The sequence below is a fragment of the Amycolatopsis sp. NPDC000009 genome, assembly GCF_055563465.1.
Window position 1 is genome coordinate 283234 of the sequence record NZ_JBVHDI010000006.1, and the last position, 56891, is coordinate 340124.

At 69.2% G+C, this 56891-nt stretch carries 57 protein-coding genes (2 of these 57 only partly in view); 45 read left to right on the forward strand and 12 right to left on the reverse strand.

Annotation, left to right across the window (positions count from 1 at the left end):
- Both ACZ3HL_RS19390 and ACZ3HL_RS19395 read right to left on the reverse strand, forming a co-directional pair.
- Window positions 1-294 carry the 5' portion of a DUF5667 domain-containing protein gene (locus ACZ3HL_RS19390; RefSeq protein ID WP_465415667.1) on the reverse strand. It extends 795 nt beyond the left edge of the window, so the window shows 294 of its 1089 coding nt (coding positions 1-294); its start codon is at window positions 292-294; the stop codon falls past the left edge of the window.
- 109 nt (window positions 295-403) lie between these two features.
- Complete coding sequence (locus ACZ3HL_RS19395; protein WP_465415665.1) at window positions 404-1102, reverse strand: sigma-70 family RNA polymerase sigma factor; 699 nt, start codon at window positions 1100-1102, stop codon at window positions 404-406.
- 293 nt (window positions 1103-1395) lie between these two features.
- Between ACZ3HL_RS19395 and ACZ3HL_RS19400 the strand changes: the two genes are divergently transcribed.
- The 7 genes from ACZ3HL_RS19400 (at window position 1396) to ACZ3HL_RS19430 (ending at window position 9768) form a co-directional block, all read left to right on the forward strand.
- Window positions 1396-2880, forward strand: a complete 1485-nt coding sequence (locus tag ACZ3HL_RS19400) for an AMP-binding protein (RefSeq protein ID WP_465532620.1) — start codon at window positions 1396-1398, stop codon at window positions 2878-2880.
- Between the two features lie 10 nt (window positions 2881-2890).
- Window positions 2891-3127 (forward strand): glutaredoxin family protein, encoded by a 237-nt coding sequence (locus tag ACZ3HL_RS19405; RefSeq protein ID WP_037332991.1) that lies wholly within the window; start codon window positions 2891-2893, stop codon window positions 3125-3127.
- 54 nt (window positions 3128-3181) lie between these two features.
- Window positions 3182-4717, forward strand: coding sequence for a molybdopterin-dependent oxidoreductase (locus ACZ3HL_RS19410; RefSeq protein ID WP_465532622.1), 1536 nt, complete (start codon window positions 3182-3184; stop codon window positions 4715-4717).
- Window positions 4718-5086: 369 nt separating this feature from the next.
- Window positions 5087-5914, forward strand: coding sequence for a redox-sensing transcriptional repressor Rex (locus ACZ3HL_RS19415; RefSeq protein WP_228708039.1), 828 nt, complete (start codon window positions 5087-5089; stop codon window positions 5912-5914).
- Between the two features lies 1 nt (window position 5915).
- Complete coding sequence (locus ACZ3HL_RS19420; protein ID WP_465532624.1) at window positions 5916-7220, forward strand: glutamyl-tRNA reductase; 1305 nt, start codon at window positions 5916-5918, stop codon at window positions 7218-7220.
- Window positions 7221-7227: 7 nt separating this feature from the next.
- Window positions 7228-8175: a hydroxymethylbilane synthase gene (gene hemC / locus ACZ3HL_RS19425; protein WP_465415654.1), complete on the forward strand. Its 948-nt coding sequence runs from the start codon at window positions 7228-7230 to the stop codon at window positions 8173-8175.
- A 60-nt stretch (window positions 8176-8235) separates the two neighbouring features.
- A complete protein-coding gene (locus tag ACZ3HL_RS19430; RefSeq protein ID WP_465415652.1) occupies window positions 8236-9768 on the forward strand; it encodes a bifunctional uroporphyrinogen-III C-methyltransferase/uroporphyrinogen-III synthase in 1533 nt (510 codons plus the stop codon).
- 166 nt (window positions 9769-9934) lie between these two features.
- On the opposite strand, the gene ACZ3HL_RS19435 is transcribed toward ACZ3HL_RS19430, so the two are convergent.
- A complete protein-coding gene (locus ACZ3HL_RS19435) occupies window positions 9935-11221 on the reverse strand; it encodes an Nramp family divalent metal transporter (RefSeq protein WP_465532626.1) in 1287 nt (428 codons plus the stop codon).
- A gap of 121 nt (window positions 11222-11342) precedes the next feature.
- On the opposite strand from ACZ3HL_RS19435, the gene hemB reads away from it, so the two are divergent.
- From hemB to ACZ3HL_RS19455, 4 genes are read left to right on the forward strand one after another with little or no spacing between them, the layout of a single operon-like run.
- Window positions 11343-12314, forward strand: coding sequence for a porphobilinogen synthase (gene hemB, locus ACZ3HL_RS19440; RefSeq protein WP_465532628.1), 972 nt, complete (start codon window positions 11343-11345; stop codon window positions 12312-12314).
- A 10-nt stretch (window positions 12315-12324) separates the two neighbouring features.
- On the forward strand, window positions 12325-12876 hold the full coding sequence (locus ACZ3HL_RS19445) for a hypothetical protein (protein ID WP_126733224.1): 552 nt from the start codon (window positions 12325-12327) through the stop codon (window positions 12874-12876).
- Window positions 12873-13325, forward strand: coding sequence for a hypothetical protein (locus tag ACZ3HL_RS19450; protein ID WP_465415646.1), 453 nt, complete (start codon window positions 12873-12875; stop codon window positions 13323-13325). Before ACZ3HL_RS19445 ends, ACZ3HL_RS19450 begins: the two co-directional genes overlap by 4 nt.
- Window positions 13303-13689: a hypothetical protein gene (locus ACZ3HL_RS19455; protein WP_219146244.1), complete on the forward strand. Its 387-nt coding sequence runs from the start codon at window positions 13303-13305 to the stop codon at window positions 13687-13689. Before ACZ3HL_RS19450 ends, ACZ3HL_RS19455 begins: the two co-directional genes overlap by 23 nt.
- On the opposite strand, the gene ACZ3HL_RS19460 is transcribed toward ACZ3HL_RS19455, so the two are convergent.
- The gene (locus ACZ3HL_RS19460) at window positions 13682-14173 is read right to left on the reverse strand and encodes a TspO/MBR family protein (RefSeq protein WP_465415644.1); all 492 of its coding nucleotides are present in this window, start codon (window positions 14171-14173) and stop codon (window positions 13682-13684) included. The genes ACZ3HL_RS19455 and ACZ3HL_RS19460 overlap by 8 nt on opposite strands.
- 121 nt (window positions 14174-14294) lie before the next feature.
- Between ACZ3HL_RS19460 and hemL the strand changes: the two genes are divergently transcribed.
- The 7 genes from hemL to ACZ3HL_RS19495 all read left to right on the forward strand — a co-directional run bounded on the left by hemL (window position 14295) and on the right by ACZ3HL_RS19495 (window position 21699).
- Window positions 14295-15599: a glutamate-1-semialdehyde 2,1-aminomutase gene (hemL, locus tag ACZ3HL_RS19465; protein ID WP_465532630.1), complete on the forward strand. Its 1305-nt coding sequence runs from the start codon at window positions 14295-14297 to the stop codon at window positions 15597-15599.
- Window positions 15596-16228 carry a histidine phosphatase family protein gene (locus ACZ3HL_RS19470; protein ID WP_465415640.1) on the forward strand — a complete coding sequence of 211 codons (633 nt, stop codon included), beginning with the start codon at window positions 15596-15598 and terminating at the stop codon, window positions 16226-16228. The genes hemL and ACZ3HL_RS19470 overlap by 4 nt, the downstream gene beginning before the upstream one ends.
- A complete protein-coding gene (locus ACZ3HL_RS19475) occupies window positions 16225-16806 on the forward strand; it encodes a TlpA family protein disulfide reductase (RefSeq protein ID WP_465415638.1) in 582 nt (193 codons plus the stop codon). Before ACZ3HL_RS19470 ends, ACZ3HL_RS19475 begins: the two co-directional genes overlap by 4 nt.
- 173 nt (window positions 16807-16979) lie before the next feature.
- A complete protein-coding gene (locus ACZ3HL_RS19480) occupies window positions 16980-17753 on the forward strand; it encodes a cytochrome c biogenesis CcdA family protein (protein WP_465532632.1) in 774 nt (257 codons plus the stop codon).
- Window positions 17750-19330 carry a cytochrome c biogenesis protein ResB gene (gene resB / locus ACZ3HL_RS19485; RefSeq protein ID WP_465415634.1) on the forward strand — a complete coding sequence of 527 codons (1581 nt, stop codon included), beginning with the start codon at window positions 17750-17752 and terminating at the stop codon, window positions 19328-19330. The genes ACZ3HL_RS19480 and resB overlap by 4 nt, the downstream gene beginning before the upstream one ends.
- 5 nt (window positions 19331-19335) lie before the next feature.
- Entirely contained in the window at window positions 19336-20304 is a 969-nt protein-coding gene (gene ccsB / locus ACZ3HL_RS19490; RefSeq protein WP_465415631.1) for a c-type cytochrome biogenesis protein CcsB, read from the forward strand.
- Window positions 20305-20382: 78 nt separating this feature from the next.
- Entirely contained in the window at window positions 20383-21699 is a 1317-nt protein-coding gene (locus ACZ3HL_RS19495) for a MinD/ParA family ATP-binding protein (RefSeq protein ID WP_465532634.1), read from the forward strand.
- A 57-nt stretch (window positions 21700-21756) separates the two neighbouring features.
- On the opposite strand, the gene ACZ3HL_RS19500 is transcribed toward ACZ3HL_RS19495, so the two are convergent.
- Window positions 21757-21945, reverse strand: coding sequence for a hypothetical protein (locus ACZ3HL_RS19500; protein WP_465532636.1), 189 nt, complete (start codon window positions 21943-21945; stop codon window positions 21757-21759).
- Window positions 21946-22093: 148 nt separating this feature from the next.
- Complete coding sequence (locus ACZ3HL_RS19505) at window positions 22094-22306, reverse strand: BldC family transcriptional regulator (RefSeq protein ID WP_465415625.1); 213 nt, start codon at window positions 22304-22306, stop codon at window positions 22094-22096.
- A gap of 249 nt (window positions 22307-22555) precedes the next feature.
- On the opposite strand from ACZ3HL_RS19505, the gene ACZ3HL_RS19510 reads away from it, so the two are divergent.
- The 3 genes from ACZ3HL_RS19510 to cds1 are packed head-to-tail and all read left to right on the forward strand — an operon-like array spanning window position 22556 to window position 24398.
- Window positions 22556-23029: an Lrp/AsnC family transcriptional regulator gene (locus tag ACZ3HL_RS19510; protein WP_199745570.1), complete on the forward strand. Its 474-nt coding sequence runs from the start codon at window positions 22556-22558 to the stop codon at window positions 23027-23029.
- 11 nt (window positions 23030-23040) lie between these two features.
- Window positions 23041-23319, forward strand: coding sequence for a DUF4229 domain-containing protein (locus ACZ3HL_RS19515; protein WP_465532638.1), 279 nt, complete (start codon window positions 23041-23043; stop codon window positions 23317-23319).
- Window positions 23316-24398 (forward strand): L-cysteine desulfhydrase Cds1, encoded by a 1083-nt coding sequence (cds1, locus tag ACZ3HL_RS19520; protein WP_465415620.1) that lies wholly within the window; start codon window positions 23316-23318, stop codon window positions 24396-24398. The genes ACZ3HL_RS19515 and cds1 overlap by 4 nt, the downstream gene beginning before the upstream one ends.
- Before the next feature lie 353 nt (window positions 24399-24751).
- Here the strand turns inward: cds1 and ACZ3HL_RS19525 are convergent, their stop codons facing one another.
- From ACZ3HL_RS19525 to ACZ3HL_RS19540, 4 genes are all read right to left on the reverse strand, one after another.
- Window positions 24752-25621 (reverse strand): 1,4-dihydroxy-2-naphthoate polyprenyltransferase, encoded by an 870-nt coding sequence (locus ACZ3HL_RS19525; RefSeq protein WP_465532640.1) that lies wholly within the window; start codon window positions 25619-25621, stop codon window positions 24752-24754.
- Window positions 25622-25705: 84 nt separating this feature from the next.
- A complete protein-coding gene (locus tag ACZ3HL_RS19530; RefSeq protein WP_167337758.1) occupies window positions 25706-25864 on the reverse strand; it encodes a hypothetical protein in 159 nt (52 codons plus the stop codon).
- A gap of 62 nt (window positions 25865-25926) precedes the next feature.
- Entirely contained in the window at window positions 25927-27051 is a 1125-nt protein-coding gene (gene menE, locus ACZ3HL_RS19535) for an o-succinylbenzoate--CoA ligase (RefSeq protein ID WP_465532642.1), read from the reverse strand.
- Window positions 27052-27102: 51 nt separating this feature from the next.
- Window positions 27103-28026 carry a 1,4-dihydroxy-2-naphthoyl-CoA synthase gene (locus tag ACZ3HL_RS19540; protein ID WP_465415614.1) on the reverse strand — a complete coding sequence of 308 codons (924 nt, stop codon included), beginning with the start codon at window positions 28024-28026 and terminating at the stop codon, window positions 27103-27105.
- 57 nt (window positions 28027-28083) lie between these two features.
- On the opposite strand from ACZ3HL_RS19540, the gene menD reads away from it, so the two are divergent.
- The 3 genes from menD to ACZ3HL_RS19555 all read left to right on the forward strand — a co-directional run bounded on the left by menD (window position 28084) and on the right by ACZ3HL_RS19555 (window position 31910).
- Window positions 28084-29760: a 2-succinyl-5-enolpyruvyl-6-hydroxy-3-cyclohexene-1-carboxylic-acid synthase gene (menD, locus tag ACZ3HL_RS19545; protein ID WP_465415612.1), complete on the forward strand. Its 1677-nt coding sequence runs from the start codon at window positions 28084-28086 to the stop codon at window positions 29758-29760.
- Between the two features lie 154 nt (window positions 29761-29914).
- Window positions 29915-31435, forward strand: coding sequence for a M1 family metallopeptidase (locus tag ACZ3HL_RS19550; RefSeq protein WP_465532644.1), 1521 nt, complete (start codon window positions 29915-29917; stop codon window positions 31433-31435).
- Between the two features lie 22 nt (window positions 31436-31457).
- Window positions 31458-31910, forward strand: a complete 453-nt coding sequence (locus tag ACZ3HL_RS19555; RefSeq protein ID WP_465532646.1) for a DUF3592 domain-containing protein — start codon at window positions 31458-31460, stop codon at window positions 31908-31910.
- Window positions 31911-32130: 220 nt separating this feature from the next.
- On the opposite strand, the gene ACZ3HL_RS19560 is transcribed toward ACZ3HL_RS19555, so the two are convergent.
- Window positions 32131-32961, reverse strand: coding sequence for an inositol monophosphatase family protein (locus tag ACZ3HL_RS19560; protein WP_465415605.1), 831 nt, complete (start codon window positions 32959-32961; stop codon window positions 32131-32133).
- Between the two features lie 111 nt (window positions 32962-33072).
- Here ACZ3HL_RS19560 and ACZ3HL_RS19565 point away from each other — a divergent pair, with 111 nt between their 5' ends.
- The 21 genes from ACZ3HL_RS19565 to ACZ3HL_RS19665 all read left to right on the forward strand — a co-directional run bounded on the left by ACZ3HL_RS19565 (window position 33073) and on the right by ACZ3HL_RS19665 (window position 56266).
- The gene (locus ACZ3HL_RS19565; RefSeq protein ID WP_321183380.1) at window positions 33073-34191 is read left to right on the forward strand and encodes a glycosyltransferase family 1 protein; all 1119 of its coding nucleotides are present in this window, start codon (window positions 33073-33075) and stop codon (window positions 34189-34191) included.
- 43 nt (window positions 34192-34234) lie between these two features.
- Window positions 34235-35338, forward strand: a complete 1104-nt coding sequence (locus tag ACZ3HL_RS19570) for a glycosyltransferase family 4 protein (protein WP_465532648.1) — start codon at window positions 34235-34237, stop codon at window positions 35336-35338.
- 69 nt (window positions 35339-35407) lie between these two features.
- A complete protein-coding gene (locus ACZ3HL_RS19575) occupies window positions 35408-36178 on the forward strand; it encodes an AfsR/SARP family transcriptional regulator (RefSeq protein ID WP_465532650.1) in 771 nt (256 codons plus the stop codon).
- 69 nt (window positions 36179-36247) lie between these two features.
- Entirely contained in the window at window positions 36248-36952 is a 705-nt protein-coding gene (locus tag ACZ3HL_RS19580; RefSeq protein WP_125678879.1) for a demethylmenaquinone methyltransferase, read from the forward strand.
- Complete coding sequence (locus ACZ3HL_RS19585; RefSeq protein WP_034310672.1) at window positions 36949-38235, forward strand: geranylgeranyl reductase family protein; 1287 nt, start codon at window positions 36949-36951, stop codon at window positions 38233-38235. The genes ACZ3HL_RS19580 and ACZ3HL_RS19585 overlap by 4 nt, the downstream gene beginning before the upstream one ends.
- 524 nt (window positions 38236-38759) lie before the next feature.
- Window positions 38760-39167: an NADH-quinone oxidoreductase subunit A gene (locus tag ACZ3HL_RS19590; protein ID WP_465415911.1), complete on the forward strand. Its 408-nt coding sequence runs from the start codon at window positions 38760-38762 to the stop codon at window positions 39165-39167.
- A 6-nt stretch (window positions 39168-39173) separates the two neighbouring features.
- Window positions 39174-39722, forward strand: a complete 549-nt coding sequence (locus ACZ3HL_RS19595; protein ID WP_005151847.1) for a NuoB/complex I 20 kDa subunit family protein — start codon at window positions 39174-39176, stop codon at window positions 39720-39722.
- 5 nt (window positions 39723-39727) lie between these two features.
- Entirely contained in the window at window positions 39728-40492 is a 765-nt protein-coding gene (locus tag ACZ3HL_RS19600) for an NADH-quinone oxidoreductase subunit C (protein ID WP_465415596.1), read from the forward strand.
- Entirely contained in the window at window positions 40489-41820 is a 1332-nt protein-coding gene (locus tag ACZ3HL_RS19605) for an NADH-quinone oxidoreductase subunit D (protein WP_465415594.1), read from the forward strand. The genes ACZ3HL_RS19600 and ACZ3HL_RS19605 overlap by 4 nt, the downstream gene beginning before the upstream one ends.
- The gene (nuoE, locus tag ACZ3HL_RS19610) at window positions 41817-42704 is read left to right on the forward strand and encodes an NADH-quinone oxidoreductase subunit NuoE (RefSeq protein WP_465532652.1); all 888 of its coding nucleotides are present in this window, start codon (window positions 41817-41819) and stop codon (window positions 42702-42704) included. The genes ACZ3HL_RS19605 and nuoE overlap by 4 nt, the downstream gene beginning before the upstream one ends.
- Window positions 42704-43984 (forward strand): NADH-quinone oxidoreductase subunit NuoF, encoded by a 1281-nt coding sequence (nuoF, locus tag ACZ3HL_RS19615; RefSeq protein ID WP_126733248.1) that lies wholly within the window; start codon window positions 42704-42706, stop codon window positions 43982-43984. Before nuoE ends, nuoF begins: the two co-directional genes overlap by 1 nt.
- Window positions 43981-46491 carry an NADH-quinone oxidoreductase subunit G gene (locus ACZ3HL_RS19620; protein WP_465532654.1) on the forward strand — a complete coding sequence of 837 codons (2511 nt, stop codon included), beginning with the start codon at window positions 43981-43983 and terminating at the stop codon, window positions 46489-46491. The genes nuoF and ACZ3HL_RS19620 overlap by 4 nt, the downstream gene beginning before the upstream one ends.
- Window positions 46488-47825, forward strand: a complete 1338-nt coding sequence (nuoH, locus tag ACZ3HL_RS19625) for an NADH-quinone oxidoreductase subunit NuoH (RefSeq protein ID WP_465532656.1) — start codon at window positions 46488-46490, stop codon at window positions 47823-47825. Before ACZ3HL_RS19620 ends, nuoH begins: the two co-directional genes overlap by 4 nt.
- The gene (nuoI, locus tag ACZ3HL_RS19630) at window positions 47812-48351 is read left to right on the forward strand and encodes an NADH-quinone oxidoreductase subunit NuoI (protein ID WP_125788710.1); all 540 of its coding nucleotides are present in this window, start codon (window positions 47812-47814) and stop codon (window positions 48349-48351) included. The genes nuoH and nuoI overlap by 14 nt, the downstream gene beginning before the upstream one ends.
- The gene (locus ACZ3HL_RS19635; protein WP_465415583.1) at window positions 48348-49193 is read left to right on the forward strand and encodes an NADH-quinone oxidoreductase subunit J; all 846 of its coding nucleotides are present in this window, start codon (window positions 48348-48350) and stop codon (window positions 49191-49193) included. The genes nuoI and ACZ3HL_RS19635 overlap by 4 nt, the downstream gene beginning before the upstream one ends.
- Window positions 49190-49489, forward strand: a complete 300-nt coding sequence (gene nuoK / locus ACZ3HL_RS19640) for an NADH-quinone oxidoreductase subunit NuoK (protein ID WP_465415581.1) — start codon at window positions 49190-49192, stop codon at window positions 49487-49489. The genes ACZ3HL_RS19635 and nuoK overlap by 4 nt, the downstream gene beginning before the upstream one ends.
- Window positions 49490-49556: 67 nt before the next feature.
- On the forward strand, window positions 49557-51455 hold the full coding sequence (gene nuoL / locus ACZ3HL_RS19645; protein WP_465532658.1) for an NADH-quinone oxidoreductase subunit L: 1899 nt from the start codon (window positions 49557-49559) through the stop codon (window positions 51453-51455).
- Entirely contained in the window at window positions 51455-53005 is a 1551-nt protein-coding gene (locus ACZ3HL_RS19650; RefSeq protein ID WP_465415577.1) for an NADH-quinone oxidoreductase subunit M, read from the forward strand. Before nuoL ends, ACZ3HL_RS19650 begins: the two co-directional genes overlap by 1 nt.
- A 3-nt stretch (window positions 53006-53008) precedes the next feature.
- Window positions 53009-54574 (forward strand): NADH-quinone oxidoreductase subunit NuoN, encoded by a 1566-nt coding sequence (nuoN, locus tag ACZ3HL_RS19655; RefSeq protein WP_465415574.1) that lies wholly within the window; start codon window positions 53009-53011, stop codon window positions 54572-54574.
- 97 nt (window positions 54575-54671) lie between these two features.
- Window positions 54672-55457 carry an alpha/beta fold hydrolase gene (locus ACZ3HL_RS19660; RefSeq protein ID WP_465532660.1) on the forward strand — a complete coding sequence of 262 codons (786 nt, stop codon included), beginning with the start codon at window positions 54672-54674 and terminating at the stop codon, window positions 55455-55457.
- A gap of 32 nt (window positions 55458-55489) precedes the next feature.
- Entirely contained in the window at window positions 55490-56266 is a 777-nt protein-coding gene (locus ACZ3HL_RS19665) for a helix-turn-helix domain-containing protein (RefSeq protein ID WP_465532662.1), read from the forward strand.
- Here ACZ3HL_RS19665 and ACZ3HL_RS19670 read toward each other — a convergent pair.
- Window positions 56219-56891, reverse strand: the 3' portion of a protein-coding gene (locus ACZ3HL_RS19670; protein WP_465415568.1) for an ESX secretion-associated protein EspG. The gene runs 80 nt beyond the window's last position; only the last 673 of its 753 coding nucleotides appear in the window; the start codon falls outside the window, past its right edge; the stop codon is at window positions 56219-56221. The two genes, ACZ3HL_RS19665 and ACZ3HL_RS19670, sit on opposite strands and share 48 nt — an antisense overlap.

Consider the following 56891-nt stretch of genomic DNA (forward strand, 5'->3'; position numbering starts at 1 on the left):
GATGCCGCCCAGAGCCAGCACGAGCGCGACAGCGGCCGCGGCGAGGTTGGCGACGAGGTGCCCGCGACGCTTGGGTGCGGCTTCGGCCTCGGCGAGGCGTCCGGCGATCTCGTCGCGGATCCGCTGCCGGGTCTCCGCGTCGGGGGCGCCGCCGGCGCCGAGTTCGCGCAAGCCGCCGACGAGCGCGAGTTCGTGCGCGAACTCGTCGTCGTCCGGGGATTCGGTGCCGTCGACAAGGTCGGCGAAGCGGTCACCGTCCGCCCGCTCCCGCGCGAACCATCCCGGCACGCCCACGGCGAAGTCTCCATCTGCTCAGCCCGGTCCTGACACCGGTCTGGCAGTGAAAACGAGCGGAGACGCCCAAGGGTTACGGCAAGGCCCGGTGAGGGACAAATATGGAACGTTAACGCAGTCCTGTGGGCAGAAGTTGTGCCAAACGGCGTACCGCGCGGTGCTGAAGGGCCTTGATGGCGCCCTCGTTGCGCTTCATGATCGCCGCGGTCTCGGCGACCGAGAGCCCCTGCATGAACCGGAGCACGATGCACTCGCGCTGATCCTCGCCGAGTTCGGCGACGCAGCGCAGCAGTTCGGCCCGGGTGGCGCGGCTGATGGCCTGCTGTTCGGGCCCCGCGACCGCCTGCACGCCGACGTTCCCGATCGGCGCCCCGTTGGGCTCGGCGACCTCGTCGGTGACCACTTCGAGGCGGAACCGGCTCGACTTCACGTGGTCGAGGATGATGTTGCGCGCGATGGTGACGAACCAGGCGCCGACGTCACGCCCCTGGTAGCTCACCGACGTGATGCGGCGGAGCGCGCGGAGGAACGTCTCGCTGGTGACGTCCTCGGCGAGGTCCCGGTCGCCGAGGCGGAACAGGACGTAGCGGTAGACGACGTCGACGTAGCGGTCGTAGAGCCGCCCGAAGGCGGACGTATCGCCGCCCTGCGCGGCACTGACCAGCTCCCACGCTTCGGCCTTCGCGGCTTCGGCGGCGGCATCGCTCTCTTCGACCTTGGGCCGGGCCGCGGGCGCCGCGGGGAAACCGCTCCGGCGGAGGATGTGGCCCGCCAGCATCGAGACGGGGTTCGGCGCGGGAAGAGTCACGGTCCACCTCCCGTTCCGGACAGGGAGGACCGGCCCGCATGTCCCACCGCCGCGTGGGCCTGCAAGATCTGCACGTCCGGACTCCCTTTCTCACCATCGAGTGATCAACACCACTCGACGACGCCCAGCAGCATACGTGTAGTTACCGCGAAGTAGGTAGCGGTGCCGGGGTTACGGAACTGCGACGAAAGGGAGTGACACCCATGACGGGGGCCGAGATGACAAACTGACAACGCCGTTTCACCGAGGGAAGAGGTTCGCAGTTGAGCGCGGAGCAGGTTGCCGATCCAAGCGTGCCCACCTTGCTCGCCGAGGCCGCCCGTCAGTGGCCCGGCAAGGCGGCCGTCCAGGAGACCGGCGGCGGGGTCGCGCTGACCTGGTCGGAACTCGACAACGCCGCCCACGCGCTGGCTCATGCCCTGCTCGACGCGGGAATCGAGCGCGGCGACCGGGTGGCGCTGCGGCTGCCGACTTCGGCCGCGTTCGCCGTCTCGCTGTTCGGGGCGCTCCGGGCCGGCGCGGTGGTGGTGCCGATCTCACCGCAGGGCCCGCCGGCGGAGCTGAACGGGCTGCTGGAACACAGCGGCGCACGGCTCGTCCTGGAACGCGAGGCCACCGAGGAACTCCCCGACGGAGTGACGAGCCTCTCACCGCCGGTTACCTCTGATGGAGCAGCCGAACCGGTCGACGTGTCCGGCGCCGGCGAGGACATAGCGGTCATCTCGTACACCTCCGGCACGACCGGCCCGCCGCGCGGCGTGATGCTGTCGCATCGGGCGCTGCTGGCGAACCTCGACCAGCTGAGCCGGATCGTCCCGGTGCCGCTCGTGCACGGCGACCGCGTGCTCATCACCATCCCGTTGTTCCACGTCTACGGCCTCGGCCCCGGCCTCCTGCAGACCACGGCGGTCGGCGCGACGGCGATCCTGTCCGAACGGTTCCTCGCCGAGCGCACGCTGGCCGACTGCGCCGAGTACCGCGTGACGTCGATCGCCGGCGTGCCCGCGATGTACGCCGAATTCGCCGCGATGGATCCCGAAGAACTCGGCCGTGGCCTGTCCACCGTCCGGCGGATGACCTCGGGCGCGGCGCCGCTGCACCCCAAGATCCTCACCGCGCTCCGCGGCGCCACCGGCCTCGACGTCTACGAGGGCTACGGCCTCACCGAATGCGCGCCGGTGGTCACCACGACGCTGGTCACCGGCTACCCGAAGCCGGGTTCGGTCGGGCGGCCGCTGCCCGGCGTCGAGCTCCGGCTGGTCGACAGCGACGGCGACGCGGAGCCCGTCCCGCTCGACCCGGACGACCTCGGTGACGCCTTCGACGAGGACGGCGGTACCGGCCTGGTGTCGATCCGCGGCGCGAACCTGTTCTCCGGTTACTGGCCGGACGGCTCGCACGGTCCCGACGAGGACGGCTGGTTCCGCACCGGCGACGTCGGCTACCTCGACACCGACGGCGACCTGCACCTGGTGGACCGCGCCAACGACCTGATCATCGTCAACGGCTTCAACGTCTTCCCGCACGAGGTCGAGAACGTGATCTCGATGCTGGACGAGGTCGTCGAGGCGGGCGTCGTCGGCGTCGTCGACGAGCGGACCGGCGAAGCGGTGAAGGCCGTGGTCGTCCCCGCGCCGGGCGCTTCGCTCTCGGAGCAGCAGGTGGTCGAGCACTGCGCGGAACACCTGGCCGGGTACAAGGTGCCGCACACCGTCGAGTTCGCGGAGTCGCTGCCGCATTCCGCTACCGGAAAGCTGCGCAGGGTCCGCCTCAGGTAAGGATGGGGCCATGGCCCACCACGTGACCGTCATGACCCGCACGGGCTGCCACCTGTGCGAGGTCGCGGAACAGGACATCGAGCGGATCTGCGGCGAGCTGGGCGTCGCCTGGTCGGCGGAGGACGTCGACAGCGACCCCGAATGGCGGGCCGAATACGGCGACCGCGTGCCGGTGATCCTCGTCGACGACGCCGAACACGGCTACTGGCGCGTCGAAGAGGACAGGCTCCGGAAGGCGCTGGCGTAACAGTCTCGTAAGGGCGATCGACCGGCCTCCGGGCGTATTCCTGGCGAAGATGGAGTGGTGGACGAACGCAGGCTCACCTTCCCGCAAGCCGCGCTGACCGGGCTCCTGTCACTGGCGGCTGCCCTCGGCGTGGGGCATCTCGTCGCGGGCTTCGTGGGGTACACGGCCTCGCCGTTCGTCGCCGTCGCGAACTTCGTCATCGACCACAGCCCGCACGCGGTGGTCGCCTGGGCCGAGCAGACGCTGGAGACCTGGGACAAGTTCGTCCTCAAGATCGGCCTCGCCGTCGTGCTGGTGCTGTTCGCGCTGCTCGCCGGGCAGCTCTCGCGCCGTACGCCGCTGCCGGGCCAGGTGCTCGTCGGTGTCCTCGGCGCGGCGGGCGTCGCCGCCGTCTTCGTGCGCACCGACCTCGGGCAGATCGCGCTGCTGGCACCGGTGATCGCCACCGTCGTCGCGCTCGTCGTGTTCACCCGGCTGCATTCGTTCTTCCGCCCGAAGGTGTTCTTCGACGACCGTGAAGGCGAGGGCCCGGACCGGCGGAAGGTGCTGATCACCGGCGCGTCCGTCGCGGCGGGCGCCGGGGTCGCCGCGCTGACCGGCCAGATCGTCGGGACCAGGAAGAACGCCGAGGAATCGCGTGCCGCCGTCGGCAGGCTCGTCGCGGCGAGGACCGCGCCGCCGATCCCGCCCGACGCGGATTTCGCGAAGCTCGGCACCCCGCCGTACATCACTCCTCCGAAGGATTTCTATCGGATCGACACGGCGCTGGTGGTCCCACAGGTCCGCACCGAGGACTGGAGCCTGCAGATCCGCGGGATGGTCGATCGCGAGGTCACCTACAGGTATGAAGATCTGCGGTCGCGGCCACTGATCGAACGCGACGTCACCCTGTGCTGCGTCTCCAACGAGGTCGGCGGCCCGTACATCTCCAACGCGCGTTGGATCGGCGTCGACCTGCGCGACCTGCTGAACGAAGCCGGTGTGAAACCCGGCGCCGAGCAGATGTTCGCGACCAGTGTCGACGGGTGGACCTGCGGAACCCCGGTCGAAGCCGCCCTGGACCCGCGGCGCGGCGCGATGCTCGCCCTCGGCATGGACGGCGAACCGCTCCCGATCGAGCACGGCTTCCCCGCGCGGATCGTGATCCCCGGGCTCTACGGCTACGTGTCCGCCACGAAATGGGTGACCGAGCTGGAGATCACCACGTGGTCGGAGCGCCAGGCGTACTGGCTCGGCCGGGGTTGGGCCAGGGAAGCGCCGGTGAAGACACAGTCGCGCATCGACGCGCCCGGCTCGGCGGTGAACGCGGGCAAGGTCGTGGTGTCCGGGACCGCGTGGGCGCAGCACACCGGCGTCGCGAAGGTCGAGGTCCGGGTCGATCAAGGGCCGTGGAAGGAAGCCGTCCTGTCGGCGGAGACGTCGAAGGACACCTGGCGGATGTGGTGGACCGAGGTCGACGTCGCCGCTGGTCAGCACGAGATCGCCGTGCGGGCGACGGACCAGTCGGGCTACACGCAGACGCAGGAGCGCGCCGGAACCGTGCCCGACGGCGCCACCGGCTGGCACACGGTGACGGTCAACGCGCGCTGAGTCTTTTAACGCGCGCTGACGGAAACATTTCGCAGGGCGCCGAGGCCGAGCCGCACGTCACCCGGGTGCGGAGGGCGCCCTGCAAAACGTTTCCGTGGCCTTCGGCCAAGAGAGGCGCGCGCTGGTGAAGTCGCTCGTCGCGCTGACGCGCTCCCGAGCGACATGCCTTCGGTGCCGTTAGAAGCGCTACGCGACATTGAACACAGCGCTCACCTGTGACTTTGTGCCTGCGTTCACAAGTGGCTACCGTAGATACGTCGCCTCCGAAAGCGCCCGGCATCGAACCGGACTCAGCGCCGCGGGTCAAGAGCCGATTTCCAGGTTCGGGCGATTCATGTCGTCAGCAGGGACCAGAGGGAGCGGACAAGCGTGGTGTCGCAACGAGGCCGGCGCACCCGGGTGACACCGGACGCCGACAACGCGCCCACCGCGGAGATGCCGGCCGTCGAGGCCACCGCCGAACCGGAAGCGGTCCGCGCGAAGTCGATCCCCGAAGCCGCCGTCGCCCGCCTCGCCGTGTACCTCCGTGTCCTCTCCGGGCTGGCCGAGCAGGGCGCGACGACGATCTCCAGCGAGGAGCTTTCGCAGGCCGCGGGCGTCAACTCCGCGAAACTGCGCAAGGACCTGTCCTACCTCGGCTCGTACGGCACCCGCGGCGTCGGCTACGACGTCCAGGTCCTGGTCAGCCAGATCGAGCGCATCCTCGGCCTGACCCGCAAGCACAAGGTCGCCGTGGTCGGTATCGGTAACCTCGGGCACGCGCTGGCCAACTACGGCGGGTTCCCCGGCCGCGGTTTCCCGGTCGAGGCGCTGTTCGACCTCGACCCCGACCTGGTCGGTGTCCCGGTCGGCGGCCTCCCGGTCTCACATCTCGACGAGATCCCCAAGGTCTGCGCCGAACGGCAGATCTCCATCGGCGTCATCGCCACTCCGCCCACCGCCGCGCAGTCGGTCTGCGACCGGCTCGTCGCAGGTGGCGTGCAGTGCATCCTGAATTTCGCCCCGGTGGTGCTGCAGGTTCCGGCACATATCGAGGTGCGCAAGGTCGATCTCGCGGTCGAGCTGCAGATCCTGTCGTTCCACGTCGCTCGCCGCGCCGATCTGGCCGCTAACGGCAACGGCGGAGCAGACGGTGGCCCCGGGGGCGCCGACAATGGCAGCGTGAACGGCCACGGCAACGGAATGGTGGTGCGCTGAAATGAGCGTGTTGGCGGTCGGGCTCTCGCACCGCAGTGCCGAGCTGAGCACCCTGGAACGCGTCGCGGTCCCCGCGACCGACGTGACCAAGGTGCTCCACGAACTGCAGCAGGCCGAGCACGTCAGCGAGGCGATCCTCGTCTCGACCTGCAACCGCATCGAGGTCTACGCCGTCGTCGAGACCTTCCACGGCGGCCTCAACGACGTTTCCGACGTGCTCGCCCGCCAGGCCGGGATGCAGCCCGCGGACCTCTACGACTCGCTGTACGTGCACTACGCGGGCGCCGCGATCGAGCATCTGTTCTCCGTCACCTCGGGGCTGGACTCGATGGTCGTCGGCGAGACGCAGATCCTCGGCCAGATCCGGTCCGCGTACGCCACCGCGCGTGAGGCGGGCACCGTCGGCCGCACGCTGCACGAGCTGATCCAGACCACGCTGCGCGTCGGCAAACGCGTCCACACCGAGACCGGCCTCGACCAGCTGGGCGCGTCGGTGGTCTCCGAGGCGCTGGCCGCCGCGGGCGACATCGCCGGCAAGCACGCGCTGATCGTCGGCGCCGGGTCGATGGGCGCGCTGACCGCGTCCCAGCTGCGGAAATCCGGGATCGGCGAGATCACCATCGCCAACCGCACCGAGGCGAGGGCCGCCCGCCTCGCCGCCGCGAGCGTCGAGCAGGGCGTGCCCGCCAAGGCCGTCCAGATGAGCGGGATCGCGGACGCGGTCGCCGAGGCGGACGTCGTCGTCTGCTGCACCGGCGCGCAGGCCGCGGTCTTCACCGCCGCGCACGTCCCGGCCCGCGCCGGGCGCCCGCTGGTCGTCTGCGATCTCGGCCTCCCGCGCGACGTCGACCACGACGTCGCCGAGCTGGCCGACGTCACCGTGGTCGATCTCGAGACCATCCAGCGCCGCATGCGGGAAGCGGGCACCCCGACCACCGAACGGCAGACCGCGAAGGCCACCGGCATCGTGCTCGACGAGGTGCGCGAGTACCTCGCAGGCCAGCGCAGCGCCGAGGTCACCCCGACGGTGACGGCGCTGCGGCGCCGGGCGGCCGAGGTGGTCGACGCCGAACTGCTGCGGCTGGACAACCGCCTGCCGGACCTCGAACCCGGGGTCCGCGAGGAGGTCGGCCGCACGGTCCGCCGCGTGGTCGACAAGCTGCTCCACGCGCCGACGGTGCGGGTCAAGCAGCTGGCCGCCGAGACGGCCGACACCGATTACGCCAACGCGCTGCGCGAGCTGTTCTGCCTCGACCCGCAGGCGCCCGCCGCGGTGGCGAGTCCCACAACGCCGAAAGACGAGTGATCATCCAGTGAGCAGAGTCATCCGCATCGGGACGCGCGGCAGCAAACTCGCCCTCGCGCAGACCGGCACCATCGCCGACGCCCTGCGGGCCACCGGCGCCGAGGTCGAGCTCGTCACCGTGACGACCCCTGGCGACAAATCGTCCGCGCCGATCCCGACGATCGGGGTCGGCGTCTTCACTTCCGCGCTGCGCGAAGCCTTGCTGCGCGAGGAAGTGGACGTCATCGTGCACTCGTACAAGGACCTGCCGACGAAGCCGGAGCCGGGCATCACGCTCGCCGCCGTGCCGCCCCGCGAGGACCCGCGCGACGCGCTGATCGCCCGTGACGGGCTGACGCTGGGCGAGCTTCCGCCCGGCTCGACCGTCGGCACCGGCTCGCCCCGGCGGACCGCGCAGCTGCGCGCGCTCGGTCTCGGTTTGGAAATCGTGCCGATCCGAGGCAATATCGACACCCGCATGCGCAAGGTGAGCGACGGAGAGCTGGACGCCGTCGTCCTGGCGCGTGCCGGACTGGCCAGGATCGGCCGGGCGGAGGAGATCACCGAGACCCTCGACCCGATCCAGATGCTGCCCGCGCCCGCACAGGGCGCGCTGGCGGTGGAGTGCCGGACCGGTGACGTGGACATCGAGCACCTGCTCGGGTCCACAGTGGACGATGAAGGCACCCGTGCCGTGGCGACCGCCGAGCGCGCGTTGCTCGCGGCGCTGGAGGCCGGGTGCAGCGCACCGGTCGGAGCGCTGGCGGAGATCGTCGAGGACCTGGACGCCGAAGGGCGGGTCGTCGAGCGGATCTCCTTGCGGGGCACCGCCGCCGTCGAAGGGGACGGGGACGCGGTCGACATGGTGCGCGCTTCCGCGCTCGCCGACAAGCACGAAGCCGATCAGCTCGGCCGGACACTGGCCGCCGAGCTGCTCGACCTGGGGGCCGGCGCGCTGTCCGGCCCCGCCCAGTGAGTCAGAACGTTGAAGGTAGGGCCGCGCTCGACTGCGGCCGCTCAAGAGGAGAACGCACAGATGACCCCCGCGCGTAAGACCACCGGGCGTGTCGCCTTCGTGGGCTCGGGCCCCGGTGACGCCGGTCTGCTGACCGTCCGCGCTCAGGAGCTGCTCGCCAAGGCCGAGGTCGTGGTGACCGACCCGGACGTCCCTGCCGGCGTCCTGGCCTTCGCCGCCGAAGGTGCCGAAGTGCGCCCCGCCGTCGGCGAGGCCACCGAGGTCGCCAAGGACCTGGTGAACGAGGCCAAGGCCGGACGGCTGGTGCTCCGGCTCATCGCCGGTGACCCGCTGACCCAGCCCGCCGTCGTCGCCGAGGTGCAGGCCGTTTCCCGGACCAGCGCCGTATTCGACATCATCCCGGGCGTCTCGCCCGGCGCGGCCGTCCCGGCGTACGCCGGTGTCGCGCTCGGTGGCACGCACACCGAGGTCGACGTCCGCGGCGATGTCGAATGGGCCGCACTGGCCGCCACCCCCGGCCCGATCGTGCTGCACGCGACGTCGGCGCACCTGGCCGAGGCCGCGTCCGCGCTCACCGAGCACGGGCTGGCGCCGAACACCCCGGTCGCGGTGACGTCCAACGGCACCATCAACACGCAGCGCACCCTGGACACCACGCTGGCCACCGTCGCGAACGAGGCGGGCGAGCTCGTCGGCCCGCTCATCGTGACCATCGGCCAGGCCGTCGGCCAGCGCTCGAAGCTGTCGTGGTGGGAGTCGCGCGCGCTGTACGGCTGGAAGGTCCTAGTGCCGCGCACCAAGGAGCAGGCCGGTGAGATGGCGGAGCGGCTTCGCGGCCACGGCGCCACCTCGCACGAGGTCCCGACCATCTCGGTCGAGCCGCCGCGCAGCCCCGCCCAGATGGAGCGTTCGGTCAAGGGTCTCGTCGACGGCCGCTACCAGTGGATCGTCTTCACCTCGACCAACGCCGTCCGCGCGGTGTGGGAGAAGTTCGAGGAGTTCGGCCTCGACGCCCGCGCCTTCTCCGGCGTGAAGATCGCCTGCGTCGGCGAATCGACCGCCGCGAAGGTGCGCTCGTTCGGCATCATCCCCGAGCTGATCCCCGAGGGCGAGCAGTCCTCGGAGGGCCTCCTCGCCGAGTTCCCGCCGTACGACGACGTCCTCGACCCGGTCGACCGCGTGCTGCTGCCGCGGGCGGACATCGCCACCGAGACCCTTTCGGCCGGCCTGCGCGAACGCGGCTGGGAGATCGACGACGTGACCGCGTACCGCACCGTCCGGGCCGCGCCGCCGCCCGCCGAGACCCGCGAGATGATCAAGACCGGCGGTTTCGACGCGGTCTGCTTCACCTCGTCCTCGACCGTGCGGAACCTCGTCGGCATCGCCGGCAAGCCGCACACCCGCACGCTGGTCGCGTGCATCGGCCCGAAGACCGCGGAGACCGCCGTGGAGTTCGGGCTGCGGGTCGACGTCCAGCCCGAGAAGGCCGACGTCCCGCACCTGGTCGACGCGCTCGCCGAGCACGCCGCCCGGCTCCGTGCCGAGGGTGCGCTTCCGCCGCCTCGCAAGGCGAAGCGGGCCCGTCGCTCCTGATTCACGAAAAGCCCCCTTCTCACGGTTCGCGTGGGGAGGGGGCTTTCGTAGTCTCGTGAGTGGTAAGGACGGTTCTAACCGTCCTCACCACTCACGAGACTTGACCCATTCGGTACCGGTGTTTCTTGCTCGCTCCTTCACGCGGCACCGCTTCGACTGCAGCGGTTCAGCTGAAGAACTTCACGACCTCCGTGTACGCCAGGTACGCGAACATCGCCAGGCACACGACCAGCAGCCCGTTCGACAGCCACCGCGAGCGCCCTTCCCGCGGCACCCGCGAAGTGTTCAGCAGCACCAGCAGGGTCGCCGCCAGGAACGGCATGAACAACGCGCCCAGCACGCCGTAGATCACGGTGAGCTGGAAGGGCTGGTCCAGGAACAGCAACGCCATCGGCGGGAAGGTCAGCCACAGCACGTATCCCCGGTACGCGGGACTACGCTCACCGGCCTTCTTCTCATACGTCTCAACGCTTTCCGTCGCGTCCTTGGGCAGCCGCAGAATGCGCCACCAGTCCGCGAAGAGCAGGCTCACGCCGTGCCAGACGCCGATCAGCGACGTGAACGAAACCGCGAGGAAGCCGATGAGGAACGGGATCCGCGCCCACTGGCCGTAATCCGCGGCGAGGGTGTCGCCGAGGAACAGCAGGCCCTTGTCACCCGAGGTGATCTTCTGGCCGACCAGCAGTTCCGCGCCGACGATCAGCATCGCGATCACGAAGATCCCGGTCGTGACGTACCCGACGGCGTTGTCGGTGCGCATCATCGACAGCCACTTCGACGAGCGCCAGCCCTTCGCGAGTGTCCAGTACCCGTACGCCGCCATGGTGATCGTGCCGCCGACGCCGCCGATCAGGCCGAGGACGTAGACGAGCGAGCCGTCGGGCAGGGTGGGGACGGCGCCCTTGAACAGTTCGGCGAAGTTCGGCACGACGAGGATCGCGGTGCCGACCACGGTCACGAACATGACGCCGACCAGCACGGTCATCAGTTTCTCGATGATCGCGTAGCGCCCGAACCACACCAGCGCGAAGCCGAGCACGCCGCAGATCATCGCCCAGTACCGCACCGAAATCGCGGGGAAGAGCGCGTTCAGCGGCAGGCCCGACGCGGACATCGCGGTCGCCCCGTAGACGAAGCCCCAGATCACCGCGTAGATCCCGAAGTAGATCAGCGCCCAGATCCCCAGCGTCCGCCAGCCGGACAGGATCGTCCGGCCCGAGGTCAGATGCCAGCGGCCGACGGCTTCGGCCAGCGCGAGTTTGAAGATCGTGCCGACGAGTACCGCCCACAGCAGCGTGTACCCGAAGCGCGATCCGGCCACCATCGTCGCGACGAGGTCGCCCGCGCCGACGCCGGTCGCCGCGGCCATGATCCCTGGCCCGACCTGGCGCAGCCGTGCGCGCCAGCCGACGGGCGGTTCTTCCAGTTGGTCGGTCACCGTTGAGCTCGACATGAAGGGGAAGGTAACTCACGTCACATCGCCGAGGAATCGGACAAAGGTGACTCTTTACCGTCCCTTAGGAAAGGTTCGGCCGTTCACCGCCGCTCAAGCGGGCGGGAGTACCGTCGTAGGGGTGTTCCCCGAACATCGTCCCCGCAGGCTCCGTACCACTCCGGCCATGCGCAGGCTGGTCGGTGAGACGACGCTGCGCCCGCGCCAGCTGATCCTTCCCCTGTTCGTGGCCGAGGGCGCCGACGCGCCCCGCCCGATCTCCAGCATGCCCGGCGTCGTCCAGCACACCCGTGACACCCTGCGCAAGGCCGCCGTCGACGCGGTCAACGCCGGCGTCGGCGGCCTGATGCTGTTCGGCATCCCGACGACGCGGGACGCCGAGGGCTCCGGCGCGGTCGACCCGGACGGCATCCTCAACGTCGCCCTACGCGACCTGAGGTCCGAGCTCGGTGACGAGACGGTCCTGATGGCGGACACCTGCCTCGACGAGTTCACCGACCACGGCCACTGCGGCGTCCTCGACGCCGACGGCGGTGTCGACAACGACGCGACCCTGCGCCTGTACGCGGAAATGGGTCTGGCGCAGGCGGAAGCGGGCGCGCATCTGCTCGGCCCCAGCGGCATGATGGACGGCCAGGTCGGCGTCATCCGCGCCGCGCTCGACCGCGCCGGGCGCACTGACACCGGCATCCTCGCGTACTCGGCGAAGTTCGCCAGCGCGTTCTACGGCCCCTTCCGTGAGGCCGTCGATTCGCAGCTGAAGGGCGACCGGAAGACCTACCAGCAGGATCCGGGCAACGTGCGTGAGGCGCTGCGCGAGATCGAGCTGGACATCGCCGAGGGCGCCGACATGGTCATGGTCAAGCCCGCGCTGTCCTATCTGGACGTCATCAGGGCCGCCGCCGAGACGTCGACGGTTCCCGTCGCGGCGTACAACATCTCGGGGGAGTACGCGATGGTCGAGGCCGCCGCGGCGAACGGCTGGCTCGACCGCGAACGCACGATCCTCGAGGTGCTGACGTCGATCCGCCGCGCGGGCGCGGACATGATCCTGACCTACTGGGCCGCCGAAGCCGCAGCTTGGCTGGACTAGGCTGCCTCGCGTGAGCGACAGCAGAGCCGACGAAACGGACGACGAGCGCCGCAAGCGGGGGATGTCACCGGACCCGATCCTGCCCGGCCAGAAGCCGCCGAAGATCACGGTGCCGAAGCCGGTCGCGATCTCGTTCTGGCTGTGGATCCTCGCCGGTGTCGTCCTGGTGGCCGGGCAGATCGCCCTGCTGGTCCTGAAGGACGAACTGACCGAGGGCATCCTCAAGCAGATCAGGGAGAACCCGGTTCCCGGCCAGCCCGCCGATCCGGCGCAGGTCGCTTCCGGCGTGAACACCCTGCTGTGGATGCTGTTCGGCGGCGCGCTCACCTTCGCGGTCCTGTTCGCGCTGTTCGCGTACAAGGCCCGGGAGGGAACGCGGTCGGCCAGGACGGTCCTCACCGTGGGCGCGGTCTTCCTGGTCCTGGTGGAACTGCTGATCCTGCGCGGCTCGCTCAACGTGTTCCTGCTGGTGTCCACCCTGCTGGTGGCGATCGCGCTGGTGCTCATGTACCTGCCCAGCGTGGCCGACCATTTCCCGAAGGTCGGGCGCACGCTGCCATGACACCCGAGCCGCCCCGCTACGACGAACCCGGCGTCGGCTGGACGGCTTTGCTGTGGGCGCCGCTGTTCGCCCTCGCCGGGCTGCTCGCCGAACTGGCGACCGGCGGTCCTGTCCATTGGCTCGCCTGGATCCTGGTCGCGGTGGGCCTGGTGGCGATCACCGTGCCCTGGGTGTACGCCCGTCGCCGGTATCTCTCGCTCGAAGTCACCGCGGACGGCTACCGGCAGGGCAGGGAAACGCTGGAGGCGGCCCGGATCGCCGAGGTACTCGAAGACGAGGCCCCAGTCGGCTCGCGGGTCCTCGGCGGGGGCTGGACGATCCCCAAGAAGCACGGCGAAGTCGGGTTGAAACTCGAAGACGGCGTTTTCGTGCGCGCCTGGGCCAAGGATCCGGACGCCCTCCGCGAGGCTCTCCGGGATTTGGTGCGTGCCCGCACCACAGAGTCATGAGAAACTGCTCACCGTGATCGACCTTCCCCAGCCGACCGGCGCCGATCTGTGGCCACCGGAGGACTCCCGGCGAGAAGCCCGGCTGCACAAACCCCTGCGCGCCGTGGTGGGGGCGGTCGAACTGATCCTCGCCGCGCTCGCGGTGTGGGGTTCCTTCGCGTGCTGGAAGGCCGGTGTCGTCCCGGTCGTGATCACCTACGGTGAAACGACGACGCTCGAATCGCAGCGCTACTTCGGCGGCCCGCTCGCCGGTGCCATCGGGCTGGGCGTGCTGGCCGCGATCCTGGTGGTGGACGCGATCCGCCAGTTCCTGCTCGCCGTGCGGGCCAAGGGCCGCAAGCCGAAGGAACCGAAGCTCAGTTGAGCCAGACGACCGCGGCGTTGACCGCGGTCGAGAACAGCAGCCACAGCAGATACGGCACGAGCAGCCAGGCCGCGAGTTTCGACCGGCGGCCGAACTCCGCCATCGTGATGGGCACGACGAAGTCCAGCACGACGACGTCGGCCAGGGCGAGGACGTGCGCGCCGCCGGCGAAGAACAGCGGCGTCCACAGCAGGGTCAGCAGCAGGCAGACGCCGTAGAAGGCGAAGCCGCGCGTTTCGCCGTCGGTGCGCCAGTAGCACCAGCCCGCGAAGGCGACCAGGAGCAGCAGGACCGACCACATCGGGCCGTAGAGCCAGCCCGGCGGCGCCCACGACGGACGGGCCAGCGCGTTGTGCGTCTCGGAGCGGGTGGCGACCGCCAGCCCGGCCACGATCCCCACGATCGCCGCCATGGCGATGAATCCGGCCAAGGCCTGCCAGCGCAGGCGACGGTGGTGGGTCGGCGGTGACGGCACCGTGGACACGTGGATTCCTCCGCGAGGGTTTCGACGGGAGTGCCCCCACCCTAGTGGGCCTGGTCACGCCATGCCCGGAACCGCGAGGACTCGGCGGCGGGTGTCCCCGGCGATTTGCGAGACTGGGGACGTGACTACCGGAGTCGATCAGTCCAAGGCATGGTTCGAACGAGCGAAGGCCGCGATCCCGGGCGGGGTGAACTCCCCGGTGCGGGCCTTCAACTCCGTCGGCGGCACCCCGCGGTTCATGGTGCGCGGTGAGGGCCCGTACCTCTGGGACGCCGACGGCAACCGCTACGTCGATCTGGTCTCGTCGTGGGGCCCGATGATCCTCGGGCACGCGCATCCGGACGTCGTCTCCGCCGCCCGCGAAGCCGCTGTCGACGGTCTGTCGTTCGGTACCCCGACGCGCGGTGAGGTCGAGCTCGCCGAGGAGATCATCGGCCGCGTCGAGCCGGTGGAGCAGGTGCGCCTGGTCAACTCCGGTACCGAGGCGACGATGAGCGCGATCCGGCTGGCCAGGGGGTTCACCGGCCGGGCGAAGATCATCAAGTTCGCGGGCTGCTACCATGGCCACGTCGACGCGTTGCTCGCCGAAGCGGGCTCCGGCGTCGCGACCCTCGGCCTCCCGACGTCGCCCGGCGTCACCGGCGCGCAGGCGGCCGACACGATCGTCTTGCCCTACAACGACCTCGACGCGGTCCGGAAGTCCTTTGTGGACAACCCGGACGCGATCGCCGCGATCATCACCGAAGCCGCCGCGGGCAACATGGGCGCCGTCGCCCCGGCCGGCGGTTTCAACGCCGGGCTCAAGGAGATCGCACACGAGCACGGCGCGCTGCTGATCATGGACGAGGTGATGACCGGGTTCCGCGTCTCGAAGGCCGGCTGGTTCGGCCTCGACGGCGTCGCCGGTGATCTGTACACCTTCGGCAAGGTGATGTCCGGCGGGTTGCCTGCCGCGGCCTTCGGCGGTCGCGCCGACGTGATGGCGAAGCTGGCCCCCGGCGGGCCGGTGTACCAGGCGGGGACGCTGTCGGGGAACCCCGTCGCGGTCGCCGCCGGGCTCGCGACGCTGCGCGCGGCCGACGACGCCGTATACGCGGCCCTCGACGCGAACGCGAAGCGGCTCGGCGACCTGTTCGACCGGTCGCTGACCGACGCGGGCGTCACACACACCGTGCAGTACGCGGGCAACCTGGTCAGCGTGTTCTTCAGCGAAAACCCGGTGACGAACTACCCGGGTGCGCAGGCCTCGGAGACCTGGCGGTTCCCGGCGTTCTTCCACGCGCTGCTGGACAACGGCGTGTACGCGCCGCCGAGCGCGTACGAGGCGTGGTTCGTCAACGCGGCCATGGGCGACGCCGAGTTCGAGATCATCTCCTCCGCGTTGCGCGTCGCCGCCCGCGCCGCCGCCGAGGCGGTCCAGGCGTGAGCGCGACGACGATCGTGCACCTGCTCCGCCACGGTGAGGTGCACAACCCGGACAAGATCCTGTACGGCCGCCTGCCCGGCTTCAAGCTCTCCGACCGCGGACAGCGCCAGGCGCTGACGGTCGCCGAAGCCGTCGCGACGCACGACATCACCTACGTCGTCGCTTCGCCGCTTCAGCGCGCGCAGGAGACCGCGGCGCCGATCGCCGCCGCGCACCGGCTCGACGTCGACACCGACGATCGGCTCATCGAGGCGGACAACCAGTTCGAGGGCGAGCGGGTCGCCGTCGGCGATGGCGCCCTTCGCCAGCCGAAGCACTGGCCGAAGCTGGTCAACCCGTTCCGGCCGTCCTGGGGCGAGCCGTACGTCGAGATCGCGCACCGGATGCTCGGCGCGATCCACCGCGCCCGGCGGGCGGCCGAGGGGCACGAGGCGCTGTGCGTCTCGCACCAGCTGCCGATCTGGACCGTGCGGCGCTTCCTGGAGGCGAAGCGGCTCTGGCACGACCCGCGGGTCCGGCAGTGCTCGCTCGCGTCACTGACCAGCCTCGTCTTCGAGGGCGAAGAACTCGTGCGGATCGTCTACAGCGAGCCCGCCGGCACGACCGACCCGAAGGTGACCGGCGCATGAAGCGACTCGCGGCTGCCGTCCTCGGGCTGGTGCTCGTCGTCACCGGCTGCACCACCGGCAAGGACGCCGTCGTCACCGGCGGCTCGTTCAACTTCGTGTCGCCGGGCGGGAAGGTCGACATCACCTACGACGTCGCGGACCGCCAGCCGTCGCCGACGCTGTCCGGCGACGACCTGATGAACGAGGGCAAGCAGCTTTCGATCGCGGACTTCCCCGGCAAGGTCATCGTGCTGAACCTGTGGGGCCAGTGGTGCGGGCCGTGCCGCGTCGAGGCGCCGGAGATGCAGAAGGTCTACGACCAGACGAAGGCGTCCGGTGTCGAGGTGATCGGCATCGATCTGCGCGACAACGACCGGAAGCCGCCGCAGGACTTCATGCGGGACCGGAACCTGACGTACCCGTCGATCTACGACCCGTCGGGGCGGACGCTGCTGCAGCTCTCGGGTTATCCGCGCAACATCATCCCGTCGACGATCGTGCTGGACAAACAGCACCGTGTCGCCGCGGTGTTCCTGCGGGAACTGCTGGCGTCGGACCTGCTGCCCGTCGTCCAGCGCCTGGCCGCCGAACCCGCCTGACCCCTTTCCCGCATTTCGTCCTCTGAATGCGGTAGTTGCACACGCAAGTACCGCATTCAGAGGACGAAATGCGAGGAAAGGGACGGGACCAAGGTCCTGACCGGGTGCGACGTAGGTCCCGTTGGGCCAGCCCCGGCGTTTTCACTCCGACCACACTCCCTACGCTCCTTTGCGTGAACGGTGTTACCGAGCTGGCGCTCTCCGGGCCTCTGCTGCTCGCAGCGGGTGTCGCGCTGCTGGCCGGGACGATCTCTTTCGCGTCGCCGTGCGTCGTGCCGCTGGTGCCCGGGTATCTCGCGTACCTGGCGGCGCTGGTCGGCGCGGACGCCCCCGCGGTCACCCCGGACGAGGAGCGCAAGAAGGGCCGTTTCGCCGTCGTCGGCGCGGCGGCGCTGTTCGTGCTCGGGTTCACCGTCGTCTTCGTGGTGACACTGGGGACGCTGGTGTGGATCGCCGACGTCGTCCAGCTCAACATGGACCTCCTCCAGCGCCTCGGCGGCGTGCTGACCATCGCGATGGCGCTGGTCTTCCTCGGCTGGATCCCGGGGCTCCAGCGCGAGTTCCGGTCGCACCACGTGCCGCGCGGCGGGCTGTGGGGCGCGCCGGTGCTCGGCGCGGTGTTCGGGCTCGGCTGGACGCCGTGCATCGGGCCGACGCTGTCCGCGGTGATGTCGATGGCCAGCGCCACCGGCGGGGCGGCGGCGCGCGGGTACGTGCTGATCCTGGTCTACTGCCTCGGCCTCGGCCTGCCGTTCCTCATCATCGCGTTCGGCGCCCGCTGGGCCGTCCGCGCCACCGACTGGCTGCGCCGCCACGGCCGTCAGGTGCAGATCTTCGGCGGCGTCCTGCTGCTGGTCGTCGGCGTCCTGCTGGTGACCGGACTGTGGGGCGACCTGACCGGCTGGATCCGGAACACCCTCGTGAACGACATCAGGCTGCCCTTGTGACCACCACCGAATATCGCCGGACCCCGTTGAAGCGTGTCCTTGGCTCCCTGCGCAACACCTGGCGCGGGCTGACGTCGATGCGCACCGCGCTGGTGCTGCTGTTCCTGCTCGCGCTCGCCGCGATGCCCGGCGCGCTGCTGCCGCAGCGGAACCTCAACGTCGCCAAGACCGACGAGTACATCGCCGCGCACGGCTGGTGGGGCGAACTGCTCGACCGCTTGCAGTTCTTCGAGGTCTACGGCAGCGTCTGGTTCTCGGCGATCTACATCCTGCTGATGGTGTCGCTCATCGGCTGCCTCCTGCCGCGCAGCCTGGAGTACGCGAAGGCGATGCGCGCGAAGCCGGTGCTCACGCCGCGCAAACTCTCGCGGATGCCGCATCACGTGTCGACCACGACCGACCGCACTCCCGAGACGGTCATCGAGGACACGCACACGCTGCTCAAGGGCTGGCGCCGCGTCGAGCGCGAAGAGGCCGACGGAAGCCGCAGCATCTCCGCCGAACGCGGGTACCTCCGCGAGACCGGCAACCTCGTCTTCCACTTCGGCATGCTCGGCCTGATCATCTTCTTCGCGCTGGGCAAGATGTTCGGCTACGAAGGCCAGGTCATCGTCCAAGCCGACGGCAGCCCGTGGTGCAACTCCGGCATCCTCGGCTACGACACCTTCAACGCCGGGCTGCGCGTCGACGGCACCGACCTCAACGCGTTCTGCATCCGCCTCAAGGACTTCGAGGCTCGCTACACCGAGAACGGTCAGGCGAACTACTACCACTCCAACATGGAGTACCAGTCCGGCGAAGACCTGAAGACCGGCGCGTGGAAGCCGTACGGACTCGAGGTCAACTCGCCGCTGCGCACCGCGGGAGACCGCGTCTACCTGCTGAACTTCGGCTACTCCCCGAAGTTCACGGTGACCTTCCCCGACGGCACCGTGCGGACCAACATCACTCCGTGGCGTCCCGCCGACGAGCCGACGAAGCTCTCCGAAGGCGCGACGAAGATCGACCAGCCGGGGATCACCGACCCGATCGAACGCCGCACCCGCCAGCTCGCGATCACCGGACTGCTCGCGCCGACCGCGTTCCTGCACGGCAACGTGCTGACGTCCTCGCGGCCCGAGGCGAACAAGCCGGCCGTGGCCGTCGACATCTACCGCGGCGATCTCGGCCTCGACGCCGGCCGCGGGCAGTCGATCTTCCAGATCGACCAGTCGCTCGTCGAGGACGGCAGGCTCAAGAAGCTCACGCGGCAGAACCTGGACCAGGGCCAGGAGACCGTGCTGGACGACGGTACGAAGGTCCGCTTCGACGGTGTCCAGGAATGGGTCGCCATCCAGGTCTCGCACGACCCGGTGCAGGGCTGGGTGCTGGTCTGCGCGGTCGCGATGCTGATCGGGCTGGCGGGATCGCTGCTGGTCAAACGGCGTCGGGTGTGGGTGCGGGTGACCCCGGCGCGCGAAGGTGAGCCGGGTACCGTGATCGAGGTCGCCGGGCTGGCGCGCACCGATCAGGCGGGCTACGGCGAAGAGTTCCAGCGGATCAGCGGCAAGCTGGTCCAGGGGCAGAGAGGCAACTAGAGGTCATGCCGATCAACGAGACGCTGTCCCAGTACAGCGACTACTCCTACACCACCGCGGCGGCGATCTACGTCCTCGCGCTGATGTTCGCCCTCATCGAGCAGGGCTTCGGCGCGAAGGGCCGTCTGGCGGCCGAGCGCAGCAAGCAGAAGGCGCGCGAACTGGTCGGTGCGGGTGGCCCGCCGGCTTACGGGACGCCCTTCGAGCCCCCGCGCGAGATCGGCCGTCCTGAGCGCATCGGCCGCATGGGCGCCGCGCTGCTGGTGCTGGCCGCGCTGCTGCACCTGGCCGCGATCGTGCTGCGCGGGTTCGCCGTGCACCGCGCGCCGTGGGGCAACCTCTACGAATACGGCATGGCCACGACCTTCATCGCGGTCGTGACCTGGATCGTCATCATGCGGAAGTTCCCGGTCCGCCACCTCACCGGCTTCCTGCTGCTGCCGGTCGTGATCCTGATGTTCGTCAACGGCACCATGCTGTACACGACGGCCGCGCCGGTGCAGCCCGCGCTCCAGTCGTACTGGCTGATCATCCACGTCTCCGCGGCGATCATCGGCTCGGGTGTCTTCCTGGTGCCGGGTGTCGCGAGCGTCCTTTACCTTTTCCGCGCCGCCCACGACGACAACCCGGCGAAGTTCGCCAAGTTCGGCCCGAAGCTGCCCGCCGCGGACGTGCTCGACCGCATCGCCTACCGCACCACCATCTTCGCCTTTCCGATCTTCACCTTCGGCGTGCTCTGCGGCGCGGTGTGGGCCGAGGCGGCGTGGGGCCGGTTCTGGGGCTGGGACCCCAAGGAGACCGTCGCCTTCGTGGCGTGGGTCGTCTACGCGGCGTACCTGCACTCCCGCGCCACGGCGGGCTGGCGCGGGAAGCGGGCCGCGATCATCAACATCGTCGGGTTCTCCGCGACGATCTTCAACATGTTCTTCGTGAACCTGGTGACGTCGGGCCTGCACTCCTACGCCGGGGGCTGACCGCCGCCCCTGCGCGCGCGCCGACTACCGTCAATACTGAGGTATGGGGGTAGACGTGCGCGGAGGAGGAATTCAGCGGTGACCGGACCCAGCGAAGAATCGGCTCCTGGCCACCCCGAACCGACCGAGAGCGTCCAGTCCTCGGAGCTGTTCTCCGAGGACCGGACGGATTCGGCGCCGCATCCGACCGCGGGCGGTTTCGAGGCCGAGCCGACCCAGGTCGTGCAGCCGCAATATCCGCCGCAGCAGGCTCAGTACCCGCAGCAGCCCGCTCCCCAGCAGCAGCCGCTGCCGCAGCCGTCGCAAGCGCAGTACCAGCAGCCTTACGACCAGAACCTGCCCCCGCTGCACCCTCAGCAGCCCCAGCAGGCTGCCCAGTACCCGCCGCCTCAGCAGCAGTACGCCCAGCCGCAGCAGGCGGTTCCGGGGCTTCCGCAGCCGCAGGGCAGGCACGCGCTCCCGGACGAACTCGCCACCGCGAGCCTGGTGAAGCCGCAGAAGCGCAAGCCGCAGTCGGGCTGGCGCAAGGCCCTTTACGTGGGCACCGGCAAGCTGGTCAACCCGGGCGAGAGCCCCAAGGACACGCGCAAACGCGAACTCATCGCGCAGATCAACCAGCCGCTGCGCGGGTGCTACAAGATCGCGATGCTGAGCCTCAAGGGCGGCGTCGGCAAGACCACCACGACGACCACGCTGGGCTCGACGTTCGCGTCGCTGCGCGGTGACCGGGTCGTCGCCGTCGACGCGAACCCGGACCGCGGGACGCTGTCGCAGAAGATCCCGATCGAGACCACCGCGACCGTCCGGCACCTGCTGCGGGACGCGGACAAGATCACCAGGTACAGCGACGTCCGTTCGTACACGTCGCAGGGCGGGAGCAGGCTGGAGATCCTCGCCAGCGAGCAGGATCCGGCGGTTTCCGAAGCCTTCTCGGAGGACGACTACCGGCGCACGGTCAACCTGCTGGAGCACTTCTACAACATCGTGCTCACCGACTGCGGGACCGGTTTGATGCACTCGGCGATGAAGGGCGTCCTGGATGTCGCGGACGCGCTGGTGGTGGTCTCTTCAGGCTCCGTCGACGGGGCGCGCAGTGCGTCGGCCACGCTCGACTGGCTGGAGGCACACGGCTACGGTGACCTGGTCAAACGGTCCGTCGCGGTGATCAACTCGGTGCGGCCGAAGGGCGGCTCCGTCGATCTGGACAAGCTCTCCGCGCACTTCGGCGCGCGCGTCCGTTCGGTGTGCCGGATCCCGTTCGACCCACATCTGGAAGAGGGCGCGGAGATCGAGCTGGACCGGCTCGACGCGGACACCCGGCTGGCGCTGCTGGAACTGGCGGCCACCGTCGCCGACGGCTTCGGCGGCCAGCCGTACCAGCCGATCCAGGCCTAGTCCTTATCCATCCATGCCCCCGCCGCCGCCCTCAACGGAGGAGCTGCGCTCCCAGGCCTAGTCTTTGCCTTTGTCCTCGTCTTTACCTTTGCGCTGCTGCTCACCGAGCTCGCGCAGGAAGTCGGGGTCGTCGTCCGGGGCCAGTGTCGGTCGCGACGAGGGCACCCCGACACGCTCGATCCCGAACGCGCGCCACAACACCACGGCGACGGTGAGCGCTCCGATGGCCGCGAGCAGATAGATCATGCTCGGTCCCTTCCGCGTGGAGGACGTTCCTCAGTCCCACGAGGCTAGCCCCTTTGCCGCGTGCGGGGGGACTCATGGATACCCCAATGTGACGAAGGGCGGTTATGAACCCTTCGTCACTGGAGTCCCTTTTGAGCGAAATGCCTGCTCAGGCCCTGCGGGTGGGCTCGCTGGCGTCGGTGGTGAGCTCGGCGAGGAGTTCGTTCACCTCGGCCTCGCGGAACCGGCGGTGTCCGCCGGGAGTGCGGATCGAGCCGATCCGGCCCGCGGTCGCCCAGCGGGTCACGGTCTTGGGGTCGACCCGGAACAAAGCCGCCACTTCGCCGGGGGTGAGCAACCTGCCGCCCATGGTCGCGGTCATTTTCCGCCTCCTTCACGGTTCCAGTGCTAAACCGGAGGGCGGGCCCGATGCCCGTCGTGCCGGGTAGCCAACACGGCAATCGTTGCATCTCACCCGTCAGGTACTCGAACGGTTGTCCATAGGTAAAGAGCCCTTAAAGGTCAAAACCGACAACCACGACATGCGTGTCCCGGCCCCTCGGTCTTGTCACGGATGTATGAAAACGCGCCCTGATCACGCGAATCGGGCCGTGGCACCTAAGGTGTAGCGGTGGACCAGGTGGATCGGAAGATCATCGCGGCATTACGGGAGAACGGGCGGGCTACCTACGCCGACCTCGGCCGGTCTGTCGGACTCTCGGCCTCATCAGTGCACGAACGGGTCGGCAAACTCGAGGCCGCCGGCGTGATCACCGGCTACCACGCCATGGTCGACCCGAACACCGTCGGACTCGGGGTGACGGCGCTGGTCGGCATCCACCCCACCGACACCGCGACCGAGGACGACGTCGCGGAGGCGCTCGGGGCCTTGGACGAGGTCGAAAGCTGCTACGCCGTCGCGGGCGACGAGGCCTTCGTCGTCAAGGTGCGGGTGGCGACCGTCGACGATCTGGAGCGGACCCTCGGCAGGCTGCGGCGGATCCCCGGTGTCGGCCGCACGAACACCACCGTCGTGCTCTCCACCCGCTTCGAAGGACGGCCCAACAACGCGGGTCTGGACGACGGCCGCAACGGCAACGCGTAGCCTGCGTTGATGTGAGCGATAATCACCTGCCCCGTGACCTGACGCTGTACGTACTGGCCAGGTTCCTCCTGGTCGGGGTCATCGCAGGCGGGTTGCTGCTGGCCCACGTCCCGTTGCTGGTCGCGTTGCTGATCGGCCTGGTCGTGGGGCTGCCGCTGGGCCTGCTGCTGTTCCGCCCGCTGAACGCGCGCGTGACCGCCGGGCTCGCCCGCCGCAACGAAAAGCGCGCTCGCGCCCGTGCCGAACTGCGCGCGCAGCTGCGCGGCGACCGGGTGGACGGTGCGGCGTGAGCCTCCTGCAGAGCCGCAGCTGGGTCCGCGAAGCAGTCCGCATCATCGAGGCCGACGCGAACCGCAGTGCCGACACGCACCTCCATGTCTTCCCGCTGCCCCCGGAATGGGGCGTGGACCTCTACCTGAAGGACGAGTCCGTCCACCCGACCGGCTCGCTCAAACACCGGCTCGCGCGTTCGCTGTTCCTGTACGGCCTGGTGAACGGCCAGATCGGGCCGGACACCGTGCTCGTCGAGGCGTCCAGCGGCTCGACGGCGGTTTCGGAGGCCTACTTCGCGCGGATGCTCGGGCTGCGGTTCATCACCGTGGTGCCGCGCAGCACCTCGCCGGAGAAGATCGCGCTCATCGAGTTCTACGGCGGCGAATGCCACTACGTCGACCGCGCGCCGGACATGTACCCGGAGGCCGAGCGGCTCGCTTCGGAGTGCAACGGCCACTACCTCGACCAGTTCACCTACGCGGAGCGCGCGACGGACTGGCGCGGGAACAACAACATCGCCGAATCGGTGTACGCGCAGATGCAGTCCGAACGGCATCCCGTGCCGACGTGGATCGTCGTCGGCGCCGGGACCGGCGGGACGAGCGCGACCTTCGGCCGCTACGTGCGCTACAAGCGCCACACCACGAAGATCGCCGTCGTCGACCCGGAGAACTCGTCGTTCTTCGGCGCCTGGCAGACCGGGGCGCTCGACTACAGCACCGGAATGCCTTCGCGGATCGAGGGAATCGGGCGGCCGCGCGTCGAGCCGTCGTTCGTACCCGGCGTCATCGACGAGATGTTCCAGGTGCCGGACGCCGCTTCGCTGGCGGCCATCCGCGTGCTGCGCGAGCGGACCGGGCACTGGGCCGGCGGCTCGACCGGGACGAACCTCTTCGGCGCTTTCACGCTGATCTCGCGGATGGTTTCGGAAGGCCAGGCGGGCAGTGTCGTCACGCTGCTGTGCGACGGCGGGGAGCGGTACGCCAACACGTACTACTCCGACGAGTGGCTGGCGCAGAAGAACATCGACATCGCGCCTTACCTGGAGAAGTACCGGGAGTTCCTGGTGAGCGGGAAGCTCGCTCCGGAAGCCTGACGGGGCTGCCCGCTCTCGCCGGAGTTGCGAAAGCCACTTTCGCAACCTTCAACGTTGCGAAAGTGGCTTTCGCAACTCCGGCCGGGCGGCCTATCGCAGGTTCGCCGGATCACCAAAAGAGCAAGGGACCTTTGCTACCGCCTGGGCCGCATGTAGCGACCGCTCCCACGTCGGATCGCAACATATGGTGGCGTGAAGCGGAAGACTCAAGGAATGAACGGTGCGTTCATCGCCGCTGAGGCCGACGCGCACGATCCGGTCGTCACAGGTCCTTTCGCGCCCCACCGTGTGGATTTCGGGTCATCCAACGTCCCGAAATCCACACAGTCCCGCATCAGAGGTCCAGTCACGCCTCACAGCGCGAGGGCGACCGCGGTCAGCACCGCCCACCCCAGCATCGCGAAGCCGGTGTCCCGCAGCGCCGGGATCAGCGCCCGTCCCTGCGCGCCGCCGCCGACGGCCTTGACCGACTTCAGCAGCAGCGGCGCGGTCAGCAGACCCAGCAACGCCCACGGCGTCACGAAGGCGAGCAGCACGCTCACGACGTACGGGACCGCGACCAGCACCAGGTACAGCCGCCGCGTGCCCCGGTCACCGAGCCGGGTGGCGAGCGTGCGCTTGCCGGCCTCGATGTCGGTCGGGATGTCGCGGAGGTTGTTGGCGGTCAGCACACCGGTCGAGAACGAGCCGACGGCGACCGCGCAGCCGAGCGCGGTCCAGCTGATCTGTCCTGCTTGGACGTACACGGTGCCCAGCACGCCGGCCAGCCCGAAGAAGACGAAGACCGCGATCTCGCCGAAACCGTAGTAGCCGTAAGGCTTTTTGCCGCCGGTGTAGAACCAGGCGCCGAGGATGCAGACCGCGCCCATCGCCAGCAGCCACCACAGCCCGCTGATCGCGACGAGCACCAGCCCGAGGACTCCGGCGAGCCCGAGGGCCACGAGAGCGGCCGCCAGGACGGCCTTCGGTTTCGCGACACCGGAGCCGACCAGCCGCAGCGGGCCGACGCGGTTCTCGTCGGTGCCGCGGATGCCGTCGGAATAGTCGTTGGCGTAGTTGACGCCGACGATCAGCGCCAGCGAAACGAGCAGCGCGAGAATCGAGCGGGTCCAGGAGAAGCCGTCGAGCGCGACCGCCCCGCCGACTCCGGCGACCACCGGCGCCACCGCGTTGGGCAGCGTCCGCGGGCGCGCCCCTTCGATCCATTCACCAGCAGTCGCCATGCCGCCATTCTGGCCTTGGCCACTACCGGCCGGTATGCGGGGCTCGTCACCTGCCCGGCCATCGCGGGCAGGTGACGAGCCGCGCTACTTGAGGTCGTCGATCGCGTCTTCCAGGGTCCAGGTGAGCGTGCCGCTGTTCGGAACGGCGGTCTCCGGTTCGTCCGCCAGCGCGGGCCCGGCCAAAGCGACCAGTCCCATCGTGACGGCGGTGCAGGCCAATACGGTGCGTGTCCAGCGCGTCATAGGTAGACGTAAACCCGCGGGTAATGATCGTGTCAACAACGTCCCGGTAATCGGTGGGGAATTCACGACCTTCGTAGGAGATTCCTGACGGCCGTCCTGTCGACCTTCCCCGGGCCCCGCAACGGGAGTTCTTCGGTGAATTCGACCCGCTTCGGAGCGGCCGCCGCGCCTGCCTCTTCACGGCACGCGGCACGCAGCGAATCGACGTCGCAACCAGCGCCGACGACGAGCGCGACGACGGCTTCGCCCCACTCAGGGTCGGGTACTCCGACCACGCACGCGTCCCGGATCCCGGGCTGCGCGGTCAAGATCCGCTCGACGGCCGCGGCGGCCACCTTCACCCCGCCGGTGTTGATCATGTCGTCGATCCGCCCGAGGATCTCCAACCGCCCGCCGGCCGTCCACCGGCCGCGGTCGGAGGTGCGGAACAGGCCGCCCTCGAAGGCCTCCGCGGTCAGGCCGGGTCGCAGCCGGTAGCCGTGCGCGAGGACGTCACCCGTGATACAGACCCGCTCGTCTTCGAGCTCGACGTGTACTCCATCCAGCGGTACGCCGTCGTAGACGCAGCCGCTCGCGGTCTCGCTCATGCCGTACGCGGGCACGATCTTCACGCCCGCTTCGGCGGCGCGCTCGCGGAGATCCGCTGTCGTCGCCGCGGCGCCGACGATGATCGCGTCGAACGCGCGGGCCGCCGCCAGGCCGGGGCCGCCCGCGTCGAGCAGCCTTCCGAGCTGGGTCGGCACGAGGGCGGTGTAGCGCGGCCCGTCCAGGGACAACAGCGGCGCGGCGGCTTCGGCGAAGTCGTCCGGACGGAAACCGGCGGCGTGCAGTACGGCCGGTGTCGTCCCGGCCAGCAGCGAGCGCACCAGCACCTGGAGTCCGCCGACGTACTGCGCCGGGGTCGCGAGCAACCAGTGGCCCGGCCCGCCGAGCCGCTTGTGCGTGGCGTGGGCCGACGCGGTCAGCGCGGACGCCGACAGCAGCACGCCCTTCGGTTCGCCGGTGGACCCGGAGGTGGCGATGATCACCGCCGTCCCGGGCTCGGCCGGGCGCGTCGGCTCCATCGCGTCCCGCAGGGGCTCCGACGAGTAGGGGAGGACGGCCGGGCCGCCGTCGAGCGCCTCGGCCAATGCCGCGGTCAGCTCGGCGATCGACTCCGGACTCCCGTCCACCCCTACCGCACGCATCACTCCACCCTACGTCCGCCCGCGGATCGCGATTAGCCCGCTAAACGCAGGTCAGTAGTAGTACGGGAAGGCCGACCAGTCGGGGGAGCGCTTCTCCAGGAAGGAGTCGCGTCCCTCGACGGCCTCGTCCTGCATGTACGCCAGCCGGGTGGTTTCGCCGGCGAAGAGCTGCTGGCCGACCAGACCGTCGTCGGTCAGGTTGAACGCGTACTTGAGCATCCGCTGCGCCGTCGGCGACTTGCCGTTGATCGTCCACGCCCAGTCCAGCGCTTCGGCCTCGAGCTTCGCGTGCGGGACGGCGGAGTTGACCGCGCCCATCGCCTGCATCTGCTCGGCGGTGTACTCGCGGCCGAGGAAGAAGATCTCCCGCGCGAACTTCTGCCCGACCTGCTTGGCCAGGTACGCCGAGCCGTAGCCGCCGTCGAAGGAGCCGACGTCGGCGTCGGTCTGCTTGAACCGCGCGTGCTCGGCCGAGGCGAGCGTGAGGTCGCACACCACGTGCAGCGAGTGCCCGCCGCCCGCCGCCCATCCGGGGACCACGGCGATGACCACCTTCGGCATGAACCTGATCAGCCGCTGGACCTCGAGGATGTGCAACCGTCCGGCCCTGGCCGGATCGATCGTGTCGGAGGTCTCCCCGTCCGCGTACTGATACCCGGAGCGTCCGCGAATACGCTGGTCACCACCGGAGCAGAACGCCCAGCCGCCGTCCTTCGGTGACGGGCCGTTGCCGGTGAGCAGGACGCACCCGACGTCCGAGCTCATCCGCGCGTGGTCGAGCGCGCGGTACAGCTCGTCGACGGTGTGCGGGCGGAAGGCGTTGCGGACCTCGGGACGGTCGAACGCGACACGTACGACACGTTTGCCTGAGCGGCTCTCAGAGGAGCGGTGATAGGTGATGTCGGTGAAGTCGAAACCTTCGACTTCCGTCCACAAGGCGGGGTCGAACAGCTCGGAAACCTGGGCGTCATCCACGTTTGGGAGAATAGGACGTGTGGCCGTGAGTCGTAGTGTGAAACCCGAGGTCTGCCGGTGAATCCTTCCACCGCGCAGGCCAGGGTCATCGTCGACGAACTCGTCCGCAACACCGTCTCGCACGTCGTCCTCTGCCCGGGCTCACGCAACGCCCCGCTGTCGATCGCGCTGTACGACGCGGCGGCCGCCGGGCGCCTCCAGCTGCACGTCCGCATCGACGAGCGCGGTGCCGGTTTCCTCGCCCTCGGCATCGCCGCACGCACCGGCCGCCCCGTGGCGGTGCTGTGCACCTCGGGCACCGCGGCCGCGAACTTCCACCCCGCCGTGCTGGAGGCCGACCGCGCGGGGGTCCCGCTGATCGTGCTGACCGCCGACCGGCCGCCCGAGATGCGGGCCGCCGGCGCGAGCCAGGTCATCGACCAGCACCAGCTCTACGGCAACGCCGTCCGCTACTTCGACGAGCTCGCCGTCGCCGAACGCCGCGCCGGGCAGAACTCGTACTGGCGCGGCCAGATCTGCCGCGCCTGGAACGCCGCGTACGGCGAATGGCGCTGCGGGCCGGTGCACCTGAACATCCCGTTCCGGGAGCCGCTCGTGCCCGATGTCGATGATGACGGCGAGTGGTACGAGTCACTCGAAGGACGGCCCGACGGCGCTCGCTGGACCGAGCTTCCCGACTTCGGCGCGCTTCCCTCTTTTGTGGTGCCCTCGGCCCGCCACGGCCTGGTCATCGCTTGCGACACCGGCGTGCAGGCGGCCAGCGAATGGGCCGAACTGCACGGCTGGCCGGTCGTCTCCGAGACCGGCGGTATCGGGATGGCGGGCGCGACGGCGATCTCCTCGGGCGCGTGGCTGCTCGGCGTCGAGGAGTTCATCTCGCGGCACAAACCCGAACAGGTCCTGTGCATCGGGCGTCCGACGGTGTTCCGGCAGGTCCAGCGGGTGCTGTCCGATCCGGACGTCGAGGTGCTGCTGGTCCGGCCCGATTCGGACTGGCCCGCGCCCGCGCACAACGTCCGCCAGGTCGGCCAGTGGTTCGACGAGCCGACCAAACCGGCCGATCCGGAATGGCTGGCGAGCTGGCAGCGCGCGGACAAGGCGGCGTCGGGGGCGGTCACCGAAGCGCTGGCCGACGAGCCGTGGCCGAGCGGGCTGCGCCTGGCGACCGAGCTGGTCGACGCGGTCCCGGAAGGGTCGCTGCTGGTCGTCGGCTCGTCCAACCCGACCCGCGACGTCGCCCTCGCCGGACGGCTGCGGCCCGACGTCCTCGTGCACCGCAACCGCGGCGTCGCCGGGATCGACGGCATGGTGTCCACCGCGATCGGCGCCGCGACCGTCCACAGGGGACATTCGTACGCCCTGCTCGGCGACCTGACGTTCCTGCACGACGCGAGCGGCCTGCTGACCGGGCCCGCCGAACAGCGCCCCGACCTGACGATCGTGGTGCTCAACGACGACGGCGGCGGTATCTTCTCGCTGCTGGAGCAGGGCGCGCCCGAGCACAACGCCAGCTTCGAACGCGTCTTCGGCACGCCGCACGGGGCCGACCTCGGTGCCCTGTGCGCTGGCTACCGCGTTCCGCATGTCGTCGCCGAGACGCTCACCGAGTTCCGCGCGGCGCTCAAGCCCGCGCCGGGGCTGCGGGTGGTGGAGGTCCGCGTGGACCGAACGCGTCACCGCGAGCTGCACGCGCGCCTCCGTACGGCGGTTTCGTCGGCCGTGCGGGCTGTCTGAATCGATTCGCGCGCGCGCAGCGCGTCCGTTGAGGGCGGCGGCGGGGGCATGGATGGACGGATTCCAGAGGGTAGGAACCCCTCCTTCGGACGTGTCTCCGCGTCGATCGTCTGGCTACGTTCGAGCGCGCTGACAATTCCTGGGAGGATTCGCAATGCGCTTGAAGACTCGCGCCGGCTTCGCCGGATTGACCGCGGGCGTCGTCTCGGTGCTGCTCGCCGGCAGCGCGGCCGCCGCACCCGCGCCCGGCTCGATCGGCATCGGCGACCCGTACTACCCGCACGCCGGGAACGGCGGCTACGACGTCGGTCACTACGACCTCCGGCTGACCTACCAGCCCGCGACCGACCTGCTGTCCGGCGCCACGACGATCCTGCTCACCGCGACGCAGGACCTCTCGGCGTTCAACCTCGACTTCGGGCTGAAGGTGTCGAGCGTCCGCGTCAACAACCGGCCCGCGAAGTTCGCCACGTCGACCGACGGCACCGGTGAGCTGACCGTCACGCCGGCCTCGCCGCTGAAGAAGGGCCAGACGGCGACCGTCGTCGTCGCCTACGCGGACACGCCGTCGAAGGTGAAGATCGACGGCTTCACCGCCTGGAAGAAGACCCCGGACGGCGCGCTGGCCGTCGACGAGCCGCAGAGCGCGGCCTGGTGGTTCCCGTCCAACGACCACCCGACCGACCTGGCCACCTACGACGTCTCGGTCGAGGTCCCGAACGACGTCGTCGCGCTGTCGAACGGTACGCTCGTGCGCAAGACGGTGCAGCGGCCCGGCTGGACGCGCTGGAACTGGCGCAGCACCAAACCGCAGGCGACGTACCTCACGTCGCTGGAGGTCGGCAAGTTCGAGGTGAACGAGCAGACCACGCCGGACGGCAAGCCGTTCATCACCGCCTACGGGGCCGACCTCGGCGAATCGCTCGGCGCGGCCAAGGCCAGTATCGAGCGGACGCCGGAGATCACCGAATTCCTCGCTTCGAAGTTCGGGCCTTACCCGTTCGAGGCGCAGGGTGGTGTCGTCACCACCGGCATCTCCTTCGCGCTGGAGAACCAGACGCGGCCCGTGTACGGCGCCAGGGCCTTCCGGAGCGGCTCGAACACCTCGATCGTCGCGCACGAGCAGGCGCACCAGTGGTTCGGCGACAGCGTCACGCTCGGCAAGTGGAGTGAGATCTGGCTGAACGAGGGCTTCGCCTCCTATGGCGAGTTCCTGTGGTCGGAGGAGAGCGGCGAGGGCACGGCCGACGAACTCGCCCAGTACATCTACGACTCGGTGCCGGCCGAGGACCCGTTCTGGCAGGTCCTGCCCGCCGACCCGGGTGCCGAGAACCAGTTCGACGCGGCCGTCTACGACCGCGGCGCGCTCGCGGTGCACGCGTTGCGCAAGGCTGTGGGCGACGACACGTTCTTCCGCATCCTGCAGACCTGGCAGCAGGTGAAGAAGGCCAAGTCCGCGGTGATCCCGGAGTTCATCGCGCTGGCGGAGAGGATCTCGGGCAAGCCGCTGTACGACCTGTTCCAGACGTGGCTGTACACCAAGGGCAAGCCCGCGGTGGGCCCGAACGGTGTGCCTGCCGCGGCTCAGCGGGCCGCTGTGGCGCCGGTCGCGCCGAAGTCGTACCCGCAGATCAAGGCGACCCACGAATTCCTCGCCGAGCGACACGCCCACTGACGGGTAGCGATACGCTCGCGGCGTGACGGCCAAAACGGAGCGGGTGAGGCGCATCGGGTGGTATGCCGCCCTCGTTGTCGCCTCACTCGTCACCGTGCTCGGCGTCTCGCTGCAGTTCGCCGCCATCCGCAACGACAGCGCGATCGAAGCGCAGCTCGGGCAGGCGACGGCGCAGGTCGAGTCGGTGGCCTTCGACCGCACGATCATCAACTACGCGACCCCCGACGGCATCATGCACAGCCCGGCCAACGGCGTGCTCTATCCTTCCGGGCTGGCCGCCGGGCAGCTGGTGAACATCGAGTACGACGTCGGCGACCCGGAGCTCGCGCGAGTGGCCGGGCGCTCGGCGTCGAACACACTGCTGCCGCTGGGCAGCATGATCTTCTTCACCTGGCTGATCGCCGGCCCGCTGCTGTGGTGGATCCGGCGGCAACGGCTGGCCTACCGGCGCTCGCTCGCCGAGTCGTCCGTCTGATCACGCGAGTCGTCCACCCAATCACGCGTGTCGTCCGTCTGATCACGCGAGTTACGCGCCCAATCACGCGAGTTACGCCCTCAATCACGTGAGTTACGCCCCAGCCCCGCGGGCTCGCTGTGCGGAATCGGCGAACTCGCGTGATCAGAGGGCGAACTCGCGTGATTGAACGGCGAACTCGCGTGATTGGAGGCGTAACTCACGTGATTGGGGGGCGAACTCAGCCCACCGACTCCTGCCACCAGCCCAGGACCTCGTCGGCCACCCCCGGCGCCGCCACCAGCAGCGCGTCGACGGGCAGGGCCGCACCTTCCCCGTGCCGGTCCAGGACCACGGCACCCGCCTCGATGGCCAGCGCGACCGATCCGGCGACGTCCCATTCGCGGTAACTGTGCAGCACCGCGGCGGCCGCGTGCCCCAGCGCGACCTGCGCGATCGCCAGCGCCGCCGAGCCGAGCACCCGGACCCCGGCGTGCGCGGCGGCGGCCCGTTCGATGAACTGGCCCATCCCCGGCCAGACACCCTTGCGCGTGAGTTCCGTGCAGACGATCGCGCCGGCGGTCCCGCACCGGTCGGTGAGCGTGATCGGTTTGCCGTTCGCCCGCGCGCCGCGGCCGCGCGCGGCGGCGTAGATCTGGGCGCGGTACGGGTCCGCGACCACGCCCACCACCGGGCCGGAAGCGTCGATCAGGGCGAGGCTGTACGCGCACCACGGGACACCGGCGACGTAGTTCGCGGTCCCGTCGACCGGGTCGACCACCCAGCGGTATTCGGCGACGTCGGCACCGTGGTCGGCGCCGAATTCACCGCCGACGACGGGGATACCGGGGAATTCCGCGGTGAGCACGCGCCGGGTGTGGCGTTCGAGGATCCGGTCCGTGTCGGTGACCCAGTCGAAGGGCGAGTCCTTCGGACCGGGCTGGGCACCCCGGCCCGCGGTCGCGGTGATCACGTCGGTCGCGTCGTTGGCCAGCCGCCCGGCCACTTCGAGGGCCCTCGACACCAGCCCGGGCTCGACGGGCTGAGGCGGCCTAGACGACAGGAGGGTCATGCCTGACTAGTGTGGCCGAGCCTGGTTTACGGAACACGACCTTGAGATGACATGTCGTCTGTTCCGTTTTTGTTGGCGTGGGTGTCACAACCGGATGCGACAGTGATCCGCGTGCGAGTCGCGATAGTCACCGAAAGTTTCCTGCCCCAGGTGAACGGCGTGACCAACTCCGTGCTCCGCGTCGTGGAACACCTCCGCGACCGCGCGCACGACGTGCTGATCATCGCCCCGGGGCCGGGTCCCGTGGAGTACCTCGGCGCCCCGGTCGTGCGCATTCCCGCCCTCGACTTCCCCGGCGTGAACTCCCTCCCGGTCGGCGTGCCGACGAGGACGGTGCTCACCGCCTTGGCCGATTTCGGGCCGGACGTGGTGCATCTGGCGTCGCCGTTCGTGGTCGGCGCCCGCGGGCTCGCCGCGGCCCGGCGGCTGCGGGTGCCGTGCGTCGCGGTGTACCAGACCGACATCGCCGGTTTCGCCGCCGCGTACGGCTTCGGTATCGCCGCCCGCGCGGCCTGGCGCTGGGTGCGCCGCCTGCACTCGCGGGCCGACCGCACGCTCGCGCCGTCGACGGATTCGGTGGATCAGCTGAAACTGCACGGGATCCCGCGGGTGCACCGCTGGGCGCGCGGCGTCGACATCGAGCGGTTCTCGCCGGTGCACGCCGACCCCGCGTTGCGGGCCGAGCTGGCGCCGAACGGCGAACTGCTGGTCGGTTTCGTCGGCAGGCTCGCGCCCGAGAAGGAGGTCGAGCGGCTGACCGCGCTCGCCGGGGTCGACGGGATCCGCGTGGTCGTCGTGGGGGACGGGCCGGAGCTGCCGATGCTGCGTGAACGGATCCCGGGCGCGGCGTTCCTCGGCGCCCGGTACGGAGAGGAGCTCTCCGCCGCCTACGCGAGCCTCGACGTGTTCGTCCACACAGGACCGCACGAGACGTTCTGCCAGGCCATCCAGGAGGCGATGGCATCCGGGCTGCCGGTGCTGGCGCCGAACGCGGGCGGCCCGAAGGATCTGGTCCTGCCCGGCCGCACCGGGTACCTGCTGCCCGCGGACCGCGCCGGATTCGCGACGGCGCTGGTGGACAAGGTGAACGATCTGCGCGACGAAGCACTCCGGGCCCGGCTGGGGGAGAAGGCGCGCAAGGTCGTACTGGGTCGGACCTGGCCCGCGGTCTGTCACGAACTGGTCGGCCACTACGAGGCCGTCCAGGGCAAAGTCGCTCGCGCGGCCTGAAATGCAGCGGCCGGGAAGAGACCGGGCACAAGGCGGGCTCGAGATGCATATAGTCCAGCTGGCCAACTTCTACGGACCACGCTCGGGCGGGCTCCGCACGGCCTTGCACCACCTCGGCGCCGGGTACGTGGCGAGCGGCCATCAGGTGACCCTCGTGGTGCCTGGACGGCGCTACGCGGACGAGACGCTGCCCTCGGGAGTCCGCCGGTTTTCTCTTCCGGCACCGCAGATCCCGGGTACCGGCGGCTATCGCGCGGTCGATCCGCACCGGGTTCGCGCGGTGCTGGAACGCCTGGAGCCGGACAGGCTCGAAGTGTCCGACAGGCTGACCCTGCGCGGCATGGGCGTCTGGGCGCGGCGCAACGGCGTGCCCAGCATGGTGATCTCGCACGAGCGGCTGGACCGGCTCCTGGAGCAGTTCCTGATGCCGGAGCCGGTCGCGCGGCGCGTCGCGGACGTCGCGAACCGTCGGATGGCGCGGCGCTACGACACGGTCGTCTGCACGACGGCGTTCGCCCGCGCGGAGTTCGACCGGATCGCCGCGCCGAACGTGCGGCGCGTCCCGCTCGGTGTCGATCTCACGACCTTCGCCCCGGCCCGGCGCGACGACGGCTGGCGGCACACGCTGACCGGGAACGCGGACGCGCTGATCGTCCACTGTGGACGCCTGTCGCCGGAGAAGCACGTCGAGCGCAGCGTGGACACCGTCGCCGAGCTGACCGAGGCGGGGCACCGCGTGCGGCTCGTGATCGCCGGTGACGGCCCCCGGCGGCGTGCGCTGGAGCGGCGGGCGCGCGGGCTTCCGGTGACCTTCCTCGGCTTCCTGACCGGACGCGGCGACGTCGCCCGCCTGCTGGCCAGCGCCGACGTCTCCCTCGCGCCCGGTCCACACGAGACGTTCGGGCTGGCCGCGCTGGAGGCGCTCGCTTCGGGCACGCCGGTGGTGGTCTCGGCGTCGTCGGCGCTGCGGGAGATCGTGCGCCCAGGCTGCGGTGAGGCCGTCGACGACCTCGCTCCGGCGTTCGCGGGTGCCGTCACCGGTCTGCTGGAGAGTCCCGAGGACGCGAGGCGGGCGGCGGCGCGGGCGCGAGCGGAGGAATTCGCCTGGCCGCGGTCGGTGCGGGGAATGCTCTCCGCACTCGCTTGATCACTTTGTATCTCTTTTGTACAACCGGCATTCATCGTCCCCTCACGCCATCGAGCGAGAGGACGGCACGTGAGGTTCGAAGTACTGGGCACGTTCAGCATCTCTTCCGGATCGCGGTCGGTCCCGCTGCACGGCCGGATGAGGAGAACGCTCCTCGGCGTGCTGCTGGTCCGCGCGAACACCTTCGTCCCGGTGAACGTGCTCACCGAGGCGCTGTGGGACAGCAAGTGGGAGCCGCGGGCGGTGCCGAAGCTGCACTGGCACGTCCACAAGCTGCGGCAGGCCCTGCCCGAAAGCGACCGGCTCGGTTTCGACAACGGCGGCTACCGGCTGGAGGTCCACCCCGGCGAACTCGACGTCGAAACCTTCGAGACGCTGGCGGGCCAGGCGCTGAAGTCCGCGGACCCCGCGCAGCGCGCCTCGCTGATCCGGCAGGCCCTCACGCACTGGCACGGCGCGCCCTACGAAGGCCTCGACGTCCCGCTGCTCGCGGACGAGACGATGCGGCTCTCGGAGCACCGGCTGGTCCTGCTCGAAGAGCTCTACCAGGCAGAACTGGACCTCGGGCGGCACGCGAGCGCGGCCGTCGAGCTGGCGGATCTGGTGCGGCGGAACCCGTTGCGGCAGCGTGCCCAGTACCTCCTGATGGACGCTCTTTGGCGAGCCGGGCGCACGTCCGACGCGCTGGCGGCGTACCGGCGTGCGCGCCGGGTCTCGGTCGACCAGCTCGGCCTCGAACCCGGGCCGGAACTGCGGATGCTGGAGCGGAGGATCCTCGCCGGCGAGGTCGCGGGGGCCGGTGCGCACCGTGCCCCGGCGTTGCTTCACCGGGCCAGGTGAACCTACGGCGCGTCGCTTTGCTCCCGCTTGGCCGACGTGTCTCAGCGCGGGCGAGTTAGTGTTCCGGGTATGTCCCGAGCGAGTCTTGACAAGGATCCGCACGAAGTCGCCGCCATGTTCGACGACGTCGCGGACGGCTACGACCGCGCGAATTCGTTCATGACCTTCGGCTTCGACCGCCGCTGGCGGACCATCACCGGCCGGGTGCTGGACGCCAAACGCGGCGAGAAGGTGCTGGACCTCGCGGCGGGCACCGGCGTGTCCACCGTCGAGTACGCACGCAACGGCGCGTGGTGTCTCGCGGCGGACTTCTCGGTCGGCATGCTCAAGGCGGGCAAGCACCGCGGCGTCCCGATGGTGGCCGCGGACGCGATGAAGCTGCCGTTCGCCGACGAGAGCTTCGACGCGGTGACCATCTCGCTCGCGCTGCGGAACTTCGTCGACACCAAGGCCGCGCTCACGGAGATCGCGCGCGTGGTCAAACCGGGCGGCCGTCTGGTGATCTGCGAGGTGTCGACGCCCACATTCCCGCCGATCCGGTTCCTGCACCGGAAGTTCATCGCGAAGCTGCTCACCTGGGTCGGCGCGAGGACCTCGTCGAACCCCGAGGCCTACTCCTACCTGGCCGAATCCATGCTGGCGTGGCCGGATCAGCGGACGCTCGGGGAGATCATCGCGAGCGCCGGGTGGACCGAGGTGGAGTGGCTGAACCTCACGTTCGGCGTCGTCGCCATCCACCGCGCGAAAAAGCCCTCCGTAAACTCGCGGCCATGACACGTCGCAACGCAGACCACGACGCCGAGGTCATCGTCGTCGGTGCCGGACCGGCCGGCTCCACCGCCGCCACGTACCTCGCCCGCGCGGGCGTCGACGTGCTGCTGCTGGAGAAGACCGAGTTCCCGCGCGAGAAGGTGTGCGGCGACGGTCTGACCCCGCGCGGCGTCAAGCAGCTCATCGACCTGGGGATCGACACCAGCGAGGACGCGGGCTGGGTGCACAGCCGCGGCCTGCGGATCCTCACCGGCGAGCTCACGCTGGAGCTCGACTGGCCGGATCTGACCAGCTACCCGCCGTACGGCGTTTCGCGGACCCGCCAGGACTTCGACGACCTGCTCGCGAAGACCGCGGTCAAGGCGGGTGCGCGGCTCTACGAGCGCACCACCGTCACCGGCGCCATCACCAGCCCGACCGGCCGCGTGATCGGTGTCGAGGCGAAGGTCGGCCCGGAGAAGACCCCGGTGAGCTACCGGGCTCCGCTGGTCCTGGCCTGCGACGGCGTCTCCGCGCGGCTCGCGCTGAGCGTCGGGATCCAGAAGAACGAGAAGCGCCCGATGGGCGTCGCGGTGCGGCAGTACTACAAGAGCCCGCGCCACGACGACCCGTTCATCGAGGGCCACCTGGAGCTGTGGGACCGCTCGGACCCGCGCGACCCCAAGCTGCTGCCCGGCTACGGCTGGGCGTTCCCGCTGGGCGACGGGACGGTGAACGTCGGCCTCGGCATGCTGTCGACGTCGGCCGCGTTCCGTAGCACCGACTACCGCGCGCTGCTGCGCCAGTGGCTCGACGGGACGCCCGAGGAATGGGGCTACCGCGAGGAGAACGCCATCGGCAAGGTCGGCGGCGCCGGTCTCCCGATGGGCTTCAACCGCACCCCGCACTACCGCGACGGCCTGTTGCTGCTCGGCGACGCCGGCGGCATGGTCAGCCCGTTCAACGGCGAGGGCATCTCGGCCGCGATGGAGTCCGCGCAGCTGGCGTCGGAGTTCGTCGTGCAGGCGCTGGCGCGCCGCGAAGGCCCTTCGCGTGAGCGGGCGCTGGAGGGCTACCCGCGCGCCGTCGCGGAGCTGATGGGCGGCTACTACCGGCTCGGCAACGTGTTCGCGAAGCTGATCGGGAAGCCGAAGGTCATGCACGCCGCGACGAAGTACGGGCTGCGGATCAACTCGATCCTTCCGTTGGTGTACAAGGGACTTTCGGGCTGCTACGACGCCAAGGGCGGGGACGGCGTCGACCGCCTCATCGCCGCTCTGGCCCGCGCCACCCCCTCCCCGCGCTGACGCTTCCCCTCCGCTGACGCCACGCATTTCGTCCTCTCGATGCGGTAGTTCGCGTTCGGAACTACCGCATCGAGAGGACGAAATGCGGTGGGCCAGGGGCCGTGACCACACGTCTGGACCAGTCACGGGTACTCCAGGCAGTGGTATCGGTCACAGGACATATGTGGTCAAACAGCCCTCTGAAGCCGATCTTGGGAACGACGTCGCAGGTCATCGGTACCGCACGCCGGAAGTAACCGTACTGGCCGTGCGGCCAAGTTAGGGCAGCCTTATAGCACGGGGCCTAGGGACAAGAATGTGAGTCACGTCCTACACTCGGCCCATGCTTTGTGAATCGCTTCACATCCTCGACGGGAGGCTTGTGAACTATTTCACAAGCAAGGGGGCCGTCATGCACGGCCCGTAAGGGTTGCCTTACCCCCGGCGGTGTGACCCAGGTGACTTAGGGTGCCGACCGAGGGAAGCGGTGAACCCCGACTCGAAAACCGCAGCGGCGCGGAAAGGATGGCGAAAACCCCGTGCTGATGTTGCCCGTGCTGACCCAGGCAGGTACTCCCGCAGTACCCAACCTGGACATGTACCTCCCCCTGGTCCTCTTGTTCGTCCTCGCGCTCGGCTTCGCGGTGCTCTCGGTGCTGCTCGGCCCGCTCGTCGGCCCGAGCCGCGCCAACAAGGCGAAGCTCGCGGCCTACGAATGCGGTATCGAACCGTCGCCGCAGCCGGTCGTCGGCGGCGGCCGGATGCCGGTCGCGTACTACATCACCGCGATGCTGTTCATCCTGTTCGACATCGAGATGGTCTTCCTCTACCCGTTCGCGGTCTCCGCGGACGCGCTGGGCATGTTCGGCCTGGTGGAGATCGTGCTGTTCATCGCGACGGTCGGTTTCGCGTACGCCTACGTGTGGCGTCGCGGCGGCCTGGATTGGAACTAGAGAAGCATGGGCCTCGAAGAAAAACTCCCCAACGGCATCCTGCTCGCCAGCCTTGAAGGCCTGGTCAACTGGGCGCGCAAGAACTCGATGTGGCCCGCCACCTTCGGTCTCGCCTGCTGCGCGATCGAGATGATGACCGTCGGCGGTTCCCGCTACGACATCGCGCGTTTCGGCATGGAGCGCTTCAGCGCGACGCCGCGCCAGGCGGATCTGATGATCGTCGCCGGCCGCGTCACGCAGAAGATGGCGCCGGTGCTCCGCCAGATCTACGACCAGATGGCCGAGCCCAAGTGGGTGCTGGCGATGGGCGTCTGCGCCTCGTCCGGCGGGATGTTCAACAACTACGCCGTGGTGCAGGGCGTCGACCACATCGTCCCGGTCGACATGTACCTCCCCGGCTGCCCGCCGCGCCCCGAAATGCTGCTCGACGCGATCCTGAAGCTGCACGCCAAGATCCAGGACGAGCCGATCAACGCCCGCCGGGCCGCGATCCGCGCCGCCAGCGGTGAGCGCACCGAGCTGATCGCCTCCTCGATCAAGTACGCGAAGAAGTGAGCGACGTGCCCGAAGACAACACTCCCGAAGTCCCCGAGACGGGCGGCGAGCAGTCCAGCGCCGACCGGCCCGAAGGCGGTCTCGAACCGCAGGGCACCCGGCCGGCCGAGCCGGTCGTCACCGGTAAAGAGCGCCAGGGCATGTTCGGCGTCCGCGGCACGGGTGACACCTCCGGTTACGGCGGCGTCCGCCTTCCCGCGTACAGCCCGCCCCCGGCGGAGCGCCCGTACGGCGGCTGGTTCGACGAGTTCGCCGACGAGTTCTACGCGGCCTTGGCGGACAACAAGATCCCGGCGAACGCGATCCTGCAGACGACGGTCGACCGCGGCGAGATCACCTTCTACGTCTCCCGCGAGCACCTCGTCGAGATCGCCAAGGTCCTGCGCGACGACGCGGGTCTGCGCTTCGAACTGCTCAGCTCGGTGTCCGGCGTGGACTACGGCGTCGACGTCCCGCAGCGGCTGCACTCGGTCTACCACTTCACGTCGATGACCTACCGCCGCCGCATCCGGCTGGAGGTCACGCTCGACATCGAAGACCCGCACGTCCCGTCGCTGGTCGGGGTCTACCCGACCGCCGACTGGCAGGAGCGGGAGACCTGGGACATGTTCGGCATCGTCTACGACGGGCACCCCGCGCTCACCCGCATCCTCATGCCGGACGACTGGGACGGCCACCCCCAGCGCAAGGACTACCCGCTCGGCGGGATCCCGGTCGAATACAAGGGCGCGGAGATCCCGCCGCCGGACCAGCGGAGGTCTTACTCGTGAGCACCGAATTCCAGGAGACGGAAGTTCCCGAAGCCGACTCCCGCGACACGACCGAAGGCCGCGTCTACACCGTTTCCGGCGGTGACTGGGAAGACCTCATCGAGGACTCCCGCCACGACGAGCGCATGGTCATCAACATGGGCCCGCAGCACCCGTCGACGCACGGCGTGCTCCGGCTCGTGCTGGAGATGGAGGGCGAGACCGTCACCCAGCTCCGCTCGGTCATCGGCTACCTGCACACCGGGATCGAGAAGAACTGCGAGTACCGCACGTGGACCCAGGGCGTCACCTTCGTGACGCGCATGGACTACCTCGCCCCGCTGTCGACCGAGATGGCGTACTGCCTCGGCGTCGAGAAGCTGCTCGGCATCCAGGCCCCGCGCCGCGCCGAGCTGCTGCGCGTGATGCTGCTGGAGATCAACCGCATCGGTTCGCACCTGGTCTACATCGCCACCGGCGGTATGGAACTCGGTGCCACCACGGCGATGACGCTCGGTTTCCGTGAGCGCGAAGAGGTCCTGCACCTGCTGGAGCACCTCACCGGTCTCCGGATGAACCACGCGTTCATCCGCCCCGGCGGCCTCGCGCAGGACATGCCGGACGACTACCAAGAGGTGGTCAGCGCGTTCGTCAAGACGATGGACGAGCGGCTTCCCTTGTACGACAAGCTCTTCACCGGTCAGCCGATCTGGCGCAACCGGCTCAAGGGCGTCGGGTACCTGCCGGTCGACGCGTGCCTCGCGCTCGGTGTCACCGGCCCGGTGCTGCGCAGCGCCGGTCTGCCGTGGGACATGCGCAAGACCGAGCCGTACTCCCGCTACGACGAGTTCGAGTTCGACATCCCGACCTCGACCGACGCGGACTGCTGGGCGCGGTACCTGCTGCGTGTCGAGGAGATGCACCAGAGCCTGCGGATCATCAAGCAGTGCCTGAAGAAGCTCGAGCCGGGCCCGGTCATGGTCGAGGACAAGAAGGTCGCCTGGCCGGCGCAGCTTTCGATCGGCAGCGACGGCATGGGCAACTCGCTCGAGCACGTCCGCAAGATCATGGGCCAGTCGATGGAATCGCTGATCCATCACTTCAAGCTGGTCACCGAGGGCTTCAAGGTCCCGCCGGGCCAGACCTACACCTCCGTGGAATCGCCGCGCGGCGAACTCGGCGTGCACCTGGTCTCCGACGGCGGCACCAGGCCGCTGCGGGTCCACGTGCGCGAACCGAGCTTCGTGAACCTGCAGTCGATGCCCGCGATGGCCGAAGGCGGCCTGGTGGCCGACGTGATCGCCGCCATCGCCTCGATCGACCCCGTCATGGGGGGAGTGGACCGTTGAGCACCCAGCCCGAAACGACACCCACGCCCGAGCCCGGCACCAGCCTGGCCGAGCAGACCCATATCGCCGCCGGTGGTGACGTCGACGTGATCGCGATCGCGCCGGATCCCGCCGAGGCGGAGGGGATCCTGGAGAACGCGAAGCTCGAAGACATCTTCGACGCCGACACCTACGCCAAGGCCCAGAACCTGATCTCGCGGTACCCGCAGTCGCGGTCGGCGCTGCTGCCGATGCTGCACCTGGTGCAGTCGGTGCAGGGTTACGTGAGCCAGGAGGGCATCGCCTTCTGCGCGCAGAACCTGGACCTTTCCGACGCCGAGGTCAGCGCGGTCGCGACGTTCTACACCATGTACAAGCGCCGCCCGTGCGGCGAGCACTTGGTCAGCGTGTGCACGAACACCCTGTGCGCGGCCATGGGCGGCGACGCGATCTACAAGAAGCTCCAGACACACCTCGGTTCCGAGGAAAAGCCGTTGGGGCACAACGAGACCGCGGGTACGCCGAACGAGCCCGGCTCGATCACGCTGGAGCACGCCGAATGTCTCGCGGCCTGTGACCTCGCCCCGGTCATCCAGGTCAACTACGAGTACTTCGACAACCAGACCGAGGACAAGGCCGTCGCGCTGGTCGACGCGTTGCAGGCGGGCAAGAAGCCGGCTCCGACGCGCGGCGCGCCGCTGACGAACTTCAAGGGCGCCGAACTGCAGCTCGCCGGGTTCTTCCCGGAGGACGCGCAGCAGTACCGCACGGACGTCGACGGTCCTTCGCAGGCCGTCGAAACCCTGCGGGGAGCGCAGGTCGCGCAGGACCGCGGCTGGACCGCGCCCGCGATGAAGGACGTTCCGCTTCCGGCTGTGCCATCGAAAGCAGGGGAGACGAAGTAATGGCCGATCCCATCACTCCGGTCCTCACGAAGCGCTGGCTTTCGCCCAACTCCTGGACGATCCAGTCCTACGAAGCCCTCGAGGGCTACACCGCGATCCGCAAGGCGCTCAAGGCCACTCCCGAGCAGATCGTCCAGCTGGTCAAGGACTCCGGCCTCCGCGGCCGTGGCGGCGCGGGCTTCCCGGCGGGCATCAAGTGGTCCTTCATGCCCCCGAACGAGGACAAGCCGCACTACCTCGTCATCAACGCCGACGAGGGCGAGCCGGGCACCTGCAAGGACATCCCGCTGATGATGGCGGACCCGCACTCGCTGATCGAGGGCTGCATCATCGCCTCGTACGCGATGCGCTCGCACCACTGCTTCATCTACGTCCGCGGCGAGGCGCTGCACTGCATCCGCCGTCTCAACGCGGCCGTGCGCGAGGCGTACGAAGCGGGCTACCTCGGCAAGAACATCCTCGACTCCGGATTCGACCTCGACATCACCGTGCACGCGGGCGCCGGGGCGTACATCTGCGGCGAGGAGACGGCGCTGCTGGACTCGCTGGAGGGCCGTCGCGGCCAGCCGCGGCTCAAGCCGCCGTTCCCGGCCGCCGCGGGTCTCTACGCCGCGCCGACCACGGTGAACAACGTCGAGACCATCGCGAGCGCGCCGTACATCGTCAACGGTGGTTCGGACTGGTTCCGCCAGATGGGCCGCGAGAAGTCGCCCGGCCCGAAGATCTACTCGATCTCCGGCCACGTCGAGAAGCCCGGCCAGTACGAATGCCCGCTCGGCACCACGCTGCGCGAGCTGCTCGACATGGCGGGCGGCATGAAGGACGGCATCCCGCTGAAGTTCTGGACGCCGGGTGGTTCGTCCACGCCGATGTTCACCGCGGAGCACCTCGATGTTCCGCTGGACTTCGAGGGCGCGGCGGAAGCCGGGTCGATGCTGGGCACGACGGCCGTGCAGGTCTTCAACGAGACCGTTTCCGTGCCGTGGGCCGTGATGAAGTGGACGCAGTTCTACGAGCACGAGTCCTGCGGCAAGTGCACGCCGTGCCGCGAGGGCACGTACTGGCTGGCGCAGATCCTGGAGCGCATGGTCGAGGGCCACGGCACCGAGGAGGACATCGACACCCTGCTCGACGTCTGCGACAACATCCTCGGCCGCTCGTTCTGCGCCCTCGGCGACGGCGCGGTCTCGCCGATCCAGAGCGGGATCAAGTACTTCCGCGAGGAATTCCTCGCACTGTGTGAAACCAACAAGCGCGAACTGGTGGGGGCGCAGGCATGACGATCGCACCCGACAAGCCGGGAACGTCCACAGAGGACACCCCGGTCCCCGAAGGCCACGTCAAGCTGGTCATCGACGGTGAAGAGGTCATCGCGCCCAAGGGCGAGCTGCTGATCCGCACCGCCGAACGGCTCGGCACGGTCATCCCGCGCTTCTGCGACCACCCGCTGCTCGACCCGGCGGGCGCCTGCCGCCAGTGCCTGGTCGAGGTCGAAATGGGCGGCCGTCCGATGCCGAAGCCGCAGGCCTCGTGCACCATGACGGTCGCCGACGGCATGGTCGTTAAGACCCAGCTGACCTCGGCCGTCGCGGACAAGGCCCAGCAGGGTGTGATGGAGCTGCTACTCATCAACCACCCGCTGGACTGCCCGATCTGCGACAAGGGCGGCGAATGCCCGCTGCAGAACCAGGCGCTCGCGCACGGCCGCGCGGACTCCCGCTTCGTCGACACGAAGCGGACGTTCCCGAAGCCGCTGCCGATCTCCTCGCAGGTCCTGCTGGACCGCGAGCGTTGCGTGCTCTGCCAGCGCTGCACCCGGTTCTCCCGCGAGATCGCCGGCGACCCGTTCATCGAGCTGCTCGAACGCGGTGCCCACCAGCAGATCGGCACATCGGCGACCGCGGACCTGCTTACCCTGGCTTCCCGCACCACTGTGTCTGATGCCGCCTCAGCGGGAGAACTTACTTCGGCGGGCGGTCAGCCGTTCCAGTCGTACTTCTCCGGCAACGTCATCCAGATCTGCCCGGTCGGCGCGCTGACGTCGGCCGCGTACCGGTTCCGTTCGCGGCCGTTCGACCTGGTGTCCTCGCCGAGCGTGTGCGAGCACTGCTCGTCCGGCTGCGCCGAGCGGACCGACTTCCGCCGCGGCAAGGTCATGCGGAAGCTCGCGGGCGACGACCCCGAGGTCAACGAAGAGTGGATCTGCGACAAGGGCCGCTTCGCCTTCCGTTATGCCACGGCTGATGACCGCATCCGTCGTCCGCTGATCCGCAACGCCGACGGCGTGCTCGAAGAGGCCTCCTGGACCGACGCGCTGCGCGCGGCCGCGGCGGGGCTCGCCGAGGCACGCGACGGCAAGGGCGCCGCGGTGCTGACCGGCGGCAGGTTGACTGTCGAGGACGCCTACGCGTACTCGAAGTTCGCGCGGATCGCCCTGGGCACCAACGACATCGACTTCCGGGCCCGCCCGCACTCGGCCGAGGAGCTGGGCTTCCTCGCGTCGCACGTCGTCGGGACGACGCCGGAAAGCGGCGTCACCTTCCGCGAGATCGAGCGGGCGCGCACGGTGCTGTGCGTCGCGTTCGAGCCGGAGGACGAAGCGCCGATCGTGTTCCTGCGGCTGCGCAAGGCGGCCCGCAAGAACCGCACCCGCGTCGTCCACTTGGGACAGTGGACCACCTCGTCGGTCCGCAAGACCTTCGGCGAGCTGCTGGCCTGCGCGCCGGGCTCCGAGGCCGCCGCGATCGACGGGATCGCGCAGCACGCGCAGGACGTCGACCAGGCGCTGGCCTCGGAAGGTGCCGTGATCCTCGTGGGCGAGCGTGCCGCCGAGGTCCCGGGCCTGTTCTCGGCCCTGCACCGGCTGGTGGAGCGCACCGGCGCCCGGCTCGCGTGGATCCCGCGTCGCGCGGGTGAACGCGGTGCCCTGGCGGCGGGCGCGGCGCCGACGTTGCTGCCCGGTGGCCGCTCGGTCACCGACGCCGAGGCTCGCGCCGAGATCGAAAAGGCTTGGGGCGTCACGCTTCCCGCCACGGAGGGGCGCGACACCACCGCCATCCTGAAGGCCGCTTCCGGCAACGACCTCGACGGCCTGCTGGTCGGCGGCGTCGACCCGGACGACCTGCCGGACCCGGACCTGGCCCGCCGCGCGCTCCAGAACGCGAAGTTCGTGGTGAGCCTGGAACTGCGGCACAGCGGGGTCACCGAGCACGCCGACGTCGTCCTCCCGATCGCCCCGGCGGTCGAGAAGGCGGGCAGCTACCTGAACTGGGAAGGCCGCCGCCGCGAGTTCGCCGTCACCCTCGAAGGCACCGGCGCCCTGCCGGACTGCCGGGTGCTCGACACCCTCGCCGTCGAGATGGACGCGGACATCTTCACCCAGACCCCGGCCGCTTCGGCCGCCGACTTGGCGAAGCTGCCCGGCAAGACCGAGCCCGCGACCTTCGAGCCGGTGGCCGCGGCCGCCGCCGCGAGCGCGGGGAGCGGCAAGGTCCTCCTCGCCACCTGGCGGCAGCTGATCGACAACGGTTCGCTGCAGGACGGCGAGCCGCACCTCAAGGGCACGCAGCGCGAGGTCGTCGCCAAGCTCTCGGCGAAGACCGCCGAAGGCTTGGGCAAGACCGTGAAGGTCTCCACCGAACGCGGTTCCATCACGTTGCCGATCGAGGTCGCGGACCTGCCGGACGGCGTCGTGTGGCTCCCGGGCAACTCCGACGGCTCGGCCGTCCGCGCTTCCCTGAGCGCGGGACACGGTTCGGCCGTCACCCTCACCGGAGGTGAGAAGTGACTCCGTTGCTCAGCCAGATGCCGGACGCCGCCGAGCGGGCGGCGCTGCTGGCCGACGACCCGTTGTGGCTGATCCTGATCAAGACGGTCGTCATCCTGCTGATCGGCCCGATCCTGACGATCTTCCTGATCGTCTGGGAGCGCAAGGCGGTCGGCCGGATGCAGAACCGTCCCGGCCCCAACCGGGTCGGGCCCGGCGGGTACCTGCAGTCCCTGGCGGACGCGATCAAGCTGCCGTTCAAGGAACAGATCATCCCGGACACCGCCGACCGCAAGGTGTACTTCCTCGCGCCGGTGATCTCCGCGGTGCCGGCGCTGATCGCGCTGGCGGCGATCCCGTTCGGCCCCGCCGTCTCGATCTTCGGTGAGTGGACCACCCTTCAGCTGGTCGATCTGCCGGTCGGCGTGCTGGTGATCCTGGCCTGCTCCTCGATCGGCGTGTACGGCCTCGTGCTGGCCGGCTGGTCGTCCGGGTCCCCGTATCCGCTGCTCGGTGGACTGCGAAGCGCGGCCCAGGTGATCTCCTACGAGATCGCGATCGGCATGTCCATCGTGGGCGTCATCCTCTACTCGGGCTCGATGCAGATGTCGACGATCGTCGAGTCGCAGCAGAGCGGCTGGTACTTCTACCTGCTGCTGCCGAGTTTCGTGATCTTCCTGATCTCCATGGTCGGCGAGACCAACCGTGCTCCGTTCGACCTTCCCGAAGCCGAATCCGAGCTGGTCGGCGGTTTCCACACCGAGTACAGCTCGATGAAGTTCGCGATGTTCTTCCTCGCCGAGTACGTCAACATGGTGATCGTTTCGGCGGCGGCGACCACGTTCTTCCTCGGTGGCTGGAAGTTCCCGTTCGTCGGTGCCGACCACGCGCTCAACCAGGGCTGGCTCCCGCTGATCTGGTTCTTCGCCAAGCTGTTCATCCTGCTGTTCGGCTTCATCTGGCTGCGCGGCACGCTGCCCCGGCTGCGGTACGACCAGTTCATGCGGCTGGGCTGGAAGGTGCTCGTCCCGGTCAACCTGCTCTGGATCGTCGTGATCGTCACGGTCCGCGCGATCAAGAACTCGGGCGGCCTGTCCACCCCGCAGATCCTCATCGGTGGCGGCGCGCTCATCGTCTTCGTCGTCCTGCTGAGCTTCCTGATCCCGGACAAGAAGATCCCGGACGACGACTATGTCCCGGTGACCGGCGGCGGGTTCCCGGTGCCGCCGCTCGACCTGCAGGTTCCGGAGAAGACTCCGCGTCAGAAGGCCCTCGCGAAGGCCGAAGCCCGGGCTGCCAAGCGCAAGCCCGCGGCGGTTTCCAGTGGAAGGGAGGCCGGCGATGGGGATGTTTGATCCCATCAAGGGTTTCGGTGTCACCTTCGGCATGATGTTCAAGAAGGTCGCCACCGAGGAGTACCCGGAGGCGGGCGCCCCCGCGGCTCCGCGCTATCACGGCAGGCACCAGCTCAACCGGCATCCGGACGGGCTGGAGAAATGCGTCGGCTGCGAGCTGTGCGCGTGGGCCTGCCCGGCGGACGCGATCTTCGTCGAAGGCGGCGACAACACCGAAGAGGCACGTTTTTCGCCCGGCGAGCGGTACGGCGCCGACTACCAGATCAACTACCTGCGCTGCATCGGCTGCGGGTTGTGCGTCGAGGCCTGCCCGACCCGGTCCCTGACGATGATCAACTTCTACGAGCTGGCCGACGACGACCGGCAGCGGTTGATCTACACCAAGGAAGACCTCCTCGCGCCCCTGCTGCCCGGCATGGAGCAGCCACCGCATCCGATGCGGCTGGGCGACAACGAGCAGGACTACTACGTCAACGGCCCCGAGCTGGCGCGGAAGCCCGCTGAGAGCACGGAGGCCGTCCAGTGATCACGGCATCACTCGCTCAAGTGGACGTCTCCGCCGGAATCACCACCGGCGAGACCATCGCCTTCTGGGTGCTCGGCCCGCTCACGGTGCTCGGCGCGCTCGGCATGGTCTTTTCCCGGAACGCCGTGCACTCGGCGCTGTGGCTGGTCCTCACAATGTTGAGTCTCGGCGCGCTGTACATGATCCAGCAGGCGCCGTTCCTCGGCTTCGTGCAGATCATCGTCTACACCGGCGCGATCATGATGCTGTTCCTGTTCGTGCTGATGCTGGTCGGCCGGGAGAGTTCGGACTCGGTCGTCGAAGTGCTGCGCGGACAGCGGGTCATGGCGGCCCTGCTGGGCATCGGCGTCGGCGGGCTGCTCGCCGCCGGCCTGGCCCGCGCGCTGGCCAACGTCACCCCGGCGATGCCGCTCGACCCGGCCACGCTCGACGGTGGTGGCCCCGGCGGGCTGGGACGGCTGATCTTCACCAAGTACCTGTTCCCGTTCGAGCTCACCTCGGCGCTGCTGATCACCGCCGCGCTCGGCGCGATGGTGCTCGCGTTCACCGACCGGCACGCCAAGGGCGGCAAGAAGAACCAGAAGGAACTCGTCGTCGACCGGTTCACCGGCAAGCACGACCGGCCTTCGCCGCTGCCCGGCCCGGGTGTCTTCGCCACGGCCAACTCGGTCGCCACCCCGGCGCTGCTGCCCGACGGTTCGATCGCCGGGGAGTCGCTCTCGGAGATCATCGAGTCGACTTCGGCCGCACAGCTGGAAACCGAACAGAAGCAGGTGGCGGGGACGGACGAGGGTCCCGACGCGCACGCTCTGGTCGGCAAGCCTGAAGGGGAGAAGGAATGACCCCGACGTACTACCTGCTCCTGTCCGCGCTGCTGTTCGCCATCGGCGCGGTCGGGGTGCTGGTGCGCCGCAACGCGATCGTCGTGTTCATGTGCATCGAGCTGATGCTCAACTCGGTGAACCTGTCCCTGGTCACGTTCGCCCGGATCAACGGGTCGCTGGACGGCCAGGTGATGGCGTTCTTCGTGATGGTCGTCGCCGCCGCGGAGGTCGTGGTGGGGCTCGCGATCATCATGGCGATCTTCCGCACCCGGCGCTCGGCCTCGGTCGACGACACCAACCTGCTGAAGTACTAGGAGTGCCACCTCATCCCCGCCGCCCACCCTTGTTGGACGCGCTCCGCGCGACTGATTGGATTTCAGAGTGACCGCATCATCGTGGCTGCTGGTGGCTTTTCCCGCCCTCGGCGCCCTTATCCTTCTGCTGGCAGGCAAGCGGGCCAGGGGCTGGGGACACCTCCTCGGCAGTGCGACCGTCTCACTGTCCTTCGTGTACGGCCTGTTGCTGTTCTTCACGGCCGACACGAAGGCCACCGCGGACGTCAAACTGTTCTCGTGGATCCCGGTTTCGGCGCTGCAGGTCGACTTCGGGCTCCGGATCGACGCGCTCTCGCTGACGTTCGTGCTGCTGATCACCGGCGTCGGCATGCTGATCCACTTCTACTCGATCGGCTACATGGCCGAGGACCGCGACCGGTCGAGGTTCTTCGCGTACCTCAACCTGTTCGTCGCCTCGATGCTGATCCTGGTACTGGGTAACAGCTTCGTGACGCTGTACCTCGGCTGGGAAGGCGTGGGTCTCGCCTCGTACCTGCTCATCGGCTGGTACCAGGACCGCCCGTCCGCGGCCACCGCGGCGAAGAAGGCGTTCCTGATGAACCGCGTCGGTGACGTCGGGCTCGCGCTGGCGATCTTCCTGATGTTCAAGTACGTCGGGAGCACCGGCTACGCCGAGGTCTTCGGCGCCGTCGGCCAGATCCCGACCGGCGCGGTCACCGCGATCGCGATCCTGCTGCTGCTGGGTGCCTGCGGTAAGTCCGGTCAGTTCCCGCTGCAGGCTTGGCTTCCCGACGCGATGGAGGGCCCGACCCCGGTCTCGGCCCTCATCCACGCGGCGACGATGGTCACCGCAGGCGTCTACCTGATCGCCCGCGCGCACGAGATCTTCAATGCCACCGGGGACGGCCGCCTGATCGTCACCCTCGTCGGTACGGTCACGCTCCTGATCGGGTGCATCATCGGCTGCGCCTACGACGACATCAAGAAGGTCCTGGCGTACTCCACGGTCAGCCAGATCGGGTACATGATGCTCGCCGTCGGTCTCGGGCCGATCGCTTACGCGCTCGGCATCATGCACCTGGTGGCGCACGGTTTCTTCAAGGCAGGGCTGTTCCTCGGGGCCGGTTCGGTCATGCACGCCATGAACGACGAGGTCGACATGCGGAAGTACGGCGGGCTGCGCAAGCACATGCCGGTCACCTTCTGGACCTTCGCGCTCGGCTACCTGGCGCTGATCGGCATCCCGCCGCTCTCGGGCTTCTTCACCAAGGACGCGATCATCGAAGCGGCGCTGAGCCAGGGCGGCTGGCGCGGCTGGGTGATGGGCGGCGCGGCACTGCTCGGCGCCGGGCTCACCGCGTTCTACATGACGCGCCTGATGGTGATGACCTTCTTCGGCAAGGAACGCTGGAAGGAGATCAAGTCCAGCGACGGCCGCGACTTCCACCCGCACGAAAGCCCCGCGGTGATGAAGTGGCCGATGATCATCCTGGCGATCGGCTCGATCGGCGCCGGTGCGTTCTTCGCCCTCGGCGACCGGTTCGCCGAATGGCTTTCGCCGGTGGTCGGCCCGCTCGAAGAGGGTGGCCACAGCGTCATCCCGCACGCGCTGGTCCCGATCCTCACCGTGGCGCTGTCCGTGCTCGGCGCGGCGGCGGCGTGGCTCTTCGTCGGCCGTAAGGACGTTCCGGTGGAACGCCCCGAGCGGGTCTCCGCCGTGGTCAAGGCCGCGCGCAACGACCTGTACGGCAACACCCTGAACGAGACGCTGGTCGCCCGCCCTGGCACCTGGCTCGCCCGCGCGCTGGTCTACGTGGACAACCGCGGGGTCGACGGCGCGGTCAACGGCCTCGCCGCCGGGCTCGGTGGCGGATCCGGGCGCCTGCGCCGCCTGCAGACCGGCTTCGTCCGCTCGTACGCACTGTCCATGCTGGGCGGCACATTCCTGCTTCTGGCGGCACTCCTGCTGGTGAGGTTCTCCTGATGACCTGGGTACTCGCATCCATCCTGCTGCCGCTCGCCGGCGCCGCGGTCGTCGCGGGGATGAAGAAGAACGACAGGCTGGCGACGCTCACCGCGCTCGTGGTGTCGATCCTGACGTTCCTGCTGGTGATCCCGATGTGGGCGAGCTACACGCCCACCGGGGACCGGATCCAGCAGAAGTCCTCGATGGACTGGATCCCGAACTTCGGCATCCACATCTCGTTCGGCATCGACGGCATCGCGCTGGTGATGATCGCGGTCATCGGCCTGCTGGTGCCGATCGTGGTCGGCGCGCTGGGCCTCACCGACAAGCTCCCGGCCGGGCGCTCGGCGGGCGGGTTCCTGTCGCTGATCCTGGTGCAGGAGGCGCTGACCATCGCGGTGTTCGCCGCGACCGACGTCTTCCTGTTCTACGTGCTGTTCGAGATCATGCTGATCCCGATGTACTTCCTGATCGGCGGCTACGGCGGCGCGAACCGGCAGTACGCGGCGGTCAAGTTCTTCCTGTACTCGTTCCTCGGTGGCCTGATCATGCTGGCCTCGGCCATCGGGGCGTACTCGATGGCGTCGGACGAACTCGGCAAGGGCACCTTCGACTGGGAAACGCTCGTCACGGTGGTCCGTGATGCACCGCTGGGCACTCAGATCTGGCTCTTCATCGGGTTCTTCCTCGCCTTCGCGATCAAGGCCCCTTTGGTGCCGTTCCACACCTGGCTGCCGGACGCCGCGGGCCAGGCGCCCATCGGCGTCGCGGTCCTGCTGGTCGGCGTGCTGGACAAGGTCGGCACGTTCGGGTTCCTGCGCTACTGCCTCCCGATGTTCCCCGACGCCAGCAAGGAACTCGCGCCGTGGGTGCTGGTGCTCGCCGTCGCCGGTGTCCTTTACGGCTCGATCCTCGCGGCCGGGCAGCGCGACATGAAGCGCTTCATCGCCTACGTGTCGATCGCCCACTTCGGGTTCATCGCGCTGGGGATCTTCACCTTCAACGAGCAGGCGATGGTCGGCTCGGTGTCGTACATGCTGAACCACAGCCTCGCCACCGGCATGCTGATCGTGGTCGTCGGCCTGATCGTGATGCGCGGCGGGTCCACGCGGATCTCCGACTACGGCGGCATGGCGAAGGTGACCCCGCTGCTCGGCGGGATGCTGCTCATCGCCGGTCTGTCCACTTTGTCCCTGCCCGGCACGAACTCCTTCATCAGTGAGTTCCTGGTGCTGCTGGGGTCCTTTGTGGACTACCCGGTGTACACGATCATCGCGACGGTCGGCATGGTGCTGGCCGCGGCGTACGTGCTCTGGCTCTACCAGCGCGTCATGCAGGGCCCCGTCCGCGGTGACGCCCTGATGGCCGCGGGTGGCGGACCGGGTACGGCCATCGCCCCCGAACTCGGGGCGACCAAAGCCATCAAGGACCTCGGCGGCAAGGAGATCGCGATCCTGGCGCCGATGGTCGTGCTGATCATCGCGCTCGGGTTCTACCCCAAGCCGGTGCTCGACACGATCACCCCGTCGGTGCAGGCGACGATGTCGTCCGTGCAGGGAGGCAAGTAAACCGTGCTCTTCTTGACTCAGGCGCCACTGGTGCAGGTGCCGTCGATCGACTACTTCGCCGTCACGCCGATCCTGATCATCCTCGGGGCCGCGTGTGTCAGCGTGCTGTTCGAAGCCTTCCTGCCCAAGCACATGCGGTGGCCCTCGCAGGTCTTCCTGTCCCTGGTCGGGATCGGCGCGGCCGGCGTCTTCCTCGCCTGGTACGCCAGCACTTCCGCGCCGAAGAACGGTGTCACGACCTTCAGCGGCGCCATCGCCGTCGACCGGCCGTCGCTGTTCCTCTGGGGCACGCTGCTGGCGCTCGCGCTGGGCGCGCTGCTCCTGATCGCGGACCGCTCGGTCGAGCCGGGTGGCGCGTTCGTCGCGCAGGCCGGTATCCGCCCGGGCACGGTCCAGGACCGCGCGCAGGTCGGCACCACCGGCATGCAGACCGAGGTCTTCCCGCTGACGCTGTTCGCGCTCGGCGGCATGATGGCCTTCGTCGCGGCCAACGACCTGCTCACCATGTTCATCGCGCTCGAAGTGCTGAGCCTGCCGCTGTACCTCATGTGCGGTCTCGCCCGCCGTCGTCGCCTGCTCTCGCAGGAGTCCGCGGTCAAGTACTTCCTGCTCGGCGCGTTCTCGTCGGCGTTCTTCCTCTACGGTCTCGCGCTGCTCTACGGCTACGCGAACTCCGTGAAGCTGTCGGACATCGCCAACGCCGCCGCCGGCTCGGACCGTTCGGACACGCTGCTGTTCGCCGGGCTCGGGCTGCTCGCGGTCGGCCTGCTGTTCAAGGGTTCGGTCGGCCCGTTCCACACCTGGACCCCGGACGTCTACCAGGGCGCGCCGACCCCGGTCACCGCGTTCATGGGCGCCTGTACCAAGGTCGCCGCGTTCGGCGGGATCCTGCGGGTGTTCCAGGTGGCGTTCGAGTCGACGAGCTGGGAATGGCGCGGCGTGCTCTGGGGCGTCGCGATCATCTCGATGCTGATCGGCGCGGTGCTGGGTCTCACGCAAACCGACGTGAAGCGCATGATCGCCTACTCGTCCATCGCGCACGCCGGGTTCCTGCTCGTCGGTGCCATCGCGATGACCGAGGAAGGCCTGTCGAGCACGCTGTTCTACCTGCTGGCCTACGGTTTCACCACGCTCGCCGCGTTCGGTGTCGTTTCGCTGGTGCGTGACTCGAACGGTGAGGCGACGCACCTGTCCGCCTGGGCCGGGTTGGCGAAGCGGTCTCCGGTGCTGGCCGGGGTGTTCACCTTCCTGCTGCTCGCGCTGGCCGGTATCCCGCTGACCAGTGGCTTCGTCGGCAAGTTCGTGGTGTTCTCGGCGGCCCTGTCCGACGGGATGGCGCCGCTGGTCGTCGTCGCCCTGATCTTCAGCGCCGTCGCCGCGTTCTTCTACCTGCGCGTGATCGTGCTGATGTACTTCTCCGAGCCGGCGCCCGACGGGCCGACCGTCACCGTGCCCGGCGCGTTCACCACCACGGCGATCACGCTCGGCGTCATCGTCACGCTGGTGCTCGGGCTGCTCCCGGCGTTCGCCCTCGACTGGGCGGGCTCCGGCGGTTTCGCCCTCAAGTAGTCCCGCTTCGCGAAAGGCCCCCTCGCTGACGTGAGGGGGCTTTTTCGTGTCAGTGCGACGTCAGAGCGGTGTCAGGCCGGACCTCGATAGTTCTCTCATGACTTCCTCCTCCTGGACCGGGATGCTCCCGGTCGAAGACACCGCACTGGCCGTCACCGACACCGGCGGCGACGGCATCCCCGTCGTCTACCTCAACGGCCAGTTCGCCACGCAGGGCTACTGGCGGCGGGTCCTCGCCGACCTGGGCTCGGACTTCCGCCACATCACCTACGACGAGCGGGCCCGGGGCAAGTCTCGCCGTTCCGCTGACTATTCCTTCGAGGCCGCCGTCCGCGACGTCGACGCCGTCCTCGCGGCGCGCGAAGTGGAGCGGGCCGTCGTGGTGGGCTGGTCCTACGGCGCGGTCGTCGCGGCGCACTGGGTCGCCCGGAACCCGGAGCGGACCATCGGCTCGGTCCTGGTCGACGGTGCCTTCCCCTACGACTGGCTGGACGACGCCATGGAGCAGCGGATCCGGAAGCTGTTCAAGCGGCTCAACCTGATCATGCCGCTGCTGCGCCCGACCGGCCTGACGCCGCGGATGACCGCCGCCCAGCAGGCGGAGAGCAACATCGAACTCGGCAAGCTTTCGCGGGAAGCGGAGCTGGGCCCGGTGCTCGACCGGGTGAAGGTGCCGATGCGGTACGTGCTCGCGTCGGGAACCTCGTTCGGCAGCAAGGGGGACGAGCAGGAACAGATCCGGGCCGGGCTCGACGCGGTGACCGCCCGCAACTCGAACATCAAGGTGAGCGCGAAGGTCGAGAGCAACCACGGAGCGCTGCTGAAGAAGGACTTCCGTGCGATTTCCGCGGCTGTCCGTGAGGTCGCCCGGACCGGGGAATGACTTGCCCGAGCGCACCGGGCAGGGTGTTCGCGATGCCGAAGCCCACACCCCAGGCGCGCGCTCTCGCCGACGGACTGCGAGCCGCGCGGAAGGCCACCAGGCTGGCCGCGACCGAGGTGGCCGACAAACTGGCGTGGTCCCAGTCGACGATCAGCCGGATCGAAACCGGCGTGCGCGCGGCGTCCGCCGAGGAGGTGTCGGCGCTGCTCGCCGTCTATCAGGTCACGGGGGAGCGGCGAGAAGCGCTGCTCTCGCTGTCTCGCGACAGTGGGCCATGGTGGTTCGCCGACCTGTCCTTCCAGCGTGAAACGCTTACACAGTACGAAAAGGAGGCCACGAAGATCGTTGCTTCCGGGTCCACGCTCGTGCCCGATCTACTGCGGACTCCCGCCTACGCGCGAGCCGCGGGGTCGGGAGAACGGCGGAAACTGCCGGAACAGAAGAGGTTCGTCGCCTATATCGACGAAGCCGCGCTGCGTCGTCAGATCGGTGGCCCGCCGGTGATGGCGCAGCAGCTCCGGCATCTCGTCACGATGGCGGAGCGGCCCACCGTCGAACTCCGGGTCATCCCCTTCGCCGCCGGAGCACACCCCGGTGATGCCTACGTCTTGCTGGAATTCCGCGACGCCACACCGGTGGTGTACCTGGAACAACGGCGGTGCGGGCTGTTCCTGCACCGGCCCTGCGATGTCGAGCCCTACCTAAGGTCCACTGTGGACGCTGTCGCGCTGGATCCGGCGCGGTCGGTGCGCCTGATCGAGTCAGTGGTCGAGGCTCGCCCGCAGCGCGGCGACCTTCTGGGCCAGTAACGCGGGTTCGCCGGGCAGGACGGTGATGTACTGGTTCCGGGGAGAGCCGCTCACGTGCATGGCCACCCGGCCGGCGTCGAGGTCCAAATAGGTCAGGCCGTCTGTGGCCTCGGTGCGTTTTCCCCCGTCAGGACGCATGGCCGCGGCGAAGAAACCGACACCGAAATAGGGCTGCTCGAAGACTTCGTCGAGCTGCCGCGCTTCGCGGCTTCGGGACTCGGGCTCGTCGTAGAGACCGTCCCCGCCGCTGCCGTTGAAATCGTCCTGGGGCAAGGAGAACGGGGCGAACCGCGCCGGCGGGTACTCGGGCAGGTTCAGCACGAGCGCCGCCGCGTGGTCGGCGGTCCGCACGCCCTTGAGCCACACGCGGTTTCCTTCGCAGATCGCGGTCACCGCGGCACGCCCGCGCACGGCGACGAGCACGTTGTACTGCTCGGTCTCCGTTCGCACCGTCGCGTAGTACTCGGTGTTCGGCCGGTCGAGTACGTGCAGGACGTCCTCGAAGTCACTGGTCAGCCGCTTACCCTCGGTGAAGCCGAGCGCGCCGAGCTCCTCGAACGCCGCCCTGTCCTCGCCGTTCCGCGACGACGGCGGGATGTAGCGCAGCCCGCCCGCGAAGATCAGA

Excerpts from the sequence above, each read along its gene's own strand:
- ACZ3HL_RS19585 (WP_034310672.1), top strand. The coding sequence starts at position 36,949 with ATGACACGTCGCAACGCAGACCACGACGCCGAGGTCATCGTCGTCGGT.
- ACZ3HL_RS19595 (WP_005151847.1), top strand. The coding sequence starts at position 39,174 with ATGGGCCTCGAAGAAAAACTCCCCAACGGCATCCTGCTCGCCAGCCTT.
- nuoK (WP_465415581.1), top strand. The coding sequence starts at position 49,190 with ATGACCCCGACGTACTACCTGCTCCTGTCCGCGCTGCTGTTCGCCATC.
- ACZ3HL_RS19435 (WP_465532626.1), bottom strand. The coding sequence starts at position 11,221 with ATGTCGAGCTCAACGGTGACCGACCAACTGGAAGAACCGCCCGTCGGC.
- menE (WP_465532642.1), bottom strand. The coding sequence starts at position 27,051 with ATGCGTGCGGTAGGGGTGGACGGGAGTCCGGAGTCGATCGCCGAGCTG.
- ACZ3HL_RS19665 (WP_465532662.1), top strand. The coding sequence starts at position 55,490 with ATGCCGAAGCCCACACCCCAGGCGCGCGCTCTCGCCGACGGACTGCGA.
- ACZ3HL_RS19450 (WP_465415646.1), top strand. The coding sequence starts at position 12,873 with ATGACACCCGAGCCGCCCCGCTACGACGAACCCGGCGTCGGCTGGACG.
- ACZ3HL_RS19475 (WP_465415638.1), top strand. The coding sequence starts at position 16,225 with ATGAAGCGACTCGCGGCTGCCGTCCTCGGGCTGGTGCTCGTCGTCACC.
- ACZ3HL_RS19500 (WP_465532636.1), bottom strand. The coding sequence starts at position 21,945 with ATGATCTATCTGCTCGCGGCCATCGGAGCGCTCACCGTCGCCGTGGTG.
- ACZ3HL_RS19505 (WP_465415625.1), bottom strand. The coding sequence starts at position 22,306 with ATGACCGCGACCATGGGCGGCAGGTTGCTCACCCCCGGCGAAGTGGCG.
- ACZ3HL_RS19570 (WP_465532648.1), top strand. The coding sequence starts at position 34,235 with ATGCATATAGTCCAGCTGGCCAACTTCTACGGACCACGCTCGGGCGGG.
- ACZ3HL_RS19590 (WP_465415911.1), top strand. The coding sequence starts at position 38,760 with ATGTTGCCCGTGCTGACCCAGGCAGGTACTCCCGCAGTACCCAACCTG.
- ACZ3HL_RS19530 (WP_167337758.1), bottom strand. The coding sequence starts at position 25,864 with ATGACGCGCTGGACACGCACCGTATTGGCCTGCACCGCCGTCACGATG.
- ACZ3HL_RS19580 (WP_125678879.1), top strand. The coding sequence starts at position 36,248 with ATGTCCCGAGCGAGTCTTGACAAGGATCCGCACGAAGTCGCCGCCATG.
- ACZ3HL_RS19650 (WP_465415577.1), top strand. The coding sequence starts at position 51,455 with ATGACCTGGGTACTCGCATCCATCCTGCTGCCGCTCGCCGGCGCCGCG.
- nuoI (WP_125788710.1), top strand. The coding sequence starts at position 47,812 with ATGGGGATGTTTGATCCCATCAAGGGTTTCGGTGTCACCTTCGGCATG.
- ACZ3HL_RS19560 (WP_465415605.1), bottom strand. The coding sequence starts at position 32,961 with ATGACCCTCCTGTCGTCTAGGCCGCCTCAGCCCGTCGAGCCCGGGCTG.
- nuoF (WP_126733248.1), top strand. The coding sequence starts at position 42,704 with ATGGCCGATCCCATCACTCCGGTCCTCACGAAGCGCTGGCTTTCGCCC.
- ACZ3HL_RS19420 (WP_465532624.1), top strand. The coding sequence starts at position 5,916 with ATGAGCGTGTTGGCGGTCGGGCTCTCGCACCGCAGTGCCGAGCTGAGC.
- ACZ3HL_RS19550 (WP_465532644.1), top strand. The coding sequence starts at position 29,915 with ATGCGCTTGAAGACTCGCGCCGGCTTCGCCGGATTGACCGCGGGCGTC.
- ACZ3HL_RS19620 (WP_465532654.1), top strand. The coding sequence starts at position 43,981 with ATGACGATCGCACCCGACAAGCCGGGAACGTCCACAGAGGACACCCCG.
- ACZ3HL_RS19430 (WP_465415652.1), top strand. The coding sequence starts at position 8,236 with ATGACCCCCGCGCGTAAGACCACCGGGCGTGTCGCCTTCGTGGGCTCG.
- ACZ3HL_RS19525 (WP_465532640.1), bottom strand. The coding sequence starts at position 25,621 with ATGGCGACTGCTGGTGAATGGATCGAAGGGGCGCGCCCGCGGACGCTG.
- ACZ3HL_RS19660 (WP_465532660.1), top strand. The coding sequence starts at position 54,672 with ATGACTTCCTCCTCCTGGACCGGGATGCTCCCGGTCGAAGACACCGCA.
- ACZ3HL_RS19405 (WP_037332991.1), top strand. The coding sequence starts at position 2,891 with ATGGCCCACCACGTGACCGTCATGACCCGCACGGGCTGCCACCTGTGC.
- ccsB (WP_465415631.1), top strand. The coding sequence starts at position 19,336 with ATGCCGATCAACGAGACGCTGTCCCAGTACAGCGACTACTCCTACACC.